The following is a 55600-nucleotide window of genomic DNA, read 5'->3' as shown; positions in this document are numbered from 1 at the left end:
GTACCTTCTGTGAGATGCGAGTGGGTCCGAGCATGAGCCGTACCGGTGTTGCCCCCGGGGTGATGCCGGAACTGGCCTGTTCGAGTCCCCGCAGTGAGCGTCGCACAGTATGCCGCACGGGTACTCCTTCGCGCTGGAATATGCCCGAAGCGCTTGTTGGCGTGACTGTACGTCAACCATGCTGTCTCTTAAGGGATTCACAGTCCGTGACCCTTGCTCTGGGCTCTGTACTGACTGTTGTCCTGGTCATGCAGAAAATGGCTACGATCGTGGCCCTCGTTGCGGCGCGCGCGTGGCGCGAGGTCATGTGTCCGCCGGTTCGGATGGTGTGAGCGGTGCAGGTGCTTCAGGTGCAGCTGGAAGTCCGGCCCGACCCCGCTGAGGTGGGGCGAGCCCGGAGGTGGGCGCGTTCCCGCCTCGCCGGGTCCGGGATAGAGGTCGACGAGCCGCTCGCCGAGACGTTGATCCTGCTCGTCTCCGAACTCGTCACCAACGCCGTTGTACACACCGGCTGTCCGGCCGTGCTGCGACTCTCCCTGCCAGGCGTGGCCGCCGAATCGGCAACCGTCCGCCTGGAGGTGGCCGACACCAGCGACCGGGCCCCCGTGCCCCGGTGCGCCGACGGTGACGCGACCGGCGGCCGCGGCCTCGCCCTCGTCGACGGTCTCGCCGACCGCTGGGGCTGGAGCCCCGAAGGTGCAGGCAAGCGCATCTGGTGCGAACTCGACCGCTGCGCACAGACCCGGCAGACCGCGGAGGCCTGCGTGGGCGGTGCGACGGCGTACGAGGGGCTGGCGTTCGAGGCGGTGTGACCGGCGCACGGGTGCCGAAGATCTGTCAGCTCCGGTGCACGGTCGCAGAAACCGCTCTCATGCCCTGGCCGACTGAGGCGATGCGCCGGGACGTGCTTCTGTGCGCGCCCGCGACAAATTGGGCTTAAGTAATAAATCCCCGTACGGGTGTTGACGCATCGTGTCCGTTTGATCACGCTTGTGGTCAGCGATTCGCCGTGAGGGGACGACGAGGGCTTCGGTGACGGGAGCCCTCGACGAGTGCGGATCGTGATTCGGCGTCGGCTCCCTCAGGGCCAGGAGGAGCCGGGGCGGGTGCGCCGAGTCGGTCGGCGGCGCGTGGTGCCGTGCTCGGGGCGGGAGCACCGCGCCGCCGGTCGACGAACCTCACAGGATGGCGACGGGGGCCACCGGAGTCCCCGTCGCGCCGACGAAGGGCTCGGGCATCGCCGACAGCAGGAACGCATACCGGCCCGATTCTCCACAGGCTGTGGACAACTCTTCGAGATTCCAGTTCTGGCCCTGCAGCATCCCCATCTCCACCAGGTCGAGCGCGTGCACGGGCAGCCACAGGTCCTCGATCTCCGGCGGAAAGATCTCGAACGTGAGGGTGTCGTTCGCGACGGCGGCGACATCGCGCGCATGGAACCACTCCGGGGTACGGATCGACAGGCCCGGGGAGGGGTAGCCGTACGCGTGCTTGTCGCCCGCGAGACAGACCTGGATCTGTCCGGTCCGTACGAGCACGACGTCGCCGGCACGCACGCGCGTACCGGCCATGTCCTCGGCGGCCTCCAGGTCCTCGGGGGTGACCGCGTGCCCGCCCTCCAGCCGGTCGACGCCACGCGCGCGTGCCACGTCCAGCAGCACCCCACGTGAGACGAGGTGCCGCGCCTTGTCGATGCCGCTGAACTCGGCGCCGCCGTGCGGGGTGATGGTGCCGGCGGGGCGGCCGTTGTAGAGCCGGCCCGAGTGCGAGACATGGGGCAGCGCGTCCCAGTGGGTGGCGGCCTGCAGCCCCATGGTCACGGCGTCGTCGCTGCACGCCACCGACCCCGGGCCGAACAGCTCCTGGTTGATCTGGACCATCGCGTGCAGCGGATTGACCCGCCCCGGGATCATCCCGGTCTGCACGCCGTCCTGCTGCAGGGGCAGCGCGAGGGGGATGCGGCGGCCCGTGCGGACGGTCGCGGCGGCCTCGCGGACGACCTCGTCGGTGATCAGGTTGAGGGTGCCGATCTCGTCGTCGGCGCCCCAACGGCCCCAGTTGTTCACGCGCCCCGCGATCTCGTCGAACTCGGCAGGCATCGACATCGGCTCTCCCCGGGGCTTGTCTCCAGGTATCTGACGGGTCATAAAATCTAACGGTCCGTCAGAAACCGCGGGAAGGGGCCGGACGTGGGGAACTTCTTGGCAGGCAAGGTCGTCGCCGTGACGGGCGCCGGACGGGGCATCGGCCGTGCGGTGGCGCTGGCCGCGGCGGCCGAGGGGGCGAAGGTCGTCGTCAACGACTACGGGGTCGCCGTCGACGGGGCTTCGCCCACCAGCGAGGTCGCCGAGGGTGTCGTCAAGGAGATCGAGGCGGCGGGCGGGGACGCCGTCGCGGTGGCCGACGACGTGTCCACGATGGCCGGCGGGCAGCGGGTGGTCGACGTCGCTCTCTCGTCGTACGGGCGGCTCGACGGTGTGGTGTGCGTGGCCGGGATCCTGCGGGAACGGATGCTTTTCAACATGTCCGAGGAGGAGTGGGACCCGGTGGTCGCCACTCACCTGAAGGGCACGTTCACTGTGTTTCGGGCGGCTTCCGCGGTGATGCGGCAGCAGCGGGCGGGGACGTTGATCGGGTTCACCAGCGGGAACCATCAGGGGTCGGTTTCGCAGGCCAATTACAGCGCCGCGAAGGGCGGGATCATCTCGCTGGTGCGGAGCGCCGCGCTGGGCCTGCACAAGTACGGCGTGAGTGCCAATGCGGTGGCGCCCGTTGCCCGTACGCGGATGTCGGCGAACGTTCCTGTGGAGCTGACGGAGATCGGGGAGCCGGAGGATGTGGCTGCCCTGGTGGTGTATCTGCTGTCCGATCGGGCGAAGGAGCAGGGGATCACCGGGCAGGTGTACACGATCGCCGGGCCGAAGTTGGCGGTTTGGGCTCAGCCGCGGGAGCTTCGCTCGGCGTATGCCGAGGGTTCTTGGACGCCTGAGCGGGTTGCGGAGGTTTTGCCGGGGGCGGTGGGGGTGGATCCGATGCCGATGCTTGAGCGGTTGGCGGCGATGGAGGAGGCCGCTGCCAGGGGTGATCGGCCGAACGCCTAATCGCCTCGGGGCGTCCGCTTTGTTTGGCGAGTGCGGGCTCGTTGTGGCTGGTCGCGCAGTTCCCCGCGCCCCTGAAAGCCGTTGCCGTGATCGGCGTTGAGAGGAGATCCGGTGGACTTCGGGTTTGCCGCTGAGGATGAGGCGTTTCGGGCCGAGGCTCGGGCGTGGCTCTGCGAGCACGCCGACGCCGGGCAGGACCGGCGGGTCTGGGAGCGCAATCTCGGGAAAGCCGGTTGGATCGGGCTCGGGTGGTCGGAAGCCGGGTACGGCAATCGGACTGCCACGCTCACCCAACAGGTCGTCTGGGCCGAGGAGTACGCCCGCTCTGGGGCTCCGCCGCGGTCGGGGCACATCGGGGAGAAGCTGCTTGCGCCCACTCTGCTCGCCCATGGAACACCGGATCAGAAGAGCCGGTTCCTTCCCCCTGTCGCGGCCGGTGACGAGCTGTGGTGTCAGGGGTACAGCGAACCCGGTGCGGGATCGGATCTCGCCGGGGTCCGGACCGCGGCCGTCCGTGAAGGGGCGGGCTATCGGATCACCGGGCAGAAGATCTGGACCTCGCTGGCGCACGAGGCCGACTGGTGCTTTGTGCTGGCGCGGACCGAACCCGGGTCCCGTCGGCACCATGGACTGACCTTCCTCCTCGTCCCCATGGACCAGCCGGGGCGGATCGAGGTGCGGCCCATTCGGCAGCTGACCGGGACCAGCGATTTCAACGAGGTCTTCTTCGACGGGGCACACGCGCGCGTGGAGCACGTCGTCGGGGGTGAAGGCGGCGGCTGGAAGGTCGCGATGAGTCTGCTCGGGTTCGAGCGGGGGGTTTCCACGCTGGCCCAGCAGATCGGGTTCGCACAGGAGTTGGGGCGGGTGGTGCGGGCCGCCGTGGAGACGGGGGCGGTCGCCGATCCCGTCGTACGGGAACGGTTGGTGCGGCAGTGGGCCGAGCTGCGGGCCATGCGGTGGAACGCTCTGCGGACGCTGGGGGGCGGCGGGGACGCGGGGGCGTCCAGCGTGGCCAAGTTGTTGTGGGGCGGCTGGCATCAGCGGCTCGGGGAGCTGGCGGTGCAGGTGCGCGGGGCCGCGGCGGGGGTCGGGCCGGTGGACTGGTCGCCGACGGCGCCGTACGAACTCGACTCGTTGCAGCATCTGTTCCTGTTCTCCCGGGCCGACACGATCTACGGCGGTTCGGACCAGGTCCAGCGCACGATCATCGCCGAGCGTGTGCTCGGCCTGCCCAGGGAGCCCAAGGGGGTCTTCTGATGCGCGGTGTGGTGTTCGACGGCAAGCAGGTCGAGGTCGTGGCCGACCTGGAGGTGCGGGAGCCGGGGCCGGGGGAGGTACAGGTCGCCATCTCGGCAGCCGGGTTGTGCCACAGCGATCTGTCCGTGGTGGACGGGACCATACCTTTCCCCGTTCCTGTGGTGCTGGGGCATGAAGGGGCGGGGGTGGTGGAGGCCGTCGGCGCCGGGGTCACGCATGTGAGGGTGGGTGATCATGTCGCGCTCTCCACGCTGGCCAACTGCGGTACGTGCGCGGAGTGCGACCGGGGGCGGCCGACGATGTGCCGACAGGCGATCGGGCGGCCCGGGCGGCCGTTCGTGCAAGGCGGACGGCCGGTGTACCAGTTCGCCTCCAACTCGGCGTTCGCGGAGCGGACCGTGGTGAAGGCGGTGCAGGCGGTCCGGATTCCCGAGGACCTTCCGCTGCCGGCCGCCGCGTTGATCGGGTGCGGGGTGCTGACCGGGGTGGGCGCCGTGCTCAACCGGGCGAGGGTCGACCGCGGGGACAGCGTGCTGGTCATCGGCACCGGCGGCATCGGGCTCAATGTCATCCAGGGCGCGCGGATCGCGGGTGCCCTGCGGATCGTCGCCGTCGACGCGAACCCGGCGAAGGAGGCGGTGGCCCGGCAGTTCGGGGCGACGCACTTCCTGACGTCGACGGACGGGGTGAAGGAGATCCTGCCCACCGGGGCCGACCACGCCTTCGAGTGCGTCGGGCGGGTGGAACTGATCCGGCAGGCGATCGACCTGCTCGACCGGCACGGCCAGGCGGTGCTGCTGGGTGTGCCCGTGGCGACCGCGGAGGCGTCCTTCCTCGTTTCCTCCATGTACCTCGACAAGTCCATCCTGGGCTGCCGGTACGGCTCTTCGCGGCCGCAGCGGGACATCGCGCTCTACGCCGACCTGTACCGCGAAGGGCGGCTGCTGCTGGACGAGCTGGTGACCGAGACGTACCCGATCGAGGACTTCGAGAAGGCGAAGGCGGATGCGGAGGCGGGGCGGGTGGCCAGGGGGGTGCTCACCTTCTAGGTGCTCACCTTCTGGTTCTGGCTGCTCCCCTTCTGGTTCCGGGTGCTCACCTCCGGGTTTTGGCTGCTCACCTTCTCGCCGGTCAGCGCCCCGGCGCGGAAGGCACGGCGATACGCGGTGGGCGTGACTCCGAGGACCGTCTGCAGGTGCTGCCGCATCGACTGTGCCGTGCCGAAGCCCGCGTCCTGTGCCACCTGGTCGACGGACAGGTCGGTCGACTCCAGCAGGTGTCGTGCCCGCTCCACGCGCTGCTGGGTGAGCCACTGGCCGGGGCTGACGCCGACCTCCTCGCGGAAGCGGCGGGTGAAGGTGCGTACCGACATGGACTCCTGCGCGGCCATGTCGCGGAGCTGGATCGGCTCGTGGAGGCGGCCCAGGGCCCAGGCGCGGGCTCCTCGTGTGGTCGCCAACTGGGGCTCGGGGACCGGGCGTTGGATGTACTGCGCCTGGCCGCCGTCGCGGTGCGGCGGTACGACCGTGCGGCGGGCGATGTCGTTGGCGACGGCGGTGCCGTGGTCGCGGCGCACCATGTGCAGGCACAGGTCGATCCCGGCCGCGACGCCGGCCGAGGTCAGGACGTCGCCGTCGTCGATGAACAGGACGTTCGGGTCGACGTCGATCTTCGGGAAGAGGCGTTGCAGCTGGTCGGTCTCCGCCCAGTGGGTGGTCGCGGGGCGGCCGTCGAGATAGCCGGCCGCGGCGAGCACGAACACACCGGTGCAGATGGAGGCGAGCCGGGTGCCGGGCCGGATGTGGGCGAGAGCGGCGGCCAGCTCCTCGGTGAGGACGCCCTCCTCGAAGACCGGACCGAGTTGGTACGACGCCGGGACGACGACCGTGTCGGCGGTGGCCAGGGCCTCCGGACCGTTCTCGACCTGGACGGCGAAGTCGGCGTCGGTGAGCACTGGGCCCGGTGGCCGGATCGAGCAGGTCACGACCTCGTACAGATGGCGTCCACGGGCGTCCCTGGGGCGCCCGAAGATGCGGTGCGGGATGCCCAGCTCGAAGGGGAGCAGGCCGTCCAGGGCGAGGACGACCACGCGGTGCGGGCGGAACTCCGGGTCGGTCGGCTCACTGCTCATGGCCCGATCCTAGCGAATGCTGTCCTTCGGGCCAGTGGATGCGCTCGGTTCCGGACTGGATGCTCTATGTCGTGACCCAGACAACCGAATCCGCAGCAGTCGAAACGGACCCCGAGTCCGGGCGCTCCCCTCGCACCCGTATCCACCGGGCGTGGTTCGTCGCCGCCGTCACCTTCGTGACGATCATCGGCGCGGCCGCCTTCCGCTCGCTCCCCGGCCTGCTCATCGACCCGCTGCACCAGGAGTTCGGCTGGTCGCGCGGCACGATCGGGGCCGCGGTCTCGGTCAACCTCGCGCTGTACGGCCTCACCGCCCCGTTCGCGGCGGCGCTGATGGACCGCTTCGGTATCCGCAAGGTCGTGGCGGTGGCGCTGACCGTGATAGCGCTCGGCTCGGGCCTGACGGTGTGGATGACCGCCGCCTGGCAGCTGCTGCTGTGCTGGGGCCTGCTGGTCGGACTGGGCTCCGGCTCGATGGCCCTCGCCTTCGCCGCGACGGTCACCAACCGCTGGTTCACCGAGCGCCGGGGCCTGGTCACCGGCATCCTCACCGCCGCTTCGGCCTCCGGCCAGCTGATCTTCCTGCCGCTGCTGTCCTGGATCGTCGAGAAGCACGACTGGCGTCCGGCGGCCGTCACGGTGGCCCTCGCCGCCCTCGCGGTCGTCCCCTTCGTCTGGCTGCTGCTGCGCGACCACCCGGCGGACGTGGGCCTGAAGCCGTACGGCGCCCCGAAGTTCGTGCCGAAGCCGGAGCCCGCGGTCGGGGCCGCCCGCCGCGCGGTCAAGGTCCTCTTCTCGGCATCCCGCACCGGCACCTTCTGGCTGCTGGCCGGTACCTTCGCGATCTGCGGCGCCTCCACCAACGGCCTGATCCAGACCCACTTCGTGCCCGCCGCCCACGACCACGGTATGCCCGTCACGGCGGCGGCCTCGCTGCTCGCGGTCATCGGCGTCTTCGACGTGGTCGGCACGATCGCCTCCGGCTGGTTCACGGACCGCTTCGAACCGCGCCGACTGCTGGCGGTCTACTACGCCCTGCGCGGCGTCTCCCTCCTCTTCCTCCCCATGCTGCTCGCCCCCTCGGTCCACCCCCCGATGCTCTTCTTCATCGTCTTCTACGGCCTCGACTGGGTCGCCACCGTCCCACCGACGGTCGCCCTGTGCCGGGAGCAGTACGGCGACGACAGCGCGATCGTCTTCGGCTGGGTCCTCGCCTCCCACCAGGTCGGCGCCGCGCTCGTGGCCTTCCTCGGGGGCGTCGCGCGAGACGTATTCGGCTCGTACGACATGGTCTGGTACGCGTCCGGGGCGCTGTGCGCGGTGGCGGCGTTGATGGCGTTGGTGATCCGGCGGAGGCCGGTCGTCCCCGTGGCGGTTTCAGCTTGAGTGCCGTGCCTCAGCTCGCGCGGTCGAGGGGCTCGAATCCGACGTGGAGACGCATGCCGAGAGCGACGGCGAGTCGTTCGAGCAGAGGCAAAGTGGGCATGGTCCCGCCTGCCTCGAACCGTGCCACGGCCGGCTGCCGCATACCTGTGGCCTGCGCGAGCTGGGCCTGTGTCATACCCAGCGCCTCGCGCCGCTCGCGTACGGCGTGGCCCAGCTCGAAGCGGATCCGCGCGGCGTCGTACGCCTCCCGGGCTTCTGATGAGGCGAGGGCGTCGTCTCGCAGCTCGTTCCAGCTCCAGCGCTCACTCATGTCCTACACCTCGTCCACTGCGTGCTGTTCCTCGATGCAGCGCGCCATTGCCCGCCGGGCGCGGTCGACCTGCGCGCTCTCGCGCATCCGCTGCTTGCGGAACACCGTCAGCAAGATGATCCGTCGGCCCGATGCGATCCAGTAGGTGATGCGCACCGAGTCGGTATCGAGGTGGATGCGCAGCTTCCCGTCCAGCTGCCGCTAGTACGGTTCGCCGAGCAGCGGACCGCGGGCGGCCAGCAGATCCACATAGAACGCGGCTGTACCGCGGTGGCCGGCGGTCAATGCGAGAAACCACTGCGCCACTTCCGGCTCCAGCTCTACTTCACCCCACGTCATAACAGCGACGTTATGAACACCCTAGCCGGTGTGGCCGTAGATCACTCGGGGTGCACCCAATCGAGTGACGCGGGCGAAGGTGCGCGCCTGGGGCGGCGTACGGCGTCACGTCAGTGCGGCGGTCGGCCGTCGTCTCAAGAGCCGTCGAGCCGACCGAACCGCCCCCGATGGAAGATCAATGGCCCGTCGGGGGCCTCGCCCGTGCCCAGAGCGTCCACCCGGCCGACCACGATGAGGTGGTCGCCGCCGGTGTGTACGGCGTGGATCGTGCAGTCGATCCAGGCGGCGGCTCCTGTGAGGCGTGGAGAGCCGGACGCCGGCGCCGCGTCGTACGCCACCCCCGCGAACTTGTCCGCGCCGCTCACCGCGAAGCCGCGGCACAACTCGCCCTGGTGGGCGCCCAGGACGTTCACGCAGAAGGCGCCCGCGCGGGCGATGCGCGGCCAGGTCGTCGACGTACGGCCGACCATGAAGGCGACCAGCGGCGGGTCGAGGGAGAGGGAGGAGAAGGACTGGCAGGCGAAGCCGGCGGGAGTGGACTCGCCGTCGGTGGCGGGGGCGGTGATGACGGTGACGCCCGTCGCGAAGCTGCCGAGGACGCGCCGGAACTCGGCCTGGTCGACGGGGGCGCGCTCGTCCTCACCGACGCACCGCAGCTCCGGGCGCGGCAGCGCTTCTACGGGGGCCGCGGTGCCGGCCGACCTGAGGTAGCGGACGGCGGCGGCGGCCGCCCCTGCGTGTCCCATCACCCCTCCATTGAAGCTGACGGTTCGTCAGATGGGAAGGTCAGCGGCCCCTGTACTCGGGGATTCTGCGCTCCACGAAGCTCCGTACGCCTTCCTGGGCGTCCTCGGTCGTCATGTTGATCTCCTGGGCGGCCGCCTCGGCGGCGAAGGCCGTCGCTCGGTCGGCGTCCAGGGAGGCGTTGACCAGCTGTTTGGTCAGGGCGAGGGCGCGGGTGGGACCCGCGGCCAGGCGTGCCGCCCACTCGCGGGCCGTCTTGTCCAGCTCGGCGTCCGGGACGACCCGGTTGACCAGGCCCAGGCGTTCGGCCTCGGTCGCGGACAGGGCGTCGCCGAAGAACATCAGCTCCTTGGCGCGCTGCGGGCCGACCAGGCGGGGGAGGAGATACGCCCCGCCGCCGTCCGGGACCAGCCCCCGCCGTACGAACACCTCGATGAACCTGGCCGACTCCGCGGCCAGTACGAGGTCGCAGGCGAGCGCGAGATGGGCGCCGAGGCCGGCCGCCGTGCCGTTCACCGCCGCGATCACCGGCTTCTCGCAGTCCAGGACGGCGGCGATCAGGTGCTGGGCGCCCAGGCGGAGCATGCGGGCCACATCGCCGGCCACCCGCTCGCCGCCACCCGAGCCGCCCCGCAGATCGGCTCCCGCACAGAAACCGCGCCCCGTTCCGGTGAGGACGACGGCCCTCACGTCCGGGTCCGCGGACGCCTCGGCGAGAAGCCCGATGACGGTCTCCCGCTGCTCGGGCGTGATGGCATTGAGTGCGTCGGGCCGGTTGAGGGTGATGTACGAGACCTGGCCGTCGGCCGTGTGCAGCACCTCGGTCACCGGCACACCGCCAACGCGTCCAGCGCCACGGCCCCCTGCCCCCTGGGCAGCACCATCAGCGGGTTGATGTCGAGCTCCGCGAGCTCGTCCCCGAGTTCCAGCGCCATGCGCTGCACCCGCAGGACGACTTCGACGAGCGCGTCCAGGTCGGCCGGGGGCCGTCCCCTGACCCCGTCGAGCAGGGCCCGGCCGCGCAGGTCGGAGAGCATCGCGAGGGCCTGGTCCTCGCCGAACGGCGGCACCCGTACGGCGACGTCGTGCAGGACCTCGACCAGCACCCCGCCGAGCCCGACCGTCACGGTCGGCCCGAACAGCTCGTCGTGCGTGACGCCCACGACCATCTCGACGCCCCGCTCGACCATCTGGCACACCAGGACGCCGTCCAGGGACACGCCCTCGTAGCGCGCGATGTCGGTCAACTCCCGGTAGGCGTCACGGACCTGGCTGGCGGAGGTCAGCTCGATCTTGACCAGTCCCAGCTCGGTCTTGTGGGCGATCTGCGCGCCGGACGCCTTCATCACCACCGGGTAGCCCACCAGGCCCGCCGCGCGTACGGCCGCCGCCGCGCTGGTCACCAACTGCTCACGCGGTACGCGGATCCCGTACGCCCGCAGCAGTTGCTTCGCCGCATGTTCGCTGAGCTGCTTGCCCGGGCGCATCAGCGCCTGCGCCTTGCGGAAGGAGGGCGAGGTGGTGCGGGGGGCCTCGTCGAAGGGGGAGCGGTAGCCGGAGGTGAAGCGGTGGTGGTCGAGGTAGGCGCGGACGGCGGTGATGCAGTTCGCGACGGTGCGGAAGGTGGCCACCCGGGAGGAGCCGAGGAGGACCTCGCGGTAGGCCGGCTCGGTGCCGACCGGGGAGCCCCAGACCACGCAGACCAGCTTGTCCGTGTGCTCGGCCGCGTCCACCAGGTCCTGGACGAGCTTGTCGCTGAGGGGAGGGAAGGGCCCGGTGATCGGGCAGATCAGGACGCCTACGTCCGGGTCGTCCAGGATCGCGTCGATGATCTTCCGGCCGCGCCAGTCGCCGACCGGATGCCCGCCGTTGTCGACCGGGTTGGCCACACTCAGGTAGTCCGGTATCCACTGGTGCAGCTCGGCCTGCTTGGCCTCCGAGAAAACGGGCAGCCGCAGCCCCGCCTCGGTCGCCAGGTCGGCGAAGTGCGCGCCCGTGCCGCCCGAGATCGAATAGACGACGACGCCGTCCGCGCGCGGCGGCCGGGCGCGGGCCAACAGGGTTGCGGTGTCCTGGAGTTCGTCGAGCCCGTCCACCCGGATCACGCCGAACTGGCGCATCGCCGCGTCCACCACCGTGTCCGCGCCGGTCAGCTTGCCGGTGTGGGAGGCGGCCGTGCGGGAGCCCGTCTCCGTGCGGCCCACCTTCACGGCGACCACCGGCACCCCGCGCCGGGCGGCCCGGTCGGCGGCGAGCAGGAAGGAACGGCCGTCCTTCAGCCCCTCGACGTAGCAGGCGATGGCACCGACCTCGGGCTGCTCGGCGAAGTAGGAGATGAAGTCGGCGGTCTCCAGGTCGGCCTCGTTGCCGGTGGGCGCCCAGTGGGATAGCCGGATGCCGAGGTCCTGGAGGGAGAAGACGGGCCGGCCCTGGTGGCCGGACTGGGTGATGAGCGCGATGGCCGGTCCGTCGAGGTCGTCCCGGAACCGCTCGAAGGCGTTGAGGTTGGTGTTGGGGCCGAGCAGCCGCATCCCGGAGCGCCGTACGGCCCCCGCCAGCCGCTGCTGCGCGGCCGCACCCTCCGCACCGGTCTCCGCGAACCCGGAGGCGAAGACGACCGCGAACTTCACCTTGGCCTCGGCCAGTTCCTCGACCACCGGCAGGGGATCGGCGATCAGCAGTACGGCGAGGTCGACCTGCTCGGGCAGATCGGCGACGGAAGGGGAGCAGGGGATGCCGAAGACGGACGGGCGGCTCGGGTGGACGGGGTGCAGCCGCGCCCCGACCCGCTCCGCCCAGCCCACCAACTGCCGGGTGATACCGGTGTTGGGCCGCCCCTCGGTGTCCGAGGCGCCGACCACGGCGACGGACTCGGGCCGGAAGAACTTGTCCAGATCGGGTACGTCGGCGTACAGGGGCAGGCCGCTGACGTCGAGGTCGTCGACTTCGGCGGGCCTGCCGTGGACGGCGGGCCCGGGTTGCTCCCCACAGGCGATGACCCGGGCCCGGCGGGAGTCGGTGGTGAGAGTGCCGTGGGTTGATCCAAGCATCGGTCCGCCCGCTCCTCTGAGACAGCTCTGAGACAGCTCTGAGACGGCGCCAATAGCTGACGCACTGTCAGATTACTGAACTGACGCCGTGTCAGGAACGGGCGTGCACGCAAAGTTGAACGAGCACTCAAGACCGAACGGGAAGCCGGTCAACCCCGGCGGGCCTCCTCACAGCTCCGCGAGCACCTCCTTGGCCACCCGTTCCCCCGACCGCACGGCCCCGTCCATGTATCCGTTCCAGTAGGTGGAGGTCTCGGTGCCCGCCCAGTGGATGCCGCCGACCGGCTTGCGCAGGGCCGCTCCGTACGCGGTCAGGACGCCGGGCGGGGCATAGGCGACCGGGCCGCCGCGGGAGAAGCCCTCGTTGTTCCAGCGCTGCAGCACGAAGGAGGTGGGCGACTTGGCCTTGTCGCCGAAGTAGTTGACGTAGTCCTTGAGTACGGCGGCCTTGACCTCGGCGACGCCCGACGCGTCGTACGCCCGCATCTCGTCGGCCTCGATGAAGCCCATCAGGGCGCCGTAGGAGGCGTCGGGCGGTGAGTTGTCGAACGTCGAGCGGACCACGCCGGAGTCGCTGACGACCTGGCCGTTGAGGCCGTCGGCCCGCCAGAAGGGGGTGTCGTAGACGGCGATCGCCTTGCCGATCGAGCCCATCGGCAGCCGCTGGCTCAGCTGGTCGCGCGAGGCCGGCAGCAGCGGGTCGAAGGTGATGCGCGCGGCCAGCGGCGGCGGTACGGCGACGACGACCTTCCTGGCCGTCACCGTCACTCCGTCCGCGGTCACCACGTACTTGCCGCCGGACTGTACGACGGACCGCACCGGTGCGCTCAGCACCACCCGGTCGCCGAGGGTGGCGGCCAGCTTGATCGGCACCTGTTGGGAGCCGCCGACGAATCGGGACTCCTGGGCGCCGTTCGCGGTGTCGGTGAGGCGTTCCAGGGTGCCGGGGTTGGACTCGTTGCCGGCGGCGGCGATGTAGAAGAGCACGTAGAGGAGGGAGAGTTCACGGGGCTGCGCCGAGAAGATCGACGTGCACGCCACGTCCAGCAGGAACTTGGCGGACGGGATGACCGCGTTGGCGTTCAGCCAGCTCTCGAAGGTCTGCTTGTCCCACTCGGCGGCCTTCGCGGCCGTCCAGGGCGCGTCGACCGGGACCTTCTTGGCCATGTCGTCCAGCGAGGCCTGCACGATCGCGGCGTTGGCGAGCCCGGCCGCGTCGACGGGTGGGACCGACCCGAGGATGCCGTCGGTGGCGTACGGGGTCCTGTTGCCGTCCTTGTAGAGAAGGTTCTTGCCGGTGTTGTAGGTGGTGAAGGTCGCCACGCCCAGGGAGTCGGCGAGGGCCTTGATGCGGTCCTGGGTGGGGCCGATGAACTCGCCGCCGCCCTCGGTGAAACCGCCGTTCGCCAGGGACAGGTTGACCACTCGGCCGCCCACGCGGTCGCGGGCCTCCAGGACGGCCACGGTCTTGCCGGCCGCCACCAGGTCGCGGGCCGCCGTCAGCCCGGCGAGTCCGCCGCCGACGACGGCGACGTCCACGTCCCGCGTGGTCGCGGCGGCCGCCGTACCGGCGGCGGTGCCGGTGAGGGTGACGGCTCCGGCAGCGGCGGCGGCACCGCCGAGCAGGGAGCGGCGGGAGAGGGCTTGAAGATGGGGCTGTCTTTCGCGTGCCACGTGCATCCTCCATGTGGAGAGAGTGTGGGGAGTATGTGGAGCCAGAAAGTGAGCAGTGTTCAGATTCTGGCCCCGAACGGCGGCACGCTTCAACGCTCCCGTCACATCTGACTCACGCGTAATGAGAGTTCTGTGCAAGGGAGTTGAGGGTTTTGCAGGGAGTTGAGAGCTTCTACGTCATCCGGGCAGGCGGGACAGCGCGTCGCCGCCGTTCTTCACGATGGTCTTCGCGATCTTCTCGGAGTCCATCGCCACCTCGCGGAGCGTGCCGCTGATGGGGGTGGTGAAGCCGGTGAAGTACAGGCCGGGGGCGTTCTGCGGGGTACGGGCGCCGTGCGCCACGGGTCTGCCCTGCGCGTCGAGCACGTCGAGGTGTCCGACCAGGCCCTCCAGAGCGCGGACGTAGCCGGTGGCGGCGACGACCGCCTCCGGGGAGACGCGGGTGCCGTCGGCGAGGACGACCTTGCCGTCCTCGAAGCCGTCGACGGCGGCGACGACCTCGACCCGCCCCTTGCGGACGGCGTCGATGAGACCGACGTCCTGCACCGGGATGGCGCCCTCCTTGACCCGGCTGTACAGCCCGGTGTCGGGGCGGGGCAGCCCCTGCGCGGAGAGGTCGGGGACGCACAGCTTCGCCATCGGCCGCGCGAGCCGGTCGACGACTCCGGTCGGCAGCCGCCGTACCAGCACGCCCGTGTACTGGGCGGCCCATCCGGCGGTCGAGCGCCGCACGATGTGCGGGGCCGTTCGCACCGACAGCCGCACCCGTGAGGCGCCGCCCTCCACCAGGTCCACGGCGATCTCGGCGCCGGTGTTGCCGACGCCGACGACGAGGACGTCACGGCCGGCGTAGGGCGCGGGGCTGCGGTAGTCGCCCGCGTGCAGGAACTCGCCGGTGTAGGCGTCGAGGCCGGCCCAGTCGGGCACGTACGGCGTGTGGTTGTAGCCGGTGGCGACGACGACCGCGGCACCGGTCAGCTCGCGGCCGCCCGTGGCGTGCAGCAGCCAGCCCTCGCCGTCGGCCGCGCGTTCGACGCGGGAGACCTCGACGCCGGTGACGATCTCCAGTGCGTGCACCTCGGCGTACTTCTCCAGGTACCGCACCACGTCGTCCCGGGCCACCCACCGCCCGAACCGGCGCGGCATCGGCAGCCCCGGGAGGGCTGAGAGGCGGCGGGTGGTGTGCAGGCGGAGGCGGTCGTAGTGCCGGCGCCAGGGCGCACCCACCTGGTCGGACTTCTCCAGCACGACCGCGCGTATGCCCCGGGCCCGCAGCGCGTACGAGGCGGAGAGTCCGGCCGGGCCGCCGCCGATGACGTAGACGGGGCGCCGGTGGTCCGAGGGGTGTGCGGACGGAGAGGAGTCGGCCATGAGCGCGAGCGTAATCACGCACCGGGTTGATGGGTCTCGGTCAAGCCCGGAATTGGTTGCGGATTGATCACGCCTGTAGGAGGAGTGGGTGGGACTCGTGACGTAGGCCACCTGGTTGTGGCCATTCGGCGAGTGCCCACCGGCCCGGGGGGCCCACTTCCTCAGTCGGGCCTCACGTGCGCGGGAGATGCACGGCGCTTCCCGGATCGCGCTACCTGACGTACCGTCAGATTCATGGATGCGATCTGGCTCACGGGCGCGGAATGGCTGGCCGTGCTGCGCATAGGCCTCGGGCTGTGGTGGCTGGAAAGCTGGCGGCACAAGGACCGCAAGGCCTGGTTCGAGCGCGGCACCGGGATCAAGTGGGCGGCCGACATCGCGGCGAAGCACCGCTGGAACGCCGTACGGTCCGGCTTCGAGGTCATGGTGGCGCCGCGCCCGCGGACGATGGCGTACGTCGTGGTGTACGCGGAGCTGGCGATCGGGCTGGGGCTGGTCGTCGGGTTCCTGAGCCCGATCGCGCTGGTCGGAGGGCTGCTGCTGAACGTCCTCTACTTCACGCTCATGATCCACGACGTGGCCGAGCAGGGGCAGAACTCGATGATGGCGCTGATGTCGGTGGTCGCGCTGTTCGCGATGTCGTGGCAGGCCTGGTCGCTGGACGCCGTGGTGGGGTGGTTCGGGTGACCCCGCGCTACGACGTCCCCGAGGTCGATGCCTTCACGCGGACCTACTGGGACGCGGCCGCCGAGGGCCGGCTGCTGATCCGCCGCTGCGGGGCGTGCGGGCGGGCCCACCACTACCCGCGCGAGTTCTGCCCGCACTGCTGGAGCGAGGACGTGGAGTGGGAGCGGGCGAGCGGCCGGGCGGTGCTCTACACCTGGTCCGTGGTCCACCGGAACGACCTGCCGCCCTTCGGCGAGCGGACGCCCTACGTGGCCGCGGTCGTGGACCTGGCGGAGGGGCCGCGGATGATGACGGAGGTGGTGGGGTGCGGGGCCGGTGGGCTCCGGGCAGGGATGGAGCTGGAGGTGGCGTTCCGGGAGGGGACGCCGGTATTTCGACCGCGTGAGTGAGGCGTACGGGTTTGAATGGACCGATGAGCTCTGTGGATGCGCAGCACATCGACCCGACTTCGCCCTCTCCTTTCTCGTCCTCCCCTTCCTCGTCCTCCTCTTTTCCTGATCTGTACGGTCATGGCATCCGTCTGCGCCTTTGGGACGCGGACTCGGACGCCGATGTCGACGCCTGGCTCCGAGGCCTCACGGACCCGGAGTTCCGGCGCTGGAACACCCCGCTCAAGCAGGTCGACGACCTCGCCGACGCGCGTGAGTCGCTGCGGGCCAAGGTGCTGGGCTCGGCGGACGGGTCGGCGGTGTCGTACTGCGTGACCGACGCGGCGAGCGGTGCGGTGCTGGGGCACATCGGTGTCAATGCGATCGACCTCGTCCTGAGCGTGGCCCGGGTCGGGTACTGGGTGCTGCCCGAGGCCCGGGGGAAGGGTGTCGCCACCCGCGCTCTGGCCGTGGCCTCCCACTGGGCGCTGACCGAACTGGGGGTGCACCGGCTGGAGCTCGGCCATGCCCTGGGTCATGAGGCCTCGTGTCGTACAGCCGAGCGGTGTGGGTTCCGCTACGAGGGGACGTTGCGGGGAGCGATGTGGGAGTCGGGGCGGCAGGACGCCTTCCGGGACGTGCATCTGCACGGGCGGATCGCCACGGACCCGGAGCCGCGGGTCGCGTAATTCGAAGGCGTCGGGGCGAGGGCACGCGGTTTCATGGGGCATGCATCCCGATGACTGGTATCTCACCGAAGACCTGGACACCTTCCTGACGCGCGCCGGGGGGTTCCTCCGCTCCCGCCCCGCCCTGCACACCGTCCCGCTGACGGTGACCGAGGGACTGCGGACGCGCGGCTTGCAGTACTACGGCGCCGAGGCGCCCTACTTCGGCGTACTGGAGTGGGAAGGCGCGGTCCGGGCCGCCTACTTCCGCACCCCTCCCTATCCGCTGAACGTCACCCCCCTCACCGCCGAAGAGGCCGACTCCCTCGCCGCCCACCTGGCCGGTCTGGGCCGCACGGTCCCCGGAGTCCTGGGTGAGCGCTCCACAGTCGAAGCCCTGGCGAAGTCCTGGGAGGGCCTCACCGGGGTGACGGCGACGCAGCGGCAGCGGCAACGGCTGTACCGGCTGGACACGCTGACCGTCCCGCAGCCGATACCGGAGGGGCGGCCGAGGATCGCAGACGCGGCGGACCGGGAGCAACTGGTGCGGTGGTACGAGGAGTTCATGGACGCCATCGGCGAGAGCGGCGCGGAGCGGGCGGAGGCCTGGGCCGACGTGCGCATCTCCGACGGCGGGGCGACGTTCTGGGAGGGTGCTGACGGGACCCCCGTGGCCATGGCGGCGGTGACACCGATGGTTGCCGGTCAGATCCGGGTCGCCCACGTCTACACCCCGGCCCACCTGCGCGGCCGCGGATACGCCGGGGCGGTCACGGCGGAGGTGAGCCGGGCGGCACTCGCGGCGGGCGCCGACGAGGTGCTGCTGTTCACGGACCTCGCCAACCCGACCAGCAACGCGCTGTACCAGCGGATCGGGTACCGGGCGGTGGCGGACTTCGCGGCGTACGACTTCACGGCCTGAGCCGCGACCGAGACTGTAGCGCGGTGAGACACGCCGAGCTACACTGGCCGAATGAAGACCATCACGCAGCGCGAGTTCCGGAACAACTCCGCCGCCGTCATGGACGCGGTCGAGGCCGGGGAGACGTACCACATCACCCGCAACGGCATAGAGGTCGCGGAACTGCGCCCGCTGGCGCGTCGACGCAGGCTGAGCGCCGACGAACTCGTGGCCAAGCACCGGAGGCTTCCGCGAGTGGACTATGCGCAGATGCGTGCCGAGGCGGACGAGTTCTTCGGGAGCGAGGAACGAGTGGACGAGGATCCATGGGAGCGCAAGCGTGGCTGAGCGGCACCAAGGGGGTGTCCTGGACACCTACACCTACATCGATCTCGATGTGCTCAGCCCGCAGAGTCTCCCCCTCATGCCGGAACTGACCGCCGTGACGTTCGCGGAGTTGCAGCAGGGGGTGGCCCTGGCCAGGGACCCTGCGGTGCGGGCGGCGCGAATGGAAAAACTGGGAGCCGCGGTCGCCGACTTCGAGCCGCTGCCCTTCGACGGGGATGCCGCTGCCAGGTACGGCACGTTGGTGGCGCTGACCATCGCGGCAAACAGGGACCCTCGCCCGCGCCGCATGGACCTGATGATCGCTGCGATCGCCTCGGTGAGAGGCCTGCCGCTCTTCACCCGGAATGCCGGGGACTTCAAGGGGCTTGAGAGCGCGGTCCTCGTTGTCCCCGTGTGACCCGGACGCGTTGCTCCGGCCTTACGGCCACAGGAGCTCTTTGACCCAACCTCCGTCCTGCCGCCGGTAGTTCAGCCGTACATGCTGCCGACGCTCGTCCCCCTGGAAGAACTCCACCTCGTCCGGCCGAAGCCGGTACAAGGCCCAGGAGGGCACCGGAGCATCGGGCTCCTGCTGGGCTCGTTCCCAGGCGGCCTCGGATGCCCGCGCCAACTCGTCCACGGACTCCAGCACTTCACTCTGACGTCCGGTGAGGGCGGCGGCGAGTGCACCGGTCGAGCGGGCGTGCAGGTCGCCCTGGGACTCCTGGGCCGGCGCGGCGGTGACCGGCCCGCGTACCCGGACCTGGCGGCCCAGCACCGGCCAGTAGAAGCCGAGGGCCGCATACGGCCGGGCCGCCAGCTGCCCGCCCTTGCGGCTCGTCGCATGCGTCGCGAAGGCCCAGCCGTCCGCGTCCGCGCCGTGCAGCATGACGATCCGTACGTCCGGGTAGCCGTCCGCGTCCGCCGTGGCCAGGGACATGGTGTGCGGCTCCTTCTGACCGGCCGCGACCGCCTCCGCGAACCATGTCGTGAAGAGGGGCAGCGGTTCAGCGGGGGCGTTCCCCGGGTCGAAGGGGCGCAGCTCCGTGACCTCCGGGTCCCAGACCCGCAACGACCTCAGCAGTGCATGAAGATCCGTTCCCATGGGTCGAGTATCACCTGTCGGATCCGCGCATACGTCTAGCCGAACTGCTGGATGAAGGCCTGCCAGCTGTCGCGGGAGACGGTGAGGAGGGGGCCGTGCGGGTGCTTGCTGTCGCGGACGGCTCGGCCGCCGGGGGCTGTGTCGGCGACCTCGACGCAGTTGTTTTCCTGCCCCGAGTACGACGACTTCCAGAAGGGGCTTACGACCTCGGTCACGATGTGTCTTGCTTCAAGCTCCGCAGTACGCCCCGGATGAGCTTCGCGCTCGCTTCGGGGGCCAGTGCCGCCGATCGTAGTAGGTCGTACATATTGGCGTAAGCCGGCGCACGGAATGTGGCCCGCCCCCTCGGGCGGGGCGGGCCGTTGGCGGCGGCCTGTGCCGCAAACGAAGGAAAACAGCGGGAAGGCCCCCGAGTCCGCGGGTCACCTGTCCGCGAACCGCCAGAAGTTTCAGTGAATTTCCCTCAGCGGGATCCGGTTTCGCCGGTGTCCTTGTCGCGGCCGATGCCCAGCCTTTCGGCCAGCAAGCCGAACACGACGCCTGCCGTCGCCACGGCCACCGCCGGCGTCAGCGAGTCGGCGTGAACTCCCGGAGTCCAGGCGAGCAGCATCGCACCGACGAGGAAGTAGGTCACCCAGCTGAAAGCAGCGTCCACCGCGTTGTCGAAAGCGGGTGGAATGCTGAATGCGCCACGCACGAGGTGCCGAACCGGCATGGTGACCGCCATGGCGAGAATCGCGCACGGCGCCAGGAACAGCAGGGCCCAGAAAACCGGCGCTATTCCATCGAGCTCGATTTCGCCGGGGAAGAACGCGGCGGTGGCGAGCAATATCAGAAGGAATATGAGGCCGACCGGAAGAATCGCGAACAGCAGGACCCCGCCGAGCGCGGTCCGGGCCAGGAGCTTCTCGCCTGTGGTCATCGGCTCGTCGTCGTCACCGGTGTCATCCGCGGGTTCGGAACGCTTGTCCATGCGCTTGTCCATGCGGTTGTCCATGCGGGACTCCACTTCCGCGTTCTCGGTGGGGGGATCCCGGGGTGCGGCCGCGGTGCACGGCCGTGCCCCGGGATTTTCCCATGGACCCTAGAACGCAACGAGCATGATGGCCACGGCGAGGTCCTTCGCCACGTCCGTGGGAACTCCGGCTCGGACCAGCGCGATGATCAGGGCATGCTCGCCCCAGCTCTCCACGCCCTCGATGGCGTCGGCGACCCTGGACGCGTTCTTGCCCAGGAACTTGGCCGCCTTCGGCGAGAGCTTCTTCATGACCTTGCTGAGCCATACGCCGCCGTGCCGGATGGCGGCCACGATCAGCTTGCGCATGATGGTTCCCTGGCCGAGGAACGCACTGCCGTGCGTGCCGCTCTCCAGAGAAGTGGCATAGGCCTCGAACTGCGCGATGTCCGCGGAGCTCGCGCCGTCGGCCTTCATCTGCTTGACGAGATCGCGTACGTCGGCCGCGGTGAAGGCGACGTCCGACGAGTTTCCGTCGGTTCGTGCGAAAGCGGTCTGTGCCACCGCCGAATTCGCGTCCCGCGACTCCGCCGCTTCCGCGAGCGGTGCCATGGCCCCCAGTGCCACAGCCAGGGTGGCCGTCATGGCGGCTGCGCGCAGCACGCCCGTGCGGCCGGTCCAGTTATTCGGACGCTGCCCGGCTATAGATGCCCTCATGTTGTTTCCCCTTTTGTTCTTTCGCCTGCCCCTGGTCAAGTGGGCAGACTTCCCCCACGGCTTTGCTCGTCATGGCAGTGCTGGTCGGGCGACGCCAGAGTCAAAGCCGCAGAAATCAAGTAGTGCTGTCAGCTCGATATTTGTACCTCCTCCTGATCTTGCGACGCAAGTGAAGAGGTTATGAATGCGCTTGCCTGCTGAATGTCTGAGGTTTATTTGAGGAAAGCCGAAGGGCCGCACCCCTCTGGCGTCCAACCCCAGGGGTGCGGCCCTTCGGCCGTCACTGAGGTCTTCTCAGCAACGTGGCGGATGCTGTGTGTGATGGATCGTCAGCAGGGCATCGCCGAGCGCCTCGCGAAGCTGCTCGCCGAGCATCGCGAACGTCTCGTGCCGAAGGCCACGGCCACCGCGGACCACCCCGTGGCCGCGTCGATCCTGCCCTGGACGGGTGACCCCGAGATCCTGGGCGTGACAGCCCCCGACCGCTCGGTGACGGCCACGACCACCGCCAGGAACACGATGACGGCCACCACCCAGCCGGTCGACCCGGGCGCCACGGCCTCGACGGGAGCATTCTGGGACCACAGCGCCAGGCACGATTCCCTCCCGGTGGCCGCGGGCAAGACGGGCACGATGACCCTCACCCTCGCCCCGACGGCCCCCGTCGGCACGGTCGTCCACGGGATCCTCTCCGTGGACAACGACACGGCGATGGGTGGCGGGAACGGCTCCGAGATCACCGGCATCCCGTACACGTACACCGTCGGCTGACCCAGCCGTCCACCGACACGACCGCGGCCGACCCTTACTCCTAAGGGTCGGCCGCGGAGTTCTTCGCCCACTCATGCGGCGTAGAACTCCTGGCTCAGAGCACCGACTTGTATCCGCCCCACCCGGTGGCGATCTTCGTGCGTCCGCCGAAGGAGCCCGTGCCGTTTCCGTTGTTGCGCCACAGGGTGCCGCTGGTGTCCCTGGACACGAGGTCGGCCCTGCCGTCACCGGTGATGTCCCCGACGCCGACGATCACGTTGTACGAGCCGCCCCAGTCGGTGAAGAGCTTCACCGGCGCCTTGAAGGTGCCGTCGCCCTTGCCGTCGTAGCGGTAGAGGTTGTTCGACTTGTCCTGGACGAGCACATCCCCGACGCCGTCGCCGTTGAGGTCACCGGTGCCGACGACCTTCTTGTACGTCTTCCAGTTGTCGTAGAGCTTCACCCGCGCCGACAGCTTGCCCGTGCTGGTGCCCTTGTAGAGGTACACGGCGCCGGTTGAGGCGTTGCGGGCGAGCAGGTCCGGGCGGCCGTCCTTGGTCACGTCACCGGGCGAGGTCAGGACGTCGTACTGCGTCCAGCCGCTGGTGCCGAGGGTCGTGTACGGCGTCGACGGGGTGACTGCCTTGCCGCAGCCCGGCGTGTACCGCCGCAGCGCTCCGGAACTCAGCCGCACCAGCACGTCGTTGCACCGGTCCCCGCTCAGATCGCCGTAGGACACGAACTTCGCGCTCGTCGGCCAGCCGCTGCCGGTGACCTTGCCGGAGAAGGTCCCCATGCCGGTGCCCCGTTGGACGGTGAGTCCGCCGGAGGAGTCGAGGGTGAGCAGGTCGCCGATGCCGTCGTTGCCGGCGTGGTCGCGGAGCGCCGCCGAGCCGTCCGTCACCTTGGTGGTGCCGGAGCGGGTGAGGGGCGTGCCGGTGCCGTCGGCGGGGGCGGCGGTGAGGGTCCAGGTGTAGGTGCCGTTCGGGACGAGGCGGCCGGTGGAGTCCTTGCCGTCCCAGGTGGCCGTCAGGAGGCCGCGAGCGGCGGAGCCGGACAGGGTGCGGACCGTGGCGCCGGACGCCGAGCGGATCGTCACCTGCCAGCCGGCGGCAGGCTTGGAGAGCCACCAAGTTCCGGACCAGCCCGTCGGCTTGGGGGCGACGGCAGCGTCGATGGCGGTGAGCGCGGAGGTGGGGACGCCGGTCGGGACGATGTGGATGCGCTGCTCCCGGTCGGCGTAGGCGACCTGGCCGCCGAAGCGGTCCACGGTCCAACTCGTGCGCGCCCCGACGTTGTCCCGGCCGAGGTCGGTCCAGCCGGCGAGCTTGTGGTGCGGCAGATCGGTGTAATTCCCGCTCGCCGGAAGGCCGTTGTGGAGGTCGAAGAGGGTCAGCCCGCTGTCCGAATCGATGCCGGCGAGGGCCTCGACGAGGTAGCCGTCGCCGAGCAGGACCCGGCCCTCGGGGGCGGTGGCCGTCTTCTTGGTCGTACGGTCGTAGACGCCAGAGCCCTGGATGTCGCCCCAGGAGTCCTCGCACACCCAGTACACGAAGCGGCCCACGGCCTGGAGGTCGGACGGCGTGCAGCCGTTGCGGGTGGTGAAGGACTCCCCGGCGGTACCGGCGGGAAGCGTCGTCGCCGTCACCTTGCCGCCGCTCGCCGCGCCGCTCCACAGGGTGTCGCCCCAGACGGCCGCGGCGACCCGGTCGCGCTTCTGGAGCACCTTGCCCGTGCCGGTGAAGTCGACGACGTACTGCTTGCCCGAGGAGGCACCGTCGACGACGCCGTACCGCCCGGAGAGGTCCTTCAACTGCGGGGTGCTGTCGCCGGTGTCGACGCTCGGGCCCCAGTCGTCGGCCCCGTTGGCGCGCAGCATGGTCAGGTCGGACTCGGTGGCGTCCCTGCGGCCGTGGAAGCCGGTGCCGTCGGCGAACATCTGGATGCAGCGGGGGCCGTACGGGGAGCAGTCGCCGTCCCATCCGCTGACCAGGCCGTCCACCGTGGACTTGGCGATTCCGCTGCCGGTGAGCCAGGTGCTGCGGTAGGCGCCGAGGATCGTGTTCGGTTCGTACAACGTGCTGTCGTCGGCCGTGGTGAGGATGCCGCTGCCGAGGGAGAGGCCGTGGATCTGCGCGGGCATCGGGTCGACGGAGGTCACACGGGTGCGGGTGAGAGAGCCGTCGTCGCCCTGCGCGATGCGGTAGATGCCCCAGTCGAGGTCACCCCGCTCGACGTACTGCGCGGCGCCCGCCACGAGGAGGGAACCGTCCGGTGCCTGGACCACACCGTGCGCGGCCGGGTCCATGACCTTGGTCATGCCGGTGTCCGTGCCGTCGGTGCTGAAGGCGAACAGCGGCTGGCCCCGGTACTGGTTGTCGCCGGGGGCGATCGGTTCCAGGCCGAGCAGCCTGTCGCCGACGACGCCGTACGACGCCTCGTAGGTCAGGGACGACGTGTCGAAGGTCCGCGGCGCGGCCGACAGGTCGTCACGGTCGTACAGGTCGGCCTTGCCGCGCCCGGGCCGGAGCCGCAGCACCGAGCCCTCGGAGAGCCGGAAGCCGGTCACTTCCCAGTGGTCCGTGTCGTTCACCCGGTCGGGCAGCGCGCTGAACACGCCCGTGCTGAGGTCGACGATGCCCCAGTGCTGCTGGACCCCTTCGTCCCCGCCCGTCTCGTAGCGGAGGATGACGGACCGCGCGTCGCCGTCCTCGACCGTGAAGGACCGCTGTCCCTCCGGCAGGCCGGTCACCGGAGTCTCGACGACTGCGCCACCGTCCTGGACGCGCCGCAACTGCAATGCGCCGGTGCTCTTGCTCGCGGTGACGACCCTGTCTCCGAAGGTGCCCAGGTAATTGTCGTACTCCGACACCGGCACGACCGTCGAACTGCCGCCCTTGAGGAGGGTGACCTGGTCGTCCTCGTCGGAGTACAGGGCCACGGTGTCGGAACCGCGTCCGTAGTAGCCGGTCTGGAAGGACGGGGACGACTGGTAGGAGCCGGTGTCGATGTCGTACTGGACCGGCACATCCAGCCGCTGCTCCAGTGCCGTGGTGGTGCCGGAGGAGTAGTCCGTCCACAGCAGGCGGTCGTCGCCCTCCTGCGTCCAGAGGAACCCGCTGGTCCCCGCGTTGAGGATCTGCGTGGCCCGGGGCACGGCCCGTGCGGCGGCCGGTACGACGACCTCCCCGGCCGTGGCGGCGACGGACGGTGACGGCAGCGCGGCGAGCGGGAGGCTCAGCGTCAGCGCCGCCACCAGGACGACCGCCGTACGAGCAGAGGGTCTGTGTCGGCCAGGTTGGGCCACGGTTCCTCCGGAAGGCAAGAAGAGGCATGGCGGGACTACGACGACACCCTGGTCGCCTCCCGGCCCCCCGGCCGCTCCCCCCACGCGAGTGAGGGGAGACTAACAGCATGGGCATGGCAAGGTGCCCGGCGGTCGGGTAAGACCGTCGGCGAAGCGCTGAACAGGTGCTTCTGGTCGCCGCCGCCGTCGCTGTCCCAGTCGAGGTGCAGCTCGCCGTCGCCCAGCCCCTTGCTGGAGCCGATCTTGTAGCTGATCGTGCCCGTCGTGTACGAGTTGTTGTAGTTGCCGTTGGAGGTGCTGTCCTCCAGCTTGTCCTCGATGCCGTAGAAGTTCTTCGACTTCTTCACCGGGTCCGTCCCGGACTGCGACTTCTTGATCTGGACCTTGAAGTAGGCCAAGTCGAAGATCGTGTAGTCGTCGACCTGGCCGTACGCCGGCCGTCTCAGCTGATCTTGGCGTACCTGTAGACGGTGGAGCCGGAGCGCTTGGCGCACACCTTGACGGTGAAGTCCCAGTTGTCGGCCCACGGACCCGAGTACGAGGGGTCGTCGACGGACTTCGTGCTGGGGACCGGGTTGTGCAATTCGTGTCCCCCGCACGCGCCTTTCCATAACGTGCCTGAATCTTTGATCAGGCTTAATTCTTCCGCCCGCTGTGGGGGACAAGATCGACGCGCGGCCGTCCTCGGACGGCCCCAACCCCCCACTCCCAGCGGAGATGTACATGCACAACAGAAGAACGGGCGGAGCCGGTGGGCGAGTTGCCCTCACCGGATCGCTCCTGCTGAGCGTTCTCGCCCTGGGTGCCGTTCCCGCGACGGCCGCCCCCGCTCCCGCCTCTGCCGCCGCCGACGGTGGCACGCAGCGTGTCATCGTGCTGTTGCGTGACCAGCACCCGGATCTGTCCCCCCGGACGAACGCCGCCCGCCGTGACAAGGCGGTGGCCCAGGACCAGGCACCGATCCTGTCGCTGCTCAAGGACGGCGGTGCGACGCGCGTCAGGAAGCTGAGCCTGGTCAACGCCGTCGCCGCGACACTGAAGCCCTCGGAGATATCCCGGATACGCGCCGACCGCCAGGTGGCCGCCGTCGTACCCGACCTGCCACTGCCACTGCCACGGCAGCACACCGCCACCACAGGCACCGCCACCGCCGCAGCGGGCTCCTCGTCCGGCACGACCCCTGCGGCCTGTCCCAAGGACCCGAAGCACCCCATCGTCGAGCCGGAGGCCCTGTCGCTGACGAAGACCGACGCCGCCCAGAAGCCGGCCACCGGCAAGGGCGTGAAGGTCGCCTTCATGGCCGACGGAATCGACGTCGACAACCCGGAGTTCGTCCGCCCCGACGGCAGTCATGTGATCACCGACTACGAGGACTTCACCGGCGAGGGCACGAACGGGTCCACCTCCGGCGGAGAGGCGTTCGGTGACGCCAGTTCCCTCGCCGCACAGGGCAGCCGGACGTACGACCTGGCGGAACAACTGCCCTACGCCACCAAGGTGCCCAAGGGCTGCACCTTCCGCATCCGCGGCTTCGCGCCCGACGCCGAGCTGATGAGCCTGCAGGTCTACGGCGGGAAGTCCGCCGCCTACACCTCCGGTTTCGTCCAGGCCATCCAGTACGCCGTCGAGCACCACGCCGACGTCATCAGCCAGTCCTTCGGCGAGAACTACTACCCGGACGCGGCCACCGACCCGGTCCGGATGGCCGATCGGGCGGCGGTCGCCGCCGGTGTCACGGTCGTCGCCGACACCGGTGACTCCGGCCTCTCCGGCACCATCGGCTCTCCGGCCAGCGACCCGCAGGTGATCGGAGTCGGCGCGACCACCGCGATGCGGCTGTCTGCCCGCGGCTACACATACCCCGGCTGGACCAGCGACAACATCGCCGCCCTGTCCTCCGGCGGCACCACGCTCGGCAACAAGCTGGTCGACCTGGTCGCGCCGGGCGCCGACGGCATGGCGGCCTGCACCCCCGGCCCGCGCTGGACGAGCTGCTCGCTGCCGACCGAGATCTTCGGCGGCACCAGCCAGTCGACCCCCTTCGTGGCGGGCGCGGCGGCCGACGTCATCCAGGCGTACGAGGCCACGCACGACGGTGCCCGCCCCGCGCCCGGCCTGGTCAAGCGGCTGCTGACCGGTACGGCCACCGATCTGCGCGTCCCCGCCGACGAGCAGGGCGCGGGGCTGCTGAACACCGACGCCGCCGTCCGCGCGGCCCGCGCGGTCGACGCCACCGGGGGCAGCGCGGACAGCGCCTCCCTCGTCCCCTCGGCCGGCCAGCTGGACCTCAGCGGCCGCCCGGGCGCCACCCGGCACACCACGGTGACGTTGACCAACACCGCGAACCGGCCCCAGAAGGTCACCATGACCTCCCGTACCCTCGGCTCGACGACGTTCCGTTCCGAACGCACCGTCACCGTCGGCGCACCGCTGGGCGACACCCCCCTCGGCCGGCTCGCCGTCAAGCCGTTCACCGTCCGGGTCCCGAAGGGCACTCCCTTCCTGGACCTGGCCACGGCCTGGCCGGGCAAGGACGGGGGCGGCCGCCTCATCCCGGTCCTGTCCGACCCCAAGGGCCGGCTGGTACAGCTCGGCTACGACTACGGCGGCAGCGGCCACAGCAACCACCAGTACGTCGACGTGCACGACCCGGTGCCGGGCGTCTGGACCGTCAAGGTGGTCTGGAACTACGGCGCGAACGGCCTGCAGTCGGCGAACGACAAGCCCGGCACCTACCGCGGCCCCCTGCACATCCAGGTCACCGGCCACCGCTGGACCTCGGCGGGTGTGCCCACGCGGACGAGGACCGTCCCCGCGGGCGGCACGGCCACCTTCCCTGTGACCGTGTCGATCCCGCGCCCTGCGGGTGACACGCCGTTCTCCCTGCAGTTCGCCTCGGACGCCGGTACGCACCTGTCGCTGCCGGTGGCCCGGCGGACCCTGCTCCCGGTCGACCCCGCACGCGGCCACAGCACCTCGTTCACCACCCGGATCACCGGTGGTGTGGGCCGCGACGCGGGCCAGGCCAACGGCTACTACCTCGATGTGCCGGCCGGCCGCCGCAACCTGACGGTCGACCTCACCGCGCAGGACGCCGACACCGAACTCAACTGCTACCTGATCAGCCCCCAGCAGCAGATCATCGCCCGGGACGCCAACCGCACCTACGCGAAGACGCCGGTCCCCACGAAGTACGCGAGCCTGACCGTCGACCGGCCCGCCGCGGGCCGCTGGACGCTGATCGTCGTCCTGCCCAACCCGGTCAGCGGCAAGGAGTTCAGCGAGCAGGTCACCGGCCGCGTCCGCCTCGACGCCCCCGTCACCGTGAGCGCCCCGGGGCTGCCGGACAGCCCGGCCCGCGTCATCAAGCGGGGCAGCAAGCTCAAGGTCACGGTGCGGGTGCCCAACCCGGGACCGGCGGAGCGGTCCTACTTCCTCGACCCGCGCCTGGCCGCTTCGGCCGACGTAGTCCTCCCGGACACCCATGGCAAGACCACGTTTCCCGTCAACGGCCCTGATATCGCGTCCTATTGGGTACCCACGCACACCACGGCCCTGAGGGCCACGGTCACCGCGGACATCCCCGTGGACGCGTCGATCCTGCCCTGGAACCGCTCACCCGAGATCCTGGGCGCACCGGGGCCCGACGGATCGCGGGTGGCCACGGCCACCGCCGACCAACTGGCATCGGGAGTGTGGAACGTGAGCGTCTCGGCGCCCGGTCCGTTCACGGACTCCACCGCGCCCAAGGGCACCGCCAAGGTGACCGTGACCGCAACCACCCAGCCCATCGACCGCGCGGCCCAGGCCTCGACGGGCTCGTTCTGGGACTTCACCGCGGACTACACCCCACTCACCGTCGCCGCGGGCAAGACGGGCACGATGACCCTCACCCTCGCCCCGACGGCCCCCGTCGGCACCGTCGTCCACGGGATCCTCTACGTGGACAACGACACGGCGATGGGCAGCGGGCAGGGCTCCGAGATCACCGGCATCCCGTACACCTACACCGTCGGCTGACCCAGCCGTCCACCGACACGACCGTCGGCCGGCCCCTGAGGGTCGGCCGACGGTCGTGGTCGCGGGCGTTGTGGCGGAGGCCGGCCGCGATGTTCTGGGGGTTCGGGGTCCAGGTGGCTGTAAGTCTCACGTCGCCCACACCTCACCCGCCCGGTACGAGAGCGGTCCGGGGCGAAGGTCGCGCGGTGTCACGCGGTCACCACAGCCACACGCCCAAGGCGATGATCGCCAGGCCCACAACCGTGAAGCATCCCGCCGTGCCGAGGAGCACACGCCACTGCCCCGGGTAACCCGGCTGTTCGGTGCTGCGCCAGGTGCTGACGGCCGCGAGCACTCCCGCAAGGATGAGCGCTCCTCCACCGGCCACGACGAGGAACCCGAAGAAATGTCCCCAGGTGAACGGATGATGGGGGTTCGGGGTCCAGACAGCCGCAAGTCTCACGTCGCCGATCGCTCTCACTCGTCCTTGGCCAGATCCTGGACATCCGCCTCGATGCCGGAGCCGGCAGCGTAGACGCCCGTGTTCAAGGTGGTTCCCACGGTGTTCTTGAACGCGCTGTCGGCCAGCTCGCCCCGGTCGCTGAGGTTCTTGCCGCCGAGACTCCCGTGCTGTTCCAAGGCATGGTTGACGCCGTGGTTCTGGGCGTTTCCGAAGGCACCGGTTGCGGCGTTCGTGAGAGCGTCCTGGCCCATCGTCGATCCGTCCTGACCGCTGATGATGTCGGCCGTGAGCCCGCCGGCCACATTGCCGGCCGCGCCGTTGACGGTGGTGCCGAGCAGGCCGTCTCCCCTGAGGACGTTGCCGACCACGCCGGTGACTCCCGCCGTCTCCGCGATGGCCGCGCTGCCGCCGGTGAACACAGCCGTTCCGGCGGCGGCACGGGTACCACTGACCAGATCGTCCCCCACGGTCACGGGCTGGCCGTGGACAGCCTGGTTCAGCATCGTGCTGCCGGAGTCCGCCACGAAGTTCGTGACGAAGCTCTCCGCTCCTTTCGTGAGGAATTTCGCGCTGAACTCGGCCACCTTGGTGAGCACCTGCGCCAGCTTCTCCGCCCCTTCCTCGGTGAGCTTGCCGAACCGCTCCAGCAGCGCCGCCACCTTCTCCGCAGCCGACGTGAACAGCTTCACCAGGTCGACGATCCTGGCGACCCGGGTGGCCACGGCCGTGTTCGCGACGAGGTCGGAGAGGAAGCCGGTGAAGAAGGAGAGCGCGGCGCCGGCGATCTCCATCTCGGCGATCTCGACGCAGATGTCGATGATCTCCTCGTTGATCTTGTCGATCTCGTCGGCGTACGCCCGCAGTCCGTCGGCCACCTGGTGGAAGTTGTGGGCGACGTCGTCGATGACGCGCTTCTGCTCCGCCCAGTGCTTCTCGAAGGCGTCGCGGGCCTCGCCGTGCCAGCCCTGCTTGTCGACACCCTGGATCTGCACGTCGAGGGCGTGTGCGACCTCTGTCAGCTCGTTGCCCATGGTGTCCCAGGCACCGGCGATGGTGCGGAGCGTGTCGCCGTTGCCGCCGGGGAGCTCCACGCCGCAGGCCTGCAGGATGTCCAGAACCTTGCCGTCGATCCAGCTGTTGATGCTCACGCCGGGCCTCCCGCGGGCTGGGTCGCGGCGCGCAGGTGGTCGATGGCGGTCTGGTCCGAGTTCTTGTAGTTGGTGGCGTTGAGACGCAGGCGGTCGCCGTCACTGGTGAGCACCGCGGGCAGCTGCCCCAGTGCCTTGAGGGTGCCGGTCAGCAGCTTCTGGTACTTGTCCGCCGCACCGTCACAGGCGCCGAGCAGGCCGAAGGCCTCTCCGATCTGGGACGCGGTCGCCGCGAAGGCGTCGATCGGCTTCGCCAGGTCCTTCGCTTCTCTGTCGAACTTCCCGGCAAGCTCGTTCAGCGTGTCAGGGTCGACACCGAACTGGCTCATTCTCGCTCCCCCGATGTTGAGTACATGAGCAGAGACCAGCAGTACCGGAGGCGGTGATCCGCCGGGAAGGGCTGTTTGCGGGTTCAAAAGGACTGTTTGCAGGATCAAGACGCGGCGATGACGCGCCCTTTGGCCGGCTTTCCACAGGGCGCCGCCGGGCCGCTTACCTGTGAGGTCATCGACCCCGCTATCTCGTCCTGCCAGGATCGTCTGCATAAGGACCCCGACCGACCGGAAGGACGGCAACACGTCATGACCGCCTACGCCATAGCCCACCTGCAGGAAGCCGCTCCGCACCCGGAGATCGCCGAGTACATCGAGCGCATCGGTGGCACCTTCGAGCCGTACGGCGGCCGTTTCCTGGTGCACGCCACGCAGCACGAGGTGAAGGAGGGCGGCTGGCCCGGGCACGTCGTGGTGATCGGTTTTCCCGGGATCGCCGAGGCGCGGGCCTGGTGGGACTCGCCCGAGTACCAGGAGATCGCGCCGTTGCGCTCGCGGCACATCAAGGGGGACATCATCCTGGTCGACGGCGTTCCCGGGGACTACGACCCCGCCTCCACCGCACGTGCGATGCGGGAGGCGCTGCCCGCCCAGTAGCCCGCTCGGCTGATCACCTGCCGAGGACCACCGTCCCGGAGGAGCAGAACCAGCCCCCGGTGCCCGAGGCCACCCCCAGCCGCGGCAACTCCCCGTCGGACGCCCGTACTTGTCTCGCGCCCGCCTCTCCCCGCAGTTGCCGCACCGCCTCCACCAGCAGGAACAGCCCGCGCATCCCGGGGTGTTGGGCCGACAGCCCGCCCCCGTCGGTGTTCACCGGGAGCTCCCCGCCCTCGACCCTCAGCCGCCCCTTCTCCACGAACGCCCCACCCTCCCCCTTCCCGCAGAATCCGAGATCCTCGAGCGTCACCAGGGTCATGTAGGTGAAGGCGTCGTAGATCTGCGCGAAGTCCATCTCCGAGGGGCCGACCCCGGCCCGTTCGAACGCCAGCCGCCCGCTCACCGCGGCCGGCGACACCGTGAAGTCGGGCCACTCGGACATCGCGGCGTGCGAGACGTGCTCCCCGGTGCCGAGCACCCAGACCGGAGCGGTACGGCAGTCCCGTACGTACTCCTCGGCGGCCAGCAGGACCGCCGCCCCGCCGTCGGAACGTATGCAGCAGTGCAGCTTGGTGAAGGGGTCCGCGATCATCGGGCCGGAGAGGACCTCGTCCACGGTGATCGGGGTGCGGAACATCGCGTCCGGGTTCAGCGCGGCATTCGCCCTCGCCTGCACGGCGACGGACGCCAACTGCTCGATACTCGTGCCGTGTTCGATCATGTGCCGGCGGGCCGCCATCGCATACTTGGCGATCAGCGTGTGGCCGTACGGCACCTCGAACTGCAGCGGGCCCCGCGCGCCGAAGGAGAGGTTGCCGGTGCGGCGGCCCGCCTTGATGTCCGCGCGGGCCGTCGAGCCGTAGGCCAGCAGGACCGCGTTCGCATGCCCCGCCGCTATCGCGTCCGCCGCGTGGGCCGCCATCACCTCCCAGGTCGAACCCCCGACCGCCGTGGAGTCGACCCAGGTGGGGCGCAGGCCCAGGTACTCGGCCACCTCGACGGGAGCGAGGGTGCCCGTGCCCGCCGACGCGAAGCCGTCCACCACCTCGCGGGCCAGCCCCGCGTCGGCGAGCGCGCGACGGGCCGCCTGGGCGTGCAGGGTGTACGGGGTCGCGTCGTCCACGCGGCCACAGTCGGAGAGCGCCACGCCGACCACGGCGACGTTCCGGCTTCGGGGAGTCGTCCGGTGTGCCGTCCGGAGAGTCATGAGCGGCCTCCTGCCTCTGTGCATATCGTTGCGACCCTCCTAATATGACGGCCCGTCAGATATCGAGGGAAGAGAGAGTGGGGGAGCCATGGACGTCGGCTTCACAGCCGAGCAGGACGGGATCCGCCGTACCCTGCGCGAACTGCTCCGCGACCGCTGCGGCCCCGAGGAGCTGCGCGCCGCCCTCGACACCCCCGCCGGACACGACCCGGCCCTGTGGACCGCCCTCGCCGACCAGCTCGGCCTCCCCGGACTCGCCCTCCCGGAGGCGTACGGCGGTATCGGCTGCGCGGCGACCGAACTCGCCCTGGCAGCAGAGGAGTCGGGCAGGGTCCTTGCCCCCTCCCCGCTCCTCGCGACCTGTGTGCTCGCCGCACCCCTGATCCTCGCCCTCGGCACCGACACCCAGCGCGCAGCCCTGCTGCCCCGCATCGCCGACGGCACCCTCACGGCCGCCCTCGCCGTCCCGGGCGCCGCCCTCGCCACCGCCCTCGCCCTCACCGGCACGGGCGACGGCGACTGGGCGGGCGGGGGCCGCGCGGGGGGCGTCCAGGCCAGGCGGGCGGGCGACGGCTGGCGGCTGTACGGGCAGGTGGACCAGGTCCTGGACGGCCACAGCGCGCAACTCCTGCTGGTCGCCGCCCACACCGGCGGCTTCGCCCGCACGCGCACCCTCCTCTTCCTCGTGACGGGGGAGGCGGCCGGCCTCGTCCGCGTACGGCAGACCGCGCTCGACGCGACCCGGCCGCAGGCGCGTGTCCAACTGCGGGACGTCGAGGCCGAGTTGCTGGGCGAGGAGGGCGAAGGTGATGTCCTCGGTGCCCTCTCCGCCGTCGGTGACACGGCTGCCGCCGTGCTCGCCTGCGAAGCCGTCGGGGCCGCCGACCACGCGCTGGAACGGACCGTCGAACACGTCAAGCAGCGCGAGCAGTTCGGGCGGGCGATCGGGTCCTTCCAGGCCGTGAAGCACCGGCTGGCCGACGTGTACGTCCAGGTCCAGGCGGCACGCTCGGCCGCCTACTACGCCGCCTGGGCCACCGCCCACGGTGAGCTGGTGGGCGGGCTCGCCCTCGCACAGGCCCTGGAGGCGCTGCGCAGTGCCGCCGCCGAGGGGATCCAACTGCACGGCGGAATCGGTTTCACCTGGGAGCACGAGGCGCATCTGTACTTCAAGCGCGCCGCGGGCGACGAGCTGCTGTTCGGGCCGGTGCACCGGCTCCGGGCGCACGCCGCCGATGCGGCGCAACTTTTCGAGCAGGGCCGGGAGGTGGCGGTGTGATCGGCGAACGCCTGGTGCAGAAGGTGTCCTCGACGAGGGGCTTCGCGAAGGTGGCGCCGCACGTGGTGCCGAGGCTCGACAAGGCCGTACACCGGCTGACGCGCGGAAAGTACCTGCTCAGCGCACAGATGCTGCCCGGAGTGATCCTGACGACCACGGGCGCGCGGAGCGGCCTCCCACGTCGTACGCCCCTGGCCTGTATGCCGGAGGAGGGCGGCTGGCTCCTCATAGGCTCCAACTTCGGCCGCACCGACCATCCTGCCTGGACGCACAACCTCCTCGCCCACCCCGACGCCGAGGTCAGCTGGAAGGGCCAGGACATCCCGGTCACGGCCCGGCTGCTGGAGGGTGAGGAGAGGGCGGCGGCCTGGAAGACGTTGTTGGCCTTCTGGCCGCCGTATGCGACGTATCAGGCTCGGGTGGAGCGGGAGATACGGGTGTTCAGGGTTGTGCGGCGGTAGTCGGCGTCAGCGGGACGACTGGTTATGGGTGCAGGCCACGTCGTACTGGGAGATCGAGTGTGCGTTCTTGGAGTTCTGGGGCTGCTCGCCGGCGTAGTGGGTGCCGGCGTTGCCGTCGGGGTTGAAGGCGGAGCCGGGAGCGGAGATGGAATGGCCCGGGCGGGCTGAGTCGGGAAGGGTCTCACAGGACACGTTGGGCTGGCCCGCGAAGGCGATCCCCGCGCCTCCGCTGACCAGAGCCACCGACGCCACACCGACGGCCGCACGCTTCAGGAGGTTCATGATCGCCTCTCCTCTCGTGAGGCATGCACGGAGTACATGCCCATACGTACGTAAACCGGGCGCAAACCGTTCAGCTACAACGTCGCCAACCGCTGCACCAGCAAAAACGCCCCGATCCCCAACATCGCCGCCCCCGACGTCCGCGTCACCGCGCGGGCCGCGGACGGGCGGGTGCCCAGGACCGCTCGGGCGCCCAGGCCCACCGTGAGGTAGACGGCCGCACAGCACGCCATGTGGAGCAGGCCGAGGGTGGCGGTCTGGACGGGGACCGGCAGGCCGGTGTGGGTGCTCAGGAACTGCGGCAGGACCGACAGGTACAGCAGCAGGCCCTTCGGGTTCAGACCGCTGATCGTCGCGCCGCGAAGGAAGACGCGGGCGCGGGAGGTGTCCGCCAGTTCGTCGCCCGTCCCCGGCGCCCCGGGGCTGCGCAGCACCCCCCACCCCAGCCACACCAGATACCCGGCTCCCGCCACCGTCAGCACGGTCAGCAGCCGCGGCTCGCCCGCCACCAGTACCGCGAGTCCCGCCACCGCCAGCACCGTGTGCAGTGCGTACCCGGCGACCAGACCGCCCACCGCCCACCCGACGGAACGACCGCGCAGCCCGGCCGAGATCGCGTACGCCCAGTCGGCACCCGGCACGCACACCAGCAGCAGATCGAGGGCGAGGAAGGAAAGCAGCAGTCCGGTGTTCATGCGAGTGACATTAGGCCGGAATGGATCGAAAGTGTTCCCGGATTTTGCTCTATAACCCCCAATCCATGGAAGGATCTGCCCCATGGACGACGTGGATCGCAAAATCCTTGCGGAGCTGCAGCAGGACGGGCGGCTGACCGTGACCGAGCTGGCCGGGCGGGTGCGGCTGAGTGTCTCGCCGTGTCATCGGCGGCTGCGGGAGCTGGAGCGGTCGGGGGCGATCAGCGGCTACCGGGCGGTGGTGGAGCCCGCGGCGGTGGGGCTGACCTTCGAGGCGCTGGTCTTCGTGTCCATGCGACAGGAGGACCGGGACACGGTCGCCGAGTTCGAGCGGGCGCTCGCGGACATCCCCCATGTGCTGGATGCGCAGCGGCTGTTCGGCGAGCCGGACTATCTGCTGCGGGTGGCCACCGCCGACCTCGCCGCCTTCCAGCGGCTGTACGACGAGCGGCTGGCGACGCTGCCGGGAGTGCAGCGGCTGACCTCGACGCTGGTGATGAAGCATGTGGTGCGGGGCCGTCCGCTGCCCGCATAGCGCAGCAGGCGGCGGCTCACCGTCGGGTGAACCACCGCCTGCCAGACAGGACTTGGGCCTCGAAAAAGAGATCTGTGAAGTGATCCGTGGAGAGATCTATTTCGTCGGCTTCTTGCCGGTCACGCCCAGATGTACCAGCAGCGCCAGATTCGGCTTGAGTTCAGCCTGTTTGACGCCCCAGGTCTGGAAGCCCTTCTGGTGCGAGGCGACGGCCGCGAGCATCGCGACCAGTGAACCGGCGACCGCCGCCGGGTTCACGTCCTTGTCGACCCTTCCCTTGGACTGCAGTTCGGTGATCGAGTCCGTGAGGGAGTTGTTCACCGAGTTCAGGATCTTCATACGGATCTTGTAGAACCGTTTGTCGCCCTCGGCCGCACCGAGGTCGACGACGCGCAGAATCGCGTCGTTCTTGCGCCAGAACTCAAGGAAACCGTCGACGAGTTCCTGCGCTGTCTGCCAGCCGGCCTTGCCGACCCAGGAGCGGCCCTCCAGGAGCGCGGTCAACTGGCCCCCCTCGGTGGCCATTTGCTCGGCGATCTCCAGGACGGCGCCCTCGACGTCCGGGAAGTACTGGTAGAAGGTCGCGGGCGAAGTGCCCGCTTTCCGGGCGACATCGATGACTTTGACGTCCCGGTAAGGGGAGGAGCTGAGCATCTCGCTTAGGCAGTCGAGCAGCTTCTGCCGGGTCGCCTGCCCACGCCGACCGGCCACGCGGCCGTCGACGGTACGCACTTGTCCTGTCATGTCGTCAGCTTACCGAGGGGTGATGGGAGCGCGATTCGGCCGACTGCAAATGGGGTGCACGGGAGGGCGGAGGCAGGTGTGCCTGGTCCTGCGGGGTGCGTGAGTCGCCGTTAGTTTGGCGGTATGGCCGAAAACAGGGCATCCGCGTACGGAGAGGGCGTCCCGTGCTGGGTGGACGCGCAGCTTCCCGATGTGGAGGCGGGCAAGCGGTTCTACGGCGAGCTCTTCGGGTGGGCCTTCGAGGACCGGCCGGAGCTGTCCGGCGGCTCCGTGTGGGCCCGTCAGGAGGGGGAGCCGGTCGCCGCGCTCGCGCGCAAGACGGACGGGCGGCTGCCCACCGTGTGGACCGTCTACTTCGCGACGCCGGACGCCGAGGCGCTGGCCGACCGGATCTGGGCGGCCGGCGGGCAGGTCGTCACGGCGCCCACGCCGGTCGCGGAGCTGGGCACGGCCGCGCTGGTCACCGACCCCGAGGGTGCCGTCTTCGGGCTCTGGGAGCCGGGCAGCCACCCCGGCTTCGGCAGGCGGCACGAGCCCGGCACCTTCGCGTGGGCCGAGCTGTACGCCCGGGACGTGGAGGTCGCCAACACCTTCTACGGCGATCTCTTCCACGACGCCCTGTTCGGGCCGGGCGCCAGACCCGACTTCGGGCGCGCGGCCGTATCGGAGGTCTTCCCGGCCGAGATGCCGCCCCACTTCGTGGTCCACTTCGCGGTCGAGGACTGTGACGCGGCGCTCGGGACGGTGAGTCGTCTCGGGGGTCGGATCTGGGCGCCAGTATTCGAGACATCGTACGGAAGGGTGGCCGTCGTCACCGACAATCAGGGGGCGTCGTTCGCGGTGCTGGAACGACGGCAGCAGGCCGACTGAAAACTGCTGAATGAAAACTGCTGAAATAGACCGACTGAAGCAGATCGAGCGGTGAAACGTACCGTTTTGGGGTGAGGCATCCCGACTCGGTCCCGGGTTCGCAACCAGTGCCCGGGACAGGAAGAATCAGGGTGCGTGCCGCCATGGCGGTGCGGTGGTGAGACGCTGCACGGGGTCGCGTACAGATGTGGCCGGCGCGGCCCGTACGGGGAGGTGGCAGGCAAGTGGTGGATCAGCTGACACAGCACGATCCGCGGCGTATCGGTCCGTTCGAGGTGCTGGGGCGGCTCGGTGCCGGCGGCATGGGGCTGGTCTATCTCGCGCGCTCGGCGTCCGGCCGGCGCGTGGCGATCAAGACCGTCCGTACGGAGCTCGCCGAGGACCAGCTGTTCCGCGTCCGCTTCTCGCGCGAGGTGGAGGCCGCCCGGGCGGTCTCCGGCTTCTACACGGCGGCCGTGGTCGACGCCGACGCACGCGCCGCCGTGCCGTGGCTGGCCACCGCGTACGTGCCCGCGCCCTCCCTCGAAGAAATAGTGAACGAGTGCGGGCCGCTCCCGGCCCAGGCGGTGCGCTGGCTGGCGGCGGGTGTGGCCGAGGCGCTGCAGTCGATCCACGGCGCCGGTCTGGTGCACCGGGACCTGAAGCCCTCGAACGTCCTCGTCGTCGAGGACGGCCCCCGGGTGATCGACTTCGGTATCGCCTCCGGCGTCTCGAACACACGTCTGACGATGACGAACGTGGCGGTCGGCACGCCCGCCTACATGTCCCCGGAGCAGGCCAAGGACTCGCGGTCCGTGACCGGCGCGAGCGATGTCTTCTCGCTGGGCTCGATGCTGGTCTTCGCCGCCACCGGGCATCCGCCCTTCCACGGCGCCAACCCGGTCGAGACGGTCTTCATGCTGCTGCGGGAGGGCCCGGACCTGGAGGGGCTCCCGGAGGAGCTGCGCCCGCTGATCGAGTCCCTCATGCAGATGGAGGCCACGAGCCGTCCCAACCCGGCCGACCTCCAGGCCCAGCTGGCCCCCCATCTCTTCGGCTCCGGCTCCGACGACAGCGGTACGGCCTCGGCCTGGCTGCCCGAGCGTGCGGTGAGTCTGATCGAGGCGCGCCGCAACGGCCGTCCGGCGGCGAAGCCGGGCCAGGGCGGCGGCCGCAGCGGCGGCGGCGCACGACCCGCCCCCGTGCCGCCCCCGCCCCCGCACGACCCCGTCGTACCGGCGTCCCCCGTGTCCCTCGGCGCCCCCGACACCGGCCCCGTCCGGCTGGCCGGCGCCCAGGTGCCCATCGGGCCGGGGCCGCGGGTCTCCGACGTCCGTGCCGCCGCCGTGAAGGCACCCCCTCCAGAGGCCGCCCTGGCAGCCTCCTGGTCCAAGCCGCGCCCCGGCGTCAACGGCGCCGATCCTGCCGTGGGCCCTGTCGTACCCACCTCGCTGCCCGCCCCGCCGGAGACCGCGGCAGGCTGGCGTCCCTGGCGTTTCCGCATGTCGAACGATGTGTGGGGCACCCCGGCGGTCTCCGGCGACCTCGTCTACGTCACCTCCTTCGAGGTGCACGCCCTGGACGTGGCGACCGGCCGCCGCCGCTTCAAGACACGGGACGTGGCCTGGTCGATGGCGGTCGCGGACGGCCGTATCCACGCCTCCGACGGGCCGACGCTGTTCGCCCTGGAGGCCCGTGAGGGCGCCGACCTGTGGCGGCTGCAGACGGACGCCTGGGTGTACTCCCTCAAGGCCGACCGTGGCACGGTCGTCACCGGCACCCGCGGCGGCGGCGTCCAGGCCTGGGAGGCCTCGAACGGCCAGAAGCTGTGGGAACTCACCGGGGCGCAGACCGACTTCGAGTCCCCGGAGGCCGGGCCGACCGTCCACGAGGGCACCGTGTACGTCTGGCAGGACGCCCGGCTGCGCGCCCTGGACGCCCGCACCGCCAAGGAGCGCTGGTCCTACCCGATCGGCGACGCGGCTTCCTGCGGCGGTGTGCCGGTACGGGTGACGCCCGCCCCGGACGGGTACGTGTACGTCTCCGCCGGCACCCGGGTCCTGGCGATCGACGTGGCGAGCGGCCATGTGAAGTGGCACTTCGAGGCCCCCGCGGTCTTCCTCTGCCCGCCCACCTTCGCACCCGGCCCCGCGGTCACCGGCGGGGGCATCTACCTGGTCGACTACCTCGGCACGGTCTACGCCCTCGACTCCACCGACGGCCGCGACCGCTGGCGCATCGCCACCGAGTCCCGGGCCTCGACAGAGCCGGTGCTCGTGGCCGCCGGACACGTCCACGTGGGCAGCGGCAAGGGCCTGTACACCCTGGACGCGGTGACGGGCACACCCAAGTGGCGCTTCCAGGCGGGCGGCGACATCGTCGGCGCCCCCGCGGTGGCGGAGGGGCGCATCCACTTCGGCTCCACGGACCACCTGCTCTACACCCTGAAGGCCGACGACGGCCGGCTGCGCTGGAAACTCGCGACCGGCGGTGAGATCACCGGCTCGCCGGTCGTGAAGGACGGTGTCGTGTACGCGTGCAGCAAGGACCGGTGCGTGTACGCGCTGGACGCGGAGAAGGGGACGGGGACCGCCCGGCCCGCATGAGCTGCTGGTGACGGCCGTCGTACCGGTGTCACGGAAGGGTGTGGACGGCGGCCGTCCCACCTAGACGCTACGCCGGGTGCACGGCGGTCGCCATGCGGTGAGTTCGCCCCCGCCCCCCTACCCGTCCCGTACCTGGGGGCTGCGCCCCCAGGGCCCCCGATCGGCCTGAACGGCCTCCTCCTCAAACGCCGGACGGGCTGAAAATATCAATCCCCGGACGGAGTGAAAGATCAAGCGTCAGCCGGCAAAATCCAGCCCCTCCGGCGTTTGAGGAGCGGGGGTCCGGGGGCTGGCCCCCCGGTCGGGACGGGTAGGGGCGGCGGGGGCGACTCACCGTGTTCGGAACGACCTCCCGCGCCCGGCGAACAGTTCCGCCTGCCGTTCCTCCGGCAGGTTTCCGAGGGCGACCAGGTGCGCCGCCTGGGCGAACCCGGCGGCGACGGCGCTCTCCTTCGCCGCCCACAGGGCCCGCACGGTCCCCTGGACGCCCTCCGCCGGATACCCGGCGATCACCGTGGCGCACTCCGTCGCCGCCGCCAACGCCCCACCGGGCTCGGTGAGTTCGGAGACGAGCCCGATCTCGTACCCGCGCCGGGCCCCGATCCGTTCCGCCGTCCCCATGAGCATCATCCGTGCGACCTCCCCGTACGGCATCCGCTGCGCCATGAGCACGGACTCGTAGGCGCTGACCATGCCGTACGAGGTGTGCGGGTCGAAGAAGGCGGCGGTGGTGTCGGCGACGACGAAGTCCGACTCGCCGAGGAGGTAGAAGGCGCCGCCGCAGGCCATGCCGTGCACGGCGGCGATCACCGGTTTCCAGAGGTCGTTGGACTTGGGGCCGACGCGCAGGAGCGGATCGTCCGCCATGTAGGGGGAGTTGGGCTGCGGGACGACGGCGCTTCGGTCCAGGCCCGTGCAGAAGGCGCGCTCACCGGCGCCGGTGAGGACGACGGCGCGTACGGAGTCGTCGAACCTCAACTCCCGCCAGATCTGCCGCAGTTCGTCCCGCATGGCCAGGTCGACGGCGTTGAGTCGCTCGGGCCGGTCGAGGGTGACGACCGCGACGCCGGTGTCCTTGTCGGTCAGCACCTTCACGTTCACGGGCGCTCCAGGACCCACTGCGGAAGACCCTCGCCGCTGAACACCACCTGCACCCTGGCGCCGATCCGGACGCGCTCGGGCGGCACCGAGTCGAGTCGCGCGCCGGCCTCGGCGACGAGGTTGCCGACGAGCCGGATGCGGGGGGCGTCGGTGAGCTCGACGACGATCACGTGGTACGGGGACTGGTCCGCGTAGTCGGGCAGGAGCGGCGGGTGGGGCACGACGTACGACCAGATACGGCCGTGTCCGGCGACCGCCTGCCATTCGCTCGCGAAGGACTGGCAGTGCGGGCAGCAGGGCCGGGGCGGGAAGCGGAGCTCGCCGCAGTCGGCGCAGGCCTGGACGCGGAGTTCGCCCTGGCGGGCGTAGCCCCAGAAGGGTGCGCCGTCGGAGTCGATGACGGGATCGAGCATGGGTCAGCTCCTCAGGAGGAGAGCGGAGGTGGGGACGCCTTCACCGGCGGTGACCAGGCAGGTGGCGGCGTCCGGGACCTGGGCGGTGCTGGTGCCGCGGAGCTGCCGTACGCCTTCGGTGATGAGGTTGAACCCGTGGACGTAGGCCTCGCTCAGCCCTCCGCCACTGGTGTTGAGCGGCAGCCGCCCGCCGATCTCCAGGGCCCCCTGCTCGGTGAACGCCCCGCCCTCGCCGCGCCCGCAGAAGCCGTAGCCCTCCAGGGAGAGCGGTATGAGCGCGGTGAACGCGTCGTAGATCTGGGCGACGTCGACGTCCTGAGGGGTGAAGTCGGCGTGTTTCCACAGGTGCCGGGCGGCGGTCCAGGCGGGGCCGGTGAGCGGGTCGTCGTTCCAGTAGTTGACCATGCCGTGGTGCTGGGCGGGCAGCCCCTGGGCGGCGGAGTGGACGTAGACGGGCGGGCGGCGGCAGTCGCGCGCCCGCTCGGCCGACACGACCACGCACGCCAACGCGCCATCCGTCTCCAGGCAGTTGTCGAAGAGGCAGAGCGGCTCGCTGATCCAGCGGGAGGTCATGTACATCTCGCGGGTCAGGGGCCGGTCGTACATCACGGCCGCCGGGTTCTGGTTGGCTCTGTTCCGGCAGGCGAGGGCGACGTTGAAGAGGTGGTCGCGGGTCGCGCCGTACTCGTGCATGTAGCGGCGCGTCAGCATGGCGATCTCGTCCGCGGGGCGGAGCAGGCCGAAGGGGCGGGTCCACTGGGCGGGGGTGGGCAGTTGGACGGTGGTGTTCTTCCACGGGCGGGGGCCGGAACCGCGTTTCCGTGAGCGCCAGGCGACTCCGACGGTGGCCTGACCGGAGGCTATGGCGGCGGCGAGATGGGCGACGGTGGCGCACGAACCGCCGCCCCCGTAGCCGACCTTGCTGAAGAAGGTGAGGTCACCGAAGCCGACTGCCTTGGCCAGCTCGACCTCGTCGGTCTCCTCCATGGTGTAGGAGGCGAGCGCGTCGACCTCACCCGGTGCGATGCCGGCGTCTTCCAGAGCGGCGAGGACGGCACGGCAGGCGAGGGTGCGCTCGTCCTCGTCGAGACGTTTGGCGAAGGGGGTCTGCCCGATGCCGACGATTGCGGTGGCGTCCTTGATTCCGGTGATTCCGGCCATGCTGGTGCACCTCCGCATGCTGTCCCCTCAGCTGACAAGGCGTCAGGTTACAGCTAATCTGACGGTCAGTCAGCTAGCGGTAGGGGGCTGTTGTGCGCGGTGACGTGGAGTGGGGCAGCATTCCGGGACTCGTCCGGTCCGCGGCCGAGCGGTACGCGGACGCCGAGGCGGTGGTGGAGGGCCGTACCCGGATCTCGTACGCCGAACTGGGCGCCCGCGTCGAACGATCGGCGGCGGCCTGCATCGCGGCGGGCGTCTCACCGGGCGACCGGGTCGCGATCTGGGCCCCGAACTCACTGGACTGGATCGTCGCGGCGCTGGGCGCGGTGTCGGCCGGGGCGGTGCTCGTGCCGGTCAACACGCGCTTCAAGGGGGCGGAGGCGGCGGACGTCCTGCGCAGGAGCGGGGCCCGGCTGCTGTTCGTGACGGGTACGTTCCTGGGGACGTCGTATGTGGCCTCGCTGCGCCGGGCGGTCGACCGGGGGCCGGGGCTGCCGGGCCTCGACCAGGTGGTGGTGCTGTCGGACGACGCGCCCGAGGACTTCCGTACCTGGAAGGACTTCCTCGCGGGCGGGGACGGGATCGGGCCGGATGAGGTGCGGGCGCGGTCGGCGGCGGTGGACGGTTCCTGGCCGTCGGACATCGTCTTCACGTCCGGTACGACGGGCCGCCCCAAGGGCGCGGTGATCACGCATGCGCAGACGCTGCGGGCGTACGAGATCTGGTGCGATCTGGCGGGGTTGAGGCGGGGCGACCGCTATCTGATCGTGAACCCGTTCTTCCACACCTTCGGTTACAAGGCCGGGGTCCTGGCGTGCCTGATGCGCGGCGCGACGATGGTTCCCCAGCCGGTGTTCAACATCGACACGGCCCTCGCGAACATCGCGGCGGAACGGGTCTCCGTACTGCCCGGCCCCCCGACCCTCCACCAGTCCCTGCTCGACCACCCCGCCCGCGACGCCCACGACCTCTCGGCGCTGCGGTTGGTGGTGACGGGCGCGGCGGTGGTGCCGCTGCGACTCGTGGAGCGGCTGCGCGGGGAACTGGGCGTGGAGACGGTCCTGACGGCGTACGGCCTCTCGGAGGCCAGCGGCATCGTGACGATGTGCCGGCGCGGCGACGATCCGTCGGTGATCGCCTCGACGTCGGGCCGGGCGATCCCCGGTACGGAGGTACGGGTCGAGGCCCGGGTCGGCGAGCCCGGCGAGGTCCTGGTCCGCGGCTTCAACGTCATGCGCGGCTACTACGAGGACGCGGCCGGCACGGCGGAGGTCCTGACGGAGGACGGCTGGCTGCGGACCGGGGACGTGGGCGTCCTGGACGCCGACGGGAACCTGCGGATCACCGACCGGATCAAGGACATGTTCATCGTCGGCGGCTTCAACGCCTACCCGGCGGAGATAGAGCAACTCCTCGGCCTGCACCCGGATGTGGCTGACGTCGCGGTGATCGGCGTACCGGATCCGCGGCTGGGCGAGGTCGGCAAGGCGTATGTCGTGCGCCGTCCGGATTCCCCGATGACCGCGGACGACCTGATCGCCTGGGCCCGGCGGGAGATGGCCAACTACAAGGTGCCGAGGCAGGTGGAGTTCGTGGCGGAGCTGCCGCGGAACGCGAGCGGGAAGGTGGTGAAGGGGGAGCTGCGACGACTCTGACAAACGCCTCGGCCGCGGTGGCTCCCCCTCCGAGCCACCGCGGCCGATCCCCGTCTGGAGGTGGTGCGGTCAGGCGGGCTTGTCCGTGACGTGGATGTTGTCCGTGGTCACCGTGCCGGTGCCCTTGGCCGTCACCGTGAGCGGTTCGTCCGTCACGTGGATGTTGTCCGTCGTGTCCGTGCCGGTGTCCCCGGCGGCCGTCGCCGTCAGCGGCTCGTCCGTCACGTGGATGTTGTCGGTGGTGTTCTTGTCGCTCATCTCGCGGTCTCCCCTGAAGCAGTGCGCTGGATGGCAAGATCCGTCCGGCAACTCCCCCGAGGGCTGCCGGACGGATCTTGAGGCCGGTTCACCTTACGGTGCGGCCACCTGCCGTTCCGTCTGCCCCCCGACGCGACGGCCCGGCACAGAAGACAATGCCTGGCGGCGATAAACGAATGATGAACGTCGCTCAGGCCACCGCCTTCGGTGTCAGCAGCTTCCGCACCTCGTCCCCCTCCGGCGCATCGAGCGCCTCGAAGATGTCCAGGGCCTCGCGCCAGCACACCTGGGCCCGGTCGAGCTGACCGATGCCGTTGAGGGCGCGCCCGAGGACCGTGAGGACGTTGCCCCGCCGCCATTCCCCGCCGATGCCGCGCAGCACCGTCAGCGCCGTTTCGGCGTCCGCCGCCGCCTGCGCGGGGCGCCCGGCCGCGAGGCCGAGCTCGGCCAGACGGAAGAGGGTCATCCCCTCCCACAGGCGCTGCCGGCTCTCCCGGAACACCCGCAGGGCCTGCTGCAGGCACTCGGTCGCTTCGCCCAGCCGCCCGCTGCTGGTGAGCGCGACGCCCAGCGCATACCGGCCGTTGGCGCCCTTCAGGTCGTGCCCCATGCCGTCGTACATGGCCGTGCCCTGTTCGGCCAGGGCGACCGCGCTGTCCGTACGGCCGGTGGCAAGGTGCGTGCGCGACAGGTTGCACAGGGCGCTCGCCTCTCCCGAACGGTCGCCCACCGCACGGAAGTTCTCCACGGCGCGGGTGAAGTGCTGCTCGCTGTCCGCGTAGCGGCTCTGGTACATCGCGATCACGCCGAGGATGTTGGACGACCAGCAGTCGGCCAGCCGGTCGCGGGAGGCGAGGGCCAGTTCGTGAGCCTGGGCGGCCCCCTCGTCGGCGGAGTCGAAGCGGCCCGTGAGGCTGTGGGCGTAGGCCAGGGTGATCAGTGCCCGGGCCTGGGCGCGCGGTTCCTGTGCATCCCGCGCCACCTCCAGCAGACGCGCGGCGACCCCCTCGTACTCCCGGGAGTTGGCGCCCGACTCCGCCAGGTCGACCGCCGCCCACAGCACGTCGACGGCCCTCCGGATGGTCTCGGGCCGTGCCGACTGCCGCACGCACGCCAGCAGTGAGACCGCCTCGGCGTACAGCCAGTCCTGCGCGGTGTGCCGGTCGTCGAACGTCAGCCCGGGATACTCCGGGGTCGCGAGGTGGCCCACCAGCCGGTCTCCCGGCCGTTCGATCAAATAGACCGCCGCGGCGGTGGCCAGATAGAAGTCCAGCAGCCGCGACATCGCCGCATCCCGCTCGCTCGGCGGCCACTCGTCCCGCTCGGCGCACGCACGCGCGTAGAGCCGCACCAGGTCGTGGTAGCGGTAGCGGCCGGGAGCCGCCGACTCCAGCAGGGAGGTGTCGACCAGCGACTCCAGCAGGTCCTCCGTCTCCTCCAGGGGGAGGTCGAGGACCGCCGCGGCCGCCGCCAGCGACATGTCCGGGCCGTCCGCCAGCCCCAGCAGCCTGAACGCCCGTGCCTGGGCGGGCTCCAGCGCGCCGTAGCCGAGTTCGAAGGTGGCCTTGACCGCAAGGTCGCCGGCCTGCAGTTCGTCCAGGCGCCGGCGCTCGTCCGCGAGCTTCGCGGCCAGCACGGAGACCGTCCAGGTGCGGCGGGCCGCCAGCCGGGACGCGGCGATGCGGATCGCCAGCGGCAGGAAACCGCAGGCCGCCACCACGTCCAGGGCGGCCTCGCGCTCGCTCGCCACCCGCTCCTCGCCCACGATCTTCGTGAAGAGCGACAGCGCCTCGTCGGGGGACATCACGTCCAGGTCCACCAGATGGGCCCCGGCGAGGTCGACCATCCGCATCCGGGAGGTCACCAGCGCCGCGCAGCCCTCCGTGCCCGGCAGCAGCGGCCGTACCTGCGCCGCGTCCCGTGCGTTGTCGAGCAGGACCAGCACCCGGCGGCCGTCCAGCACGGACCGGTACAGCGCCGCCCGCTCCTCCAGCGAGTCCGGGATCGCCGAGTCCGCCGTGCCCAGGGCCCGCAGGAACGAGCCCAGGACCGTCTCCGGTTCTGCCGCCCGTGCCCCCGCGCCCTGCAGGTCGACGTACAACTGGCCGTCCGGGAAGGCCGCCCGCGCCTGGTGGGCGACGTGCACGGCCAGCGTGGTCTTGCCGACGCCGCCGATGCCCGCCACCGCCGACACCGCCATCACCCGGCCCTCGGCCGAGGACAGCACCTCGCTGAGCTCCTGGACGAAGGCCGCCCGCCCCGTGAAGTCGGGGACGGTGGCGGGCAGTTGGGCCGGGCGGACCGGGGCGGCGGCCGGCTCGGCCTGCGGGGACCGCGGCTCCGCAAGCCCCGGGTCCGCCCGCAGAATCCGCTGCTGCAGCTCCCGCAGCCCCGGCCGCGGGTCCACCCCCAGCTCGTCGGCGAGCAGCCGGCGGGTGTCCGCGTACACCGCCAGCGCCTCCGCCTGGCGGCCACTGCGGTACAGCGCCAGCATCAGCAGTTCGCGCAGGCGCTCGCGCAGGGGGTGGGCCGCGGTGAGGGCGGTCAGCTCCGACACCGCCTCCGCGTGGCAGCCCTGCTCCAGGTCCATGTCCAGTCGGGACTCCAGGAGTTGGAGCCGCCACTCCTCCAGGCGGACCCGCTGCGCCTCCGCGTACGGGCCGGGCACTCCGGCCAGCACCTCTCCGTCCCACAGCGCCAGCGCGCGGCCGAGCACCTCACGGGCGTGGCGCAGGTCCCCGGCGCTCTTCGCCTTCTCGGCCTCGGCGGCGAGGTCCTGCGCGACGGCCAGGTCGAGGGCGCCCTCGGCCAGCCCGCGCACCGCGTACCCGCCGGACTCGCTCACCAGGACCCCGGGGTCCAGCACCTTGCGCAGCCGGGAGGCGTACGTGCGCAGGGCGGCGAGGGCCTGCGACGGCGGCTCCTCGCCCCAGAGGGCGTCGATCAGCTCGCCCGCGGTGGCCGTGCGGCCCTCGCGCAGCAGCAGGGCGGCGAGCAGGGCACGTTGCTGCGGGGAGCCGGTGCTCAGCTGCTCCGTTCCGCGTCGGGCTCGTACCGGACCGAGCACGGCGAAGCTCAGCGGGGCAGGCTCCGCGCAGGAGCCGGCCCGCCTCTGTTCCGGCACTCGCGGTACACCGTCCATCGCCGTCTCCCTAGACACAGTGGGCAACTACGTCAGTTTGCCTTGTTCATGGCGGATGCGTCAGCTGTGGAGAGCCCTTGCACGGGCAGACGCGCGGGATATCACAAGGCCCTCACCTGCTCTTCGCACAAGTCTCGGCACGGATACCGACAGACCCCGGCAGGAAGAAGCTGCCGGCCGCATAGCTGACGGACCGTCAGATCGGCGCTACCGTGACCGCCATGGAGACCACGAAGGACTTCCCGGACTTCCCGCTGATCATCTCCGTCGACGACCACACCGTGGAGCCCGCCGACGTCTGGCAGAGCCGCCTGCCGAAGAAGTACCTCGACACCGGCCCCCGCATAGTCCGCGCGCCGCTCAAGGAGATCTCCTTCCTCGGCGGCCGCTTCCGTCCCGTGATGGGCACCCCCGGCGACGACGGACCCCTCGGCGACTGGTGGCTGTACGAGGGCCTCCAGCGGCCCCTCACCCGTCTGGACACCGCCGTCGGCTACAGCAGGGACGAGATCAAGCTGGAGGTCATCACCTACGAGCAGATGCGCCCGGGCTCGTACGACGTCCCGCAGCGCCTCGCCGACATGGACGTCAACCACGTCCAGTCCTCCGTCTGCTTCCCCAGCTTCCCGCGCTTCTGCGGCCAGACCTTCACCGAGGCCGAGGACAAGGAGCTGGGCCTGCTCTGCGTCCAGGCCTACAACGACTGGATGGTGGAGGAGTGGTGCGGCCCGCAGGCCCGGGGCCGGCTCATACCCCTCACCCTCATCCCCCTCTGGGACGCCGAACTCGCGGCGGCGGAGGTCCGGCGCAACGCCGCCCGCGGGGTCCGTGCCGTCGCCTTCTCCGAGATACCCCCGCACCTGGGCCTCCCGTCCGTCCACTCCGACGACTGGGACCCCTTCCTCGCCGCGTGCGACGAGACGGGCACGGTCATCGCCATGCACATCGGCTCCAGCAGCCGTATGCCCTCGACGTCCAAGGACGCCCCGCCCGCCGTGGGTTCCACCATCACCTTCGCCAACTGCTGCTTCTCGATGGTCGACTGGCTGATGAGCGGCAAGTTCGAACGCTTCCCGAACCTGAAGATCATGTACGCGGAGGGCCAGATCGGCTGGATCCCGTACATCCTCGAACGCGCGGACGTGGTGTGGGAGGAGAACCGCGGCTGGGGCGGCGTCGCCGACAAGGTCCACCGCCCGCCGTCCGAACTCTTCGCCGAGCACGTCTACGGCTGCTTCTTCGACGACGCCTTCGGGCTGAAGAACCTCGACGCGATCGGCGTCGGGAACGTCCTCTACGAGACCGACTACCCCCACTCCGACTCCACCTGGCCGAAGTCCAGGCAGGTCGGGGAGGCACAGATGGGCCACCTGGACCCGCAGGTCGTGGAGCGGATCGTGCGCGGGAACGCCATCGAGCTGCTGGGGCTCACCCCTGAGGGACTCTGGCGGTGAGCACCTTCTCGTACGGGATGCAGCTGCCCGTCCAGTCCCAGAGCACGATCTACGCCGAGGGCTGGGAGGCCGGCGCCGGTCCCGAGGACCTGGTGGAGATCGCCCGCACCGCCGACCGCGCCGGCTTCGGCTACCTCGCGAGCTGCGACCACGTGGCCATCCCGCGCCGACTGGCCCCCGCCATGAGCACGGTCTGGTACGACCCCGTCGCCACCCTCGGCTTCCTGGCGGGCGTGACCGAGCGGGTACGGCTGCTCAGCCATGTCGCCGTGGTGGGGCTGCGGCATCCGCTGCTGACGGCCAAGCAGTACGCCACCCTCGATCACCTGGCGGGCGGCCGCCTGATCCTGGGCGTCGGCGCCGGGCATGTGCGGGAGGAGTTCGAGGTGCTCGGCGTCGACTTCGACCGGCGCGGGGCCGTGCTCGACGAGTCGATCGACGCCCTGCGCGCCGCCCTCGGCCCGGACGAGTTCCCCGAACACCACGGCAAACTCTACGACTTCGAGGGGCTGGGACAGCAGCCGCGACCGGCCCAGGAGCGCCTGCCGGTGTGGGTGGGCGGATCGTCCCCGGTCGCCGTACGCCGCGCCGCCCTCAAGGGGGACGGCTGGCTGCCGCAGGGGGACCCGCGCGACCGGCTGCCCGCGCAGATCGAGCGGATACGGCGGCTGCGGGAGGAGGCGGAGCTCGACGGGCCGTTCACCATCGGCGCCATCACCGAGCCCCTCCACCTCGGCATACCCGCCTGGGACGTCGGCCGCCGCACCCTCACCGGCACCCCGGACGCGCTCGCCGAGTCCCTGCGGGCGTACCGCGCGATGGGCGTGGACCAGATCCAGGTGCGGTTCCGCAGCCGCAGCCGCACCGAACTCACCGACCAGATGGCGGCCTTCGGCGCCGAAGTGGCGCCCCTTCTCTGAGGAGTCATGGCATGGGCAAGCTGGACGGACGCGTCGTGATCGTCACCGGAGCGGCGCGGGGACAGGGGGAGCAGGAGGCCCGCCTGTTCAGAGCGGAGGGGGCCGAGGTCGTGATCGCCGACGTCCTCGACGACCAGGGCGGCACCCTCGCGAAGGAACTGGGCGCGCGCTACGTCCACCTGGACGTGGGCCAGGAGGACCAGTGGCGGTCGGCCGTCAGCGCCGTGAAGAACTCCCTCGGCCGTATCGACGGCCTCGTCAACAACGCCGGCATCCTGCGCTTCAACTCCCTCCTCGACACACCCCTCGACGAGTTCATGCAGGTCGTACAGGTCAACCAGGTCGGCTGCTTCCTGGGGATCAAGACCGTGGCCCCCGTGATGGAGGACGGCGGCACGATCGTCAACACCGCCTCCTACACGGCCGTGACCGGGATGGCGGCCGTCGGCACGTACGCCGCCACCAAGCACGCCGTCCTCGGCCTCACCCGCGTCGCCGCCCTGGAACTCGCCGACCGGCGCATCCGCGTCAACGCCATGTGCCCCGGCGCCATCGACACCGCGATGTCCAACCCGGCCCGGCTGGATCCGACGGCGGACGCGGAGGAGACGGGCCGGGCCCTGGACGACCTGTACCGCAAGCTCGTGCCGCTCGGCCGGATCGGGAAACCGGAGGAGGTCGCGCGGCTCGCGCTGTTCCTCACCTCGGACGACTCCTCGTACATCACCGGGCAGCCGTTCGTGATCGACGGGGGGTGGCTGGCGGGGGTCAGTGTCTTCTGACTCCGCGCTGGTGTCATCTGACTGGCCATCAGCTATTGACCCTCCATGCGGGCGGTGCGACAGTCTGCCCATCGAAACTGACGGTGTGTCAGAAACTTCCAGTACCGGGGACGGTGAACCGCCTTGGAATTCGGGCTCTTTGTACAGGGATACGTGGGCAAGCGCGCCGAGACCGATCCGCTCGCGGAGCACAAGGCGCTGATGGAGGAGACCGAGTACGTCATCCAGGCGGACAAGTCGGGCTTCAAGTACGCGTGGGCCTCCGAGCACCACTTCCTGGAGGAGTACTCGCACCTCTCCGCCAACGACGTGTTCCTGGGCTACCTGGCGCACGCCACGGAGCGGATCCATCTGGGGTCCGGCATCTTCAATCCGCTGGCCCAGGTCAACCACCCGGTGAAGGTCGCCGAGAAGGTCGCCATGCTCGACCACCTCACCGGCAACCGCTTCGAGTTCGGCAGCGGGCGGGGCGCCGGTTCACACGAGATCCTCGGGTTCATACCGGGTGTGACCGACATGAACTACACCAAGGAGATCTGGGAAGAGACGATCGCCGAGTTCCCGAAGATGTGGCTGCAGGACGAGTACGTCGGCTTCCAGGGCAAGCACTGGCAGCTGCCGCCGCGCAAGGTCCTGCCGAAGCCGTACGGGAAGTCGCATCCGGCGATGTGGTACGCCGCCGGGTCGCCCCCCTCGTACGCCATGGCCGCTCGCAAGGGCCTCGGCGTGCTCGGGTTCAGCATCCAGAAGGTCTCCGACATGGAGTGGGTGCTGGAGCAGTACAAGACGGCGATCGTGAACGCCGAGCCGGTCGGGGACTTCGTCAACGACAACGTGATGGTGACGACGACGGCCATCTGCGCGCCCACCCACGACGAGGCGATACGGATCGCGACCAACGGCGGGCTGCACTATCTGCCGTCGCTGGTGTTCCGGTACCACGACACCTTCCCGCGGCCCGAGGGCTTCCCCGTGTGGCCGGAGACGCTGCCGGAGTACACGCCCGAGTTCGTGGAGGTGCTGATCGAGGAGGAGCTGCTGATCTGCGGGGACCCCGACGAGGTGCTCACGCAGTGCAAGCGGTGGGAGCAGGCCGGGGCGGATCAGTTGAGCTTCGGGTTGCCGGTGGGGGTGCCGAAGGAGGAGACGTTGCAGACGATTCGATTGATCGGGGAGCACGTGATTCCGAAGATCGATACGGATCCGGTTCATCGGACTTCCCGGTTCCGGGCGGCCTCTTGAGCGCCGTTGGGGGTGCGGGCCTGTGGGGGCTGGTCGCGCCTGCGCGGCGGAGCCGCAAATCGATACAGCCCCGCGCCCCTTTGGGGCGCATTCCCTCGCCGGAGTTGAGAAGGAGACTCCATGCTTGATCATGTCATCAAGGGAGCGACCGTCGTCGACGGGACGGGGGCGCCTGCTTTCGTCGCCGACGTCGGTATCCGGGACGGCCGTATCGCTGCCATCGGGATCATCACTGAGGACGCCCGTACGGCGGAGGACGCCTCCGGTCTCGTCCTGGCGCCCGGCTTCGTCGACCCGCACACGCACTACGACGCCCAGCTGTTCTGGGACCCGTACGCGACGCCGTCCCTCAACCACGGGGTGACGACCGTCGCCGCCGGGAACTGCGGGTTCACGCTCGCACCGTTGAACCCCGCCCGTCCCGCCGACGCCGACTACACGCGCCGCATGATGTCCAAAGTGGAGGGCATGTCGTTGGTCGCCCTCGAAGAAGGGGCGCCCTGGAGCTGGAACTCCTTCGAGGAGTATCTGGACGCCCTGGAGGGACGCATCGCCGTCAACGCGGGGTTCATGGTCGGGCACTGCGCCCTGCGCCGGTATGTGATGGGGGCCGATGCGGTAGGCGGGCAGCCCAGCGAGGAGCAACTGGCGGCGATCGTAGGGCTGTTGCACGAAGCCATGGATGCCGGCGCCTGGGGCTTCTCCACCACCCAGTCGCGCTCCCACTCCGACGGTGACGGGCAGCCCGTCGCCTCCCGGCATGCGAAGCCCGATGAACTCCTCGCCCTCTCCCGTGCGGTCGGGGAGCACGAGGGGACGCAGATCGAGGCGATCGTCGCCGGGTGTCTCGACCAGTTCAGCGATGCCGAGATCGAACTGTTCGCGGAGATGAGCGCGGCGGCCGGGCGGCCTCTGAACTGGAACGTGCTGACCATCGACGCGTCCGTGCCCGAGCGGGTGCCACGGCAGCTGTACGCGAGCGAGCGGGCGCGGAAGGCGGGGGGCAGGGTGGTGGCCCTCACCATGCCGATCCTCACGCCGATGAACATGTCGCTGGGCACCTTCTGCGCGCTGAACCTGATACCCGGGTGGGGGCCCGTCCTCGCGCTGCCGGTGCCGGAGAGGATCGCCCGGTTGCGCGACCCGGAGGTACGCGCCGAGCTGCTGAAGCGGGCCACGTCCAAGGAGGCCGGCGTCTTCCGGCGGCTCACGAACTTCGGGCGGTACGTCATCGGGGACACGTACAGCGAGGCGAACCAGGGGCTGACGGGAAGGGTCGTCGAGGACATCGCGGAGGAGCGGGGGCAGGACCTGTTCCAGTGCCTGGTCGAGATCTGCGTGGCCGACGAGCTGCGTACGGTCCTGTGGCCCATGCCCACCGACAACGACCCCGCGTCCTGGGCGCTGCGCGCCGAGACCTGGCAGCACGAGGACGTGCTGCTCGGCGGGTCCGACGCCGGGGCGCACCTGGACCGCATGTGCGGCGCCCCCTACACCACCCGCTTCCTGGGCGACTGTCTGCGCCGGCGGAAGCTGGTCGGTCTGGAGCAGGCGGTGAAGATGCTGACTGACGACCCGGCCCGGCTCTTCGGGCTGCGGGAGCGGGGCCGGGTGGAGGAGGGCTTCCATGCGGATCTGGTCCTCTTCGACCCGGAGCGGATCGACGCGGGTACGGCCACCCTGGTGCACGACCTGCCGGGTGACAGTCCGCGGCTGGACGCCAAGGCGATCGGGGTGCGGGCCGTGTGGGTCAACGGGGTCGAGGCGATCCGGGACGACGTGGTGAGCGGCGCCGTGCCCGGGAAGGTGCTGCGGTCGGGGCGGGACACCCGGACGGTGAGCACCAGGTGAACCAAGGGGCGGATGGACAGCGGCTGTTCGTCGGCGGCCGGTGGATCGAGCCGGACGGCGGCCACTACCAGGTCGTCGACCCGGCGACGGAGGAGACCATCGGGTGGGCTCCGGAGGCCTCGCGGGATCAGGTGCACGCGGCCTGTGCCGCGGCCCGCGAGGCCTTCGGGCCGTGGTCTCGTACGGCGCCGGAGGAACGGGCGGCGGTGCTCGGCCGCGCTGCGGACGTCATCGCGAGCCGGTTCGTGCCGTACGCCGAGCTCGCGCAGGCGGAGACCGGCGCGACCACGGGAACGGCGCGGGCGATGCAGGTCGGAGTGGGCGTGGCCCGTTTCCGGCGGTACGCGCGCGTGGAGCCCGCCGAGTGGGCGATTCCGCCGCAGATCAACGAGGCCGGGCCGATGGGGAAGGCGGGGGTGATGGGCGCGCTGGCGGTCCGCCAGCCGGTCGGCGTCGTCACCTGCATCACCTCGTACAACAACCCGTGGGCGAACCCGGCGGGCAAGATCGCCCCCGCTCTGGCGATGGGCAACACGGTGGTCGTGAAACCCGCCCCGCAGGACCCTCTCTCCGTCTACCGCATGGCGGAGGCGCTGGAGGCGGCGGGAGCGCCGCCGGGTGTGGTGAATGTCGTGTCCGGCCAGTCGGTGGAGGTGGGGGAGGCGGCGGTCGCGTCCCCCGACGTCGACATGGTGAGCTTCACCGGGTCGACGGCGGTCGGGCAGCGCATCGGAGAGGTCTGCGGCCGTGCCGTGAAACGGCAGTTGATGGAGCTGGGCGGTAAGGGCGCCGCAGTCGTCTTCGACGACGCGGACCTCGGCTCGGCGGTGGCGGGGATCGGCACCACCTTCTCCTTCTACAGCGGACAGATCTGCACGGCACCTACGCGGGTGCTGGCACAGCGGGGGGTCTACGACCGTCTCGTCGAGCAACTGACCGCGTACGCGGGCCGGTTGAAGGTCGGCGACCCGAGGGAGCCGGACACGGTGGTGGGCCCGGTGATCTCGTCCGCCCACCGGGAGCGGGTGGAGTCGTACGTCGAGCTGGGCCGCAAGGAGGGCGCGATGGTGGTCGCGGGCGGCGAACGGCCGTCGTGCGACCGGGGCTTCTACGTCTCCCCGACCCTCCTCGCCGACTGCACCAACGACATGCGGGTGGCCCGCGAGGAGATCTTCGGCCCGGTCGTGTCCGTGATCCCCTTCGATGAGGAGGAAGAGGGCATCGCCCTCGCCAACGACAGCGACTACGGGCTCATCGACTATGTGTGGTCGGGG

The 55600-nt window shown here is 70.5% G+C and carries 55 protein-coding genes (1 of these 55 only partly in view); 26 read left to right on the top strand and 29 right to left on the bottom strand.

Annotated features, from left to right (window positions below):
- The first annotated feature begins 350 nt into the window (after positions 1 to 350).
- Positions 351 to 812, top strand: coding sequence for an ATP-binding protein (locus tag ACWDAG_RS17790; protein WP_450696617.1), 462 nt, complete (start codon positions 351 to 353; stop codon positions 810 to 812).
- Positions 813 to 1178: 366 nt separating this feature from the next.
- Here ACWDAG_RS17790 and ACWDAG_RS17785 read toward each other — a convergent pair whose 3' ends face one another.
- On the bottom strand, positions 1179 to 2105 hold the full coding sequence (locus tag ACWDAG_RS17785; protein ID WP_450696513.1) for a cyclase family protein: 927 nt from the start codon (positions 2103 to 2105) through the stop codon (positions 1179 to 1181).
- Between the two features lie 84 nt (positions 2106 to 2189).
- Between ACWDAG_RS17785 and ACWDAG_RS17780 the strand changes: the two genes are divergently transcribed.
- The 3 genes from ACWDAG_RS17780 (at position 2190) to ACWDAG_RS17770 (ending at position 5410) form a co-directional block, all read left to right on the top strand.
- The gene (locus ACWDAG_RS17780) at positions 2190 to 3101 is read left to right on the top strand and encodes an SDR family oxidoreductase (RefSeq protein WP_450696512.1); all 912 of its coding nucleotides are present in this window, start codon (positions 2190 to 2192) and stop codon (positions 3099 to 3101) included.
- 111 nt (positions 3102 to 3212) lie between these two features.
- On the top strand, positions 3213 to 4361 hold the full coding sequence (locus tag ACWDAG_RS17775; RefSeq protein ID WP_450696511.1) for an acyl-CoA dehydrogenase family protein: 1149 nt from the start codon (positions 3213 to 3215) through the stop codon (positions 4359 to 4361).
- A complete protein-coding gene (locus ACWDAG_RS17770) occupies positions 4361 to 5410 on the top strand; it encodes a Zn-dependent alcohol dehydrogenase (RefSeq protein ID WP_450696510.1) in 1050 nt (349 codons plus the stop codon). Before ACWDAG_RS17775 ends, ACWDAG_RS17770 begins: the two co-directional genes overlap by 1 nt.
- Here ACWDAG_RS17770 and ACWDAG_RS17765 read toward each other — a convergent pair.
- A complete protein-coding gene (locus ACWDAG_RS17765) occupies positions 5407 to 6492 on the bottom strand; it encodes a GlxA family transcriptional regulator (RefSeq protein WP_450696509.1) in 1086 nt (361 codons plus the stop codon). The two genes, ACWDAG_RS17770 and ACWDAG_RS17765, sit on opposite strands and share 4 nt — an antisense overlap.
- A 59-nt stretch (positions 6493 to 6551) precedes the next feature.
- On the opposite strand from ACWDAG_RS17765, the gene ACWDAG_RS17760 reads away from it, so the two are divergent.
- Positions 6552 to 7877 carry an MFS transporter gene (locus ACWDAG_RS17760; RefSeq protein WP_450696616.1) on the top strand — a complete coding sequence of 442 codons (1326 nt, stop codon included), beginning with the start codon at positions 6552 to 6554 and terminating at the stop codon, positions 7875 to 7877.
- A 10-nt stretch (positions 7878 to 7887) separates the two neighbouring features.
- Here the strand turns inward: ACWDAG_RS17760 and ACWDAG_RS17755 are convergent, their stop codons facing one another.
- From ACWDAG_RS17755 to ACWDAG_RS17720, 8 genes are all read right to left on the bottom strand, one after another.
- Positions 7888 to 8187, bottom strand: a complete 300-nt coding sequence (locus ACWDAG_RS17755) for a helix-turn-helix domain-containing protein (RefSeq protein ID WP_450696508.1) — start codon at positions 8185 to 8187, stop codon at positions 7888 to 7890.
- Positions 8188 to 8190: 3 nt separating this feature from the next.
- Positions 8191 to 8343 carry a DNA-binding protein gene (locus ACWDAG_RS17750; RefSeq protein ID WP_450696507.1) on the bottom strand — a complete coding sequence of 51 codons (153 nt, stop codon included), beginning with the start codon at positions 8341 to 8343 and terminating at the stop codon, positions 8191 to 8193.
- Between the two features lie 45 nt (positions 8344 to 8388).
- The gene (locus ACWDAG_RS17745) at positions 8389 to 8526 is read right to left on the bottom strand and encodes a hypothetical protein (RefSeq protein WP_450696506.1); all 138 of its coding nucleotides are present in this window, start codon (positions 8524 to 8526) and stop codon (positions 8389 to 8391) included.
- 134 nt (positions 8527 to 8660) lie between these two features.
- Positions 8661 to 9272, bottom strand: coding sequence for a flavin reductase family protein (locus ACWDAG_RS17740; protein WP_450696505.1), 612 nt, complete (start codon positions 9270 to 9272; stop codon positions 8661 to 8663).
- 40 nt (positions 9273 to 9312) lie between these two features.
- Positions 9313 to 10104 carry an enoyl-CoA hydratase/isomerase family protein gene (locus ACWDAG_RS17735; protein WP_450696504.1) on the bottom strand — a complete coding sequence of 264 codons (792 nt, stop codon included), beginning with the start codon at positions 10102 to 10104 and terminating at the stop codon, positions 9313 to 9315.
- Positions 10095 to 12320, bottom strand: coding sequence for an acetate--CoA ligase family protein (locus ACWDAG_RS17730; protein ID WP_450696503.1), 2226 nt, complete (start codon positions 12318 to 12320; stop codon positions 10095 to 10097). Before ACWDAG_RS17730 ends, ACWDAG_RS17735 begins: the two co-directional genes overlap by 10 nt.
- A gap of 168 nt (positions 12321 to 12488) precedes the next feature.
- Positions 12489 to 14000: a flavin monoamine oxidase family protein gene (locus tag ACWDAG_RS17725; protein WP_450696502.1), complete on the bottom strand. Its 1512-nt coding sequence runs from the start codon at positions 13998 to 14000 to the stop codon at positions 12489 to 12491.
- 171 nt (positions 14001 to 14171) lie between these two features.
- Positions 14172 to 15365 carry a flavin-containing monooxygenase gene (locus ACWDAG_RS17720; RefSeq protein WP_450696501.1) on the bottom strand — a complete coding sequence of 398 codons (1194 nt, stop codon included), beginning with the start codon at positions 15363 to 15365 and terminating at the stop codon, positions 14172 to 14174.
- Between the two features lie 234 nt (positions 15366 to 15599).
- Between ACWDAG_RS17720 and ACWDAG_RS17715 the strand changes: the two genes are divergently transcribed.
- The 6 genes from ACWDAG_RS17715 to ACWDAG_RS17690 are packed head-to-tail and all read left to right on the top strand — an operon-like array spanning position 15600 to position 18734.
- Entirely contained in the window at positions 15600 to 16052 is a 453-nt protein-coding gene (locus ACWDAG_RS17715) for a DoxX family protein (RefSeq protein WP_450696500.1), read from the top strand.
- Complete coding sequence (locus tag ACWDAG_RS17710; RefSeq protein ID WP_450696499.1) at positions 16049 to 16441, top strand: Zn-ribbon domain-containing OB-fold protein; 393 nt, start codon at positions 16049 to 16051, stop codon at positions 16439 to 16441. The genes ACWDAG_RS17715 and ACWDAG_RS17710 overlap by 4 nt, the downstream gene beginning before the upstream one ends.
- Before the next feature lie 23 nt (positions 16442 to 16464).
- Positions 16465 to 17109 carry a GNAT family N-acetyltransferase gene (locus ACWDAG_RS17705; RefSeq protein WP_450696498.1) on the top strand — a complete coding sequence of 215 codons (645 nt, stop codon included), beginning with the start codon at positions 16465 to 16467 and terminating at the stop codon, positions 17107 to 17109.
- A 40-nt stretch (positions 17110 to 17149) separates the two neighbouring features.
- Positions 17150 to 18010: a GNAT family N-acetyltransferase gene (locus ACWDAG_RS17700; protein WP_450696497.1), complete on the top strand. Its 861-nt coding sequence runs from the start codon at positions 17150 to 17152 to the stop codon at positions 18008 to 18010.
- A gap of 51 nt (positions 18011 to 18061) precedes the next feature.
- Positions 18062 to 18337 (top strand): type II toxin-antitoxin system Phd/YefM family antitoxin, encoded by a 276-nt coding sequence (locus ACWDAG_RS17695; RefSeq protein WP_450696496.1) that lies wholly within the window; start codon positions 18062 to 18064, stop codon positions 18335 to 18337.
- Positions 18330 to 18734 (top strand): type II toxin-antitoxin system VapC family toxin, encoded by a 405-nt coding sequence (locus tag ACWDAG_RS17690; RefSeq protein ID WP_450696495.1) that lies wholly within the window; start codon positions 18330 to 18332, stop codon positions 18732 to 18734. The genes ACWDAG_RS17695 and ACWDAG_RS17690 overlap by 8 nt, the downstream gene beginning before the upstream one ends.
- Positions 18735 to 18755: 21 nt before the next feature.
- On the opposite strand, the gene ACWDAG_RS17685 is transcribed toward ACWDAG_RS17690, so the two are convergent.
- The 4 genes from ACWDAG_RS17685 to ACWDAG_RS17670 all read right to left on the bottom strand — a co-directional run bounded on the left by ACWDAG_RS17685 (position 18756) and on the right by ACWDAG_RS17670 (position 21093).
- On the bottom strand, positions 18756 to 19421 hold the full coding sequence (locus ACWDAG_RS17685) for a pyridoxine/pyridoxamine 5'-phosphate oxidase (RefSeq protein ID WP_450696494.1): 666 nt from the start codon (positions 19419 to 19421) through the stop codon (positions 18756 to 18758).
- A 35-nt stretch (positions 19422 to 19456) separates the two neighbouring features.
- Positions 19457 to 19636 carry a DUF397 domain-containing protein gene (locus tag ACWDAG_RS17680; protein ID WP_450696493.1) on the bottom strand — a complete coding sequence of 60 codons (180 nt, stop codon included), beginning with the start codon at positions 19634 to 19636 and terminating at the stop codon, positions 19457 to 19459.
- Positions 19637 to 19884: 248 nt separating this feature from the next.
- Positions 19885 to 20418: a hypothetical protein gene (locus tag ACWDAG_RS17675; protein WP_450696492.1), complete on the bottom strand. Its 534-nt coding sequence runs from the start codon at positions 20416 to 20418 to the stop codon at positions 19885 to 19887.
- A gap of 87 nt (positions 20419 to 20505) precedes the next feature.
- Positions 20506 to 21093, bottom strand: coding sequence for a hypothetical protein (locus ACWDAG_RS17670; protein WP_450696491.1), 588 nt, complete (start codon positions 21091 to 21093; stop codon positions 20506 to 20508).
- A gap of 321 nt (positions 21094 to 21414) precedes the next feature.
- Between ACWDAG_RS17670 and ACWDAG_RS17665 the strand changes: the two genes are divergently transcribed.
- Positions 21415 to 21864: a hypothetical protein gene (locus ACWDAG_RS17665; protein WP_450696490.1), complete on the top strand. Its 450-nt coding sequence runs from the start codon at positions 21415 to 21417 to the stop codon at positions 21862 to 21864.
- Between the two features lie 94 nt (positions 21865 to 21958).
- Here ACWDAG_RS17665 and ACWDAG_RS17660 read toward each other — a convergent pair whose 3' ends face one another.
- Genes ACWDAG_RS17660 through ACWDAG_RS17650 form a run of 3 tightly spaced genes read right to left on the bottom strand, consistent with a single transcriptional unit; the run spans position 21959 to position 25733 of the window.
- Complete coding sequence (locus ACWDAG_RS17660) at positions 21959 to 25150, bottom strand: FG-GAP-like repeat-containing protein (RefSeq protein ID WP_450696489.1); 3192 nt, start codon at positions 25148 to 25150, stop codon at positions 21959 to 21961.
- A 35-nt stretch (positions 25151 to 25185) separates the two neighbouring features.
- Positions 25186 to 25548, bottom strand: a complete 363-nt coding sequence (locus ACWDAG_RS17655) for a hypothetical protein (RefSeq protein WP_450696488.1) — start codon at positions 25546 to 25548, stop codon at positions 25186 to 25188.
- 44 nt (positions 25549 to 25592) lie between these two features.
- Positions 25593 to 25733, bottom strand: coding sequence for a hypothetical protein (locus ACWDAG_RS17650; protein ID WP_450696487.1), 141 nt, complete (start codon positions 25731 to 25733; stop codon positions 25593 to 25595).
- A 140-nt stretch (positions 25734 to 25873) separates the two neighbouring features.
- Here ACWDAG_RS17650 and ACWDAG_RS17645 point away from each other — a divergent pair, with 140 nt between their 5' ends.
- Positions 25874 to 29170, top strand: coding sequence for a S8 family peptidase (locus ACWDAG_RS17645; protein WP_450696486.1), 3297 nt, complete (start codon positions 25874 to 25876; stop codon positions 29168 to 29170).
- A gap of 196 nt (positions 29171 to 29366) precedes the next feature.
- Here ACWDAG_RS17645 and ACWDAG_RS17640 read toward each other — a convergent pair whose 3' ends face one another.
- The 3 genes from ACWDAG_RS17640 to ACWDAG_RS17630 are packed head-to-tail and all read right to left on the bottom strand — an operon-like array spanning position 29367 to position 31089.
- Positions 29367 to 29612 carry a hypothetical protein gene (locus ACWDAG_RS17640; protein WP_450696485.1) on the bottom strand — a complete coding sequence of 82 codons (246 nt, stop codon included), beginning with the start codon at positions 29610 to 29612 and terminating at the stop codon, positions 29367 to 29369.
- Between the two features lie 14 nt (positions 29613 to 29626).
- Entirely contained in the window at positions 29627 to 30760 is a 1134-nt protein-coding gene (locus ACWDAG_RS17635; RefSeq protein ID WP_450696484.1) for a WXG100-like domain-containing protein, read from the bottom strand.
- On the bottom strand, positions 30757 to 31089 hold the full coding sequence (locus ACWDAG_RS17630; protein ID WP_450696483.1) for a type VII secretion target: 333 nt from the start codon (positions 31087 to 31089) through the stop codon (positions 30757 to 30759). The genes ACWDAG_RS17635 and ACWDAG_RS17630 overlap by 4 nt, the downstream gene beginning before the upstream one ends.
- Before the next feature lie 252 nt (positions 31090 to 31341).
- Here ACWDAG_RS17630 and ACWDAG_RS17625 point away from each other — a divergent pair, with 252 nt between their 5' ends.
- Positions 31342 to 31689: a DUF1330 domain-containing protein gene (locus tag ACWDAG_RS17625; protein ID WP_450696482.1), complete on the top strand. Its 348-nt coding sequence runs from the start codon at positions 31342 to 31344 to the stop codon at positions 31687 to 31689.
- 13 nt (positions 31690 to 31702) lie between these two features.
- On the opposite strand, the gene ACWDAG_RS17620 is transcribed toward ACWDAG_RS17625, so the two are convergent.
- Complete coding sequence (locus tag ACWDAG_RS17620) at positions 31703 to 32896, bottom strand: thiolase C-terminal domain-containing protein (protein WP_450696481.1); 1194 nt, start codon at positions 32894 to 32896, stop codon at positions 31703 to 31705.
- An 88-nt stretch (positions 32897 to 32984) separates the two neighbouring features.
- Here ACWDAG_RS17620 and ACWDAG_RS17615 point away from each other — a divergent pair, with 88 nt between their 5' ends.
- Positions 32985 to 34175: an acyl-CoA dehydrogenase family protein gene (locus ACWDAG_RS17615; RefSeq protein WP_450696480.1), complete on the top strand. Its 1191-nt coding sequence runs from the start codon at positions 32985 to 32987 to the stop codon at positions 34173 to 34175.
- Positions 34172 to 34636, top strand: a complete 465-nt coding sequence (locus ACWDAG_RS17610; protein WP_450696479.1) for a nitroreductase family deazaflavin-dependent oxidoreductase — start codon at positions 34172 to 34174, stop codon at positions 34634 to 34636. The genes ACWDAG_RS17615 and ACWDAG_RS17610 overlap by 4 nt, the downstream gene beginning before the upstream one ends.
- Before the next feature lie 6 nt (positions 34637 to 34642).
- On the opposite strand, the gene ACWDAG_RS17605 is transcribed toward ACWDAG_RS17610, so the two are convergent.
- Both ACWDAG_RS17605 and ACWDAG_RS17600 read right to left on the bottom strand, forming a co-directional pair.
- Complete coding sequence (locus ACWDAG_RS17605) at positions 34643 to 34918, bottom strand: hypothetical protein (protein ID WP_450696478.1); 276 nt, start codon at positions 34916 to 34918, stop codon at positions 34643 to 34645.
- Positions 34919 to 34992: 74 nt separating this feature from the next.
- Positions 34993 to 35613, bottom strand: coding sequence for a LysE family translocator (locus ACWDAG_RS17600; RefSeq protein ID WP_450696477.1), 621 nt, complete (start codon positions 35611 to 35613; stop codon positions 34993 to 34995).
- A gap of 82 nt (positions 35614 to 35695) precedes the next feature.
- Here ACWDAG_RS17600 and ACWDAG_RS17595 point away from each other — a divergent pair, with 82 nt between their 5' ends.
- Positions 35696 to 36148: an Lrp/AsnC family transcriptional regulator gene (locus ACWDAG_RS17595; RefSeq protein WP_450696476.1), complete on the top strand. Its 453-nt coding sequence runs from the start codon at positions 35696 to 35698 to the stop codon at positions 36146 to 36148.
- A 96-nt stretch (positions 36149 to 36244) separates the two neighbouring features.
- On the opposite strand, the gene ACWDAG_RS17590 is transcribed toward ACWDAG_RS17595, so the two are convergent.
- On the bottom strand, positions 36245 to 36880 hold the full coding sequence (locus ACWDAG_RS17590; protein WP_123970478.1) for a TetR family transcriptional regulator: 636 nt from the start codon (positions 36878 to 36880) through the stop codon (positions 36245 to 36247).
- Positions 36881 to 37015: 135 nt separating this feature from the next.
- On the opposite strand from ACWDAG_RS17590, the gene ACWDAG_RS17585 reads away from it, so the two are divergent.
- On the top strand, positions 37016 to 37762 hold the full coding sequence (locus ACWDAG_RS17585) for a VOC family protein (protein ID WP_450696475.1): 747 nt from the start codon (positions 37016 to 37018) through the stop codon (positions 37760 to 37762).
- 224 nt (positions 37763 to 37986) lie between these two features.
- On the top strand, positions 37987 to 40347 hold the full coding sequence (locus tag ACWDAG_RS17580) for an outer membrane protein assembly factor BamB family protein (RefSeq protein ID WP_450696474.1): 2361 nt from the start codon (positions 37987 to 37989) through the stop codon (positions 40345 to 40347).
- A gap of 330 nt (positions 40348 to 40677) precedes the next feature.
- Here the strand turns inward: ACWDAG_RS17580 and ACWDAG_RS17575 are convergent, their stop codons facing one another.
- Genes ACWDAG_RS17575 through ACWDAG_RS17565 form a run of 3 tightly spaced genes read right to left on the bottom strand, consistent with a single transcriptional unit; the run spans position 40678 to position 43022 of the window.
- On the bottom strand, positions 40678 to 41448 hold the full coding sequence (locus ACWDAG_RS17575; RefSeq protein ID WP_450696473.1) for an enoyl-CoA hydratase/isomerase family protein: 771 nt from the start codon (positions 41446 to 41448) through the stop codon (positions 40678 to 40680).
- A complete protein-coding gene (locus ACWDAG_RS17570) occupies positions 41445 to 41861 on the bottom strand; it encodes a Zn-ribbon domain-containing OB-fold protein (RefSeq protein WP_450696472.1) in 417 nt (138 codons plus the stop codon). Before ACWDAG_RS17570 ends, ACWDAG_RS17575 begins: the two co-directional genes overlap by 4 nt.
- A 3-nt stretch (positions 41862 to 41864) precedes the next feature.
- A complete protein-coding gene (locus ACWDAG_RS17565; RefSeq protein WP_450696471.1) occupies positions 41865 to 43022 on the bottom strand; it encodes a lipid-transfer protein in 1158 nt (385 codons plus the stop codon).
- A 92-nt stretch (positions 43023 to 43114) separates the two neighbouring features.
- Here ACWDAG_RS17565 and ACWDAG_RS17560 point away from each other — a divergent pair, with 92 nt between their 5' ends.
- Entirely contained in the window at positions 43115 to 44677 is a 1563-nt protein-coding gene (locus ACWDAG_RS17560) for a FadD3 family acyl-CoA ligase (RefSeq protein ID WP_450696470.1), read from the top strand.
- A gap of 69 nt (positions 44678 to 44746) precedes the next feature.
- Here the strand turns inward: ACWDAG_RS17560 and ACWDAG_RS17555 are convergent, their stop codons facing one another.
- A complete protein-coding gene (locus ACWDAG_RS17555; protein ID WP_450696469.1) occupies positions 44747 to 44935 on the bottom strand; it encodes a hypothetical protein in 189 nt (62 codons plus the stop codon).
- A 190-nt stretch (positions 44936 to 45125) separates the two neighbouring features.
- On the bottom strand, positions 45126 to 48077 hold the full coding sequence (locus ACWDAG_RS17550; protein ID WP_450696468.1) for a BTAD domain-containing putative transcriptional regulator: 2952 nt from the start codon (positions 48075 to 48077) through the stop codon (positions 45126 to 45128).
- 221 nt (positions 48078 to 48298) lie between these two features.
- Between ACWDAG_RS17550 and ACWDAG_RS17545 the strand changes: the two genes are divergently transcribed.
- The 6 genes from ACWDAG_RS17545 to ACWDAG_RS17520 all read left to right on the top strand — a co-directional run.
- Positions 48299 to 49531, top strand: a complete 1233-nt coding sequence (locus ACWDAG_RS17545; RefSeq protein WP_450696467.1) for an amidohydrolase family protein — start codon at positions 48299 to 48301, stop codon at positions 49529 to 49531.
- A gap of 17 nt (positions 49532 to 49548) precedes the next feature.
- Positions 49549 to 50451, top strand: coding sequence for an LLM class F420-dependent oxidoreductase (locus ACWDAG_RS17540; RefSeq protein ID WP_450696615.1), 903 nt, complete (start codon positions 49549 to 49551; stop codon positions 50449 to 50451).
- Between the two features lie 11 nt (positions 50452 to 50462).
- Positions 50463 to 51233, top strand: coding sequence for an SDR family NAD(P)-dependent oxidoreductase (locus tag ACWDAG_RS17535; protein ID WP_450696466.1), 771 nt, complete (start codon positions 50463 to 50465; stop codon positions 51231 to 51233).
- A 123-nt stretch (positions 51234 to 51356) separates the two neighbouring features.
- Positions 51357 to 52475: an LLM class flavin-dependent oxidoreductase gene (locus tag ACWDAG_RS17530; RefSeq protein ID WP_450696465.1), complete on the top strand. Its 1119-nt coding sequence runs from the start codon at positions 51357 to 51359 to the stop codon at positions 52473 to 52475.
- A 120-nt stretch (positions 52476 to 52595) separates the two neighbouring features.
- Positions 52596 to 54326 carry an N-acyl-D-amino-acid deacylase family protein gene (locus ACWDAG_RS17525; RefSeq protein ID WP_450696464.1) on the top strand — a complete coding sequence of 577 codons (1731 nt, stop codon included), beginning with the start codon at positions 52596 to 52598 and terminating at the stop codon, positions 54324 to 54326.
- Positions 54323 to 55600 carry the 5' portion of an aldehyde dehydrogenase family protein gene (locus tag ACWDAG_RS17520; protein WP_450696463.1) on the top strand. It continues 183 nt past the right edge of the window, so 1278 of the gene's 1461 nt are visible here — the first part of the coding sequence; the start codon lies at positions 54323 to 54325; its stop codon lies beyond the right edge, outside the window. Before ACWDAG_RS17525 ends, ACWDAG_RS17520 begins: the two co-directional genes overlap by 4 nt.

It is taken from the genome of Streptomyces sp. NPDC001157, from assembly GCF_053598255.1.
This window is presented reverse-complemented; position numbering and strand designations above follow the sequence as displayed.

Excerpts from the sequence above, each read along its gene's own strand:
- ACWDAG_RS17785 (WP_450696513.1), bottom strand. The coding sequence starts at position 2,105 with ATGTCGATGCCTGCCGAGTTCGACGAGATCGCGGGGCGCGTGAACAAC.
- ACWDAG_RS17770 (WP_450696510.1), top strand. The coding sequence starts at position 4,361 with ATGCGCGGTGTGGTGTTCGACGGCAAGCAGGTCGAGGTCGTGGCCGAC.
- ACWDAG_RS17765 (WP_450696509.1), bottom strand. The coding sequence starts at position 6,492 with ATGAGCAGTGAGCCGACCGACCCGGAGTTCCGCCCGCACCGCGTGGTC.
- ACWDAG_RS17760 (WP_450696616.1), top strand. The coding sequence starts at position 6,552 with ATGCTCTATGTCGTGACCCAGACAACCGAATCCGCAGCAGTCGAAACG.
- ACWDAG_RS17755 (WP_450696508.1), bottom strand. The coding sequence starts at position 8,187 with ATGAGTGAGCGCTGGAGCTGGAACGAGCTGCGAGACGACGCCCTCGCC.
- ACWDAG_RS17745 (WP_450696506.1), bottom strand. The coding sequence starts at position 8,526 with ATGACGTGGGGTGAAGTAGAGCTGGAGCCGGAAGTGGCGCAGTGGTTT.
- ACWDAG_RS17740 (WP_450696505.1), bottom strand. The coding sequence starts at position 9,272 with ATGGGACACGCAGGGGCGGCCGCCGCCGCCGTCCGCTACCTCAGGTCG.
- ACWDAG_RS17730 (WP_450696503.1), bottom strand. The coding sequence starts at position 12,320 with ATGCTTGGATCAACCCACGGCACTCTCACCACCGACTCCCGCCGGGCC.
- ACWDAG_RS17725 (WP_450696502.1), bottom strand. The coding sequence starts at position 14,000 with ATGCACGTGGCACGCGAAAGACAGCCCCATCTTCAAGCCCTCTCCCGC.
- ACWDAG_RS17720 (WP_450696501.1), bottom strand. The coding sequence starts at position 15,365 with ATGGCCGACTCCTCTCCGTCCGCACACCCCTCGGACCACCGGCGCCCC.
- ACWDAG_RS17715 (WP_450696500.1), top strand. The coding sequence starts at position 15,600 with ATGGATGCGATCTGGCTCACGGGCGCGGAATGGCTGGCCGTGCTGCGC.
- ACWDAG_RS17705 (WP_450696498.1), top strand. The coding sequence starts at position 16,465 with ATGAGCTCTGTGGATGCGCAGCACATCGACCCGACTTCGCCCTCTCCT.
- ACWDAG_RS17700 (WP_450696497.1), top strand. The coding sequence starts at position 17,150 with ATGCATCCCGATGACTGGTATCTCACCGAAGACCTGGACACCTTCCTG.
- ACWDAG_RS17695 (WP_450696496.1), top strand. The coding sequence starts at position 18,062 with ATGAAGACCATCACGCAGCGCGAGTTCCGGAACAACTCCGCCGCCGTC.
- ACWDAG_RS17685 (WP_450696494.1), bottom strand. The coding sequence starts at position 19,421 with ATGGGAACGGATCTTCATGCACTGCTGAGGTCGTTGCGGGTCTGGGAC.
- ACWDAG_RS17675 (WP_450696492.1), bottom strand. The coding sequence starts at position 20,418 with ATGGACAACCGCATGGACAAGCGCATGGACAAGCGTTCCGAACCCGCG.
- ACWDAG_RS17670 (WP_450696491.1), bottom strand. The coding sequence starts at position 21,093 with ATGAGGGCATCTATAGCCGGGCAGCGTCCGAATAACTGGACCGGCCGC.
- ACWDAG_RS17665 (WP_450696490.1), top strand. The coding sequence starts at position 21,415 with ATGGATCGTCAGCAGGGCATCGCCGAGCGCCTCGCGAAGCTGCTCGCC.
- ACWDAG_RS17645 (WP_450696486.1), top strand. The coding sequence starts at position 25,874 with ATGCACAACAGAAGAACGGGCGGAGCCGGTGGGCGAGTTGCCCTCACC.
- ACWDAG_RS17630 (WP_450696483.1), bottom strand. The coding sequence starts at position 31,089 with ATGAGCCAGTTCGGTGTCGACCCTGACACGCTGAACGAGCTTGCCGGG.
- ACWDAG_RS17625 (WP_450696482.1), top strand. The coding sequence starts at position 31,342 with ATGACCGCCTACGCCATAGCCCACCTGCAGGAAGCCGCTCCGCACCCG.
- ACWDAG_RS17620 (WP_450696481.1), bottom strand. The coding sequence starts at position 32,896 with ATGACTCTCCGGACGGCACACCGGACGACTCCCCGAAGCCGGAACGTC.
- ACWDAG_RS17615 (WP_450696480.1), top strand. The coding sequence starts at position 32,985 with ATGGACGTCGGCTTCACAGCCGAGCAGGACGGGATCCGCCGTACCCTG.
- ACWDAG_RS17605 (WP_450696478.1), bottom strand. The coding sequence starts at position 34,918 with ATGAACCTCCTGAAGCGTGCGGCCGTCGGTGTGGCGTCGGTGGCTCTG.
- ACWDAG_RS17600 (WP_450696477.1), bottom strand. The coding sequence starts at position 35,613 with ATGAACACCGGACTGCTGCTTTCCTTCCTCGCCCTCGATCTGCTGCTG.
- ACWDAG_RS17595 (WP_450696476.1), top strand. The coding sequence starts at position 35,696 with ATGGACGACGTGGATCGCAAAATCCTTGCGGAGCTGCAGCAGGACGGG.
- ACWDAG_RS17585 (WP_450696475.1), top strand. The coding sequence starts at position 37,016 with ATGGCCGAAAACAGGGCATCCGCGTACGGAGAGGGCGTCCCGTGCTGG.
- ACWDAG_RS17570 (WP_450696472.1), bottom strand. The coding sequence starts at position 41,861 with ATGCTCGATCCCGTCATCGACTCCGACGGCGCACCCTTCTGGGGCTAC.
- ACWDAG_RS17565 (WP_450696471.1), bottom strand. The coding sequence starts at position 43,022 with ATGGCCGGAATCACCGGAATCAAGGACGCCACCGCAATCGTCGGCATC.
- ACWDAG_RS17555 (WP_450696469.1), bottom strand. The coding sequence starts at position 44,935 with ATGAGCGACAAGAACACCACCGACAACATCCACGTGACGGACGAGCCG.
- ACWDAG_RS17550 (WP_450696468.1), bottom strand. The coding sequence starts at position 48,077 with ATGGACGGTGTACCGCGAGTGCCGGAACAGAGGCGGGCCGGCTCCTGC.
- ACWDAG_RS17545 (WP_450696467.1), top strand. The coding sequence starts at position 48,299 with ATGGAGACCACGAAGGACTTCCCGGACTTCCCGCTGATCATCTCCGTC.
- ACWDAG_RS17540 (WP_450696615.1), top strand. The coding sequence starts at position 49,549 with ATGCAGCTGCCCGTCCAGTCCCAGAGCACGATCTACGCCGAGGGCTGG.
- ACWDAG_RS17535 (WP_450696466.1), top strand. The coding sequence starts at position 50,463 with ATGGGCAAGCTGGACGGACGCGTCGTGATCGTCACCGGAGCGGCGCGG.
- ACWDAG_RS17525 (WP_450696464.1), top strand. The coding sequence starts at position 52,596 with ATGCTTGATCATGTCATCAAGGGAGCGACCGTCGTCGACGGGACGGGG.